Below are 57671 nucleotides of genomic sequence, written 5' to 3' on the forward strand. Positions count from 1 at the left end.
ATTAATTCCGTAACCACAACGGAACGCAAGGTGTCTTCTTCGGGTTCGGGTTCGGCTTGTGTTGCCATTGTGGAGCGTAATTGGTGAATTGCTGGTTCTTCCCAAGAACCGTCACCTTCATTATTGCTACCTTCTGCGGCTTGTTCTATATCTACGCTGGTTTCTGGAGGCTGCTGTTGGGAAAAAGTTTGTGCCCGCAGGATAATTAGCTGTTGCTGACGACCTGGTAAAGGAATGCGTCGCTTGCCGTAGCGCTCGGTAAATGCCATATACTCGGACAATTCCAAGAGCGTCTGAGGGCGATAAGTAGCACCAAGTTGATTTTCTCGCCGGAAAGCATTCAACGCCTCTAGATAAAAACTCTGGAGGAAATCTTCAATTATCGTCAGCCGCCCTTGATAGCTCAATTGCTTCTGAGGAGGATTAATATATCGATAAATAATTGCACTCAGAGTACTGTGTAATTCGACCCTGCCCCGATTTGAACCCAACTGATAGTACCTGAGACACTGTTGCAGCCGATGCCGAGCCAGGGTCATCGCCGAGCTTTCTACAGATCCAGAAGCTTGGATACGTTTACTCTCATGACAAATCCGGTAGACTTCGGTGGTAATACGTCTTGCTACATCGTGGCAATTCTGTTCCGAAGCTTTAGTTGACTGCTGAAACTCCTTGGACAGGAGTTGAAAGATCGCCTCCACGCCTGTAGAATTTTCTCCCAGAATAGTTGCAGATGGAATAGTTGCGGTTGCGGCTGAATTCATAGTCTCGGTTTTCAAAAGACCCTAACTTACTTAAATACAACCTGTACGACTGTGGGTATTGGCTGGTTTGGTTTTACGTATAAGCTAAACGCAGACCAATCCTATATTGAGGATATGGCTGATTTTATTATTCCCAATTCTGATGGGATTGTTCACACTTGATAGATGTTATTGCCATTACCCAAGAGTCGTATACAAGTCATTATGGATTTAGAAGCACAAATTCAATTGCTGATTGACAATGCACCCCGCGATGGTATGACACCACATCTTGTTGCAGCAATTGCTCCTGCCCTTAGAGCGATCGCTCAAAAATTACGCTACTCCCAGTACTATATTCTCCAAAATTCGGAGGCAAGCTGGGTTTTAACTACGTTGAGCAATCGTGCTAATCCAGGATTGGAAAAGCGTGTGATTTACGCTTTCCCTACCATACAGGATGTCTCTCTAATTTCCCCTGCTGGGCTTGACCCTCAAATGCTAGCTAAAATTACTCCTGTCACCCATATTTTGTTCCAAATGGTGGCATTAGAACCCGTAGATAGTATCGTTTTTTTGGAGACGCCGGGTAAGACCACTCATACCGTCGAAGTTCGGCGCACTGAACTAGAAAAACTTATGCAGAAACAGTTACGACAACAGCGATCGCCTAAACAAATACCCCCTGATATTGCATAGAAAAAATTTGGATGTGGGATTTTTTAGATACAATCCCACATCCAAATTTTTAAATCTCAAATTTCTTTAAAAAAGTTTTCTAAATCAGTGAAAAAAGAAATTTTTTCCTTCCGTTACACCATACGACTTACTCAACTTTCGGTGAAACCTAAAATTGATTAAAAAATAGTTATCAGTGAACATTTTTTCGTTTTTAAGTTTTAGTTTCTTGGTGAAGCAGAGTTTTATACTTAAGAACTTTCACATCAAAAAATATCCCATGCTTTATTGTGAGGTGGCCAGTAACCAAAAGCGGGCAAGTATTTAGAGTGAGCGTTCAGTTGAACACTATCCACCCCAGAAGTAGTAGTAATTTATTTTTTGGAAATCCCTAAGAACTTCCAAAGAAAAACCCCACTTTCTACCTGCTAAATAAGTGGATTGAGTTACACATAAAACTGCTTTAGTGTGTTAAAGCGTTAGTACAACACAATATTTCAGATTTTCGGTGCGTTACGGAAGGCACAACACACCTACATCTAAATCCCCACTTTCTACTTAAGAACTGATAACTGATTTAATAAAGGCGACTCAGTGTGTACTCAGCTATGTTAATCAATGCCTGATGGGATTCTGAAAATGGGAGAACTGTAAGATGTTCAATTGCCAACTTAGCATGGTGAGCAGCTAACTCTCGCGCCTGCTGTATACCTTGACTATCTTGAATCAGTGCTAGTGCTTGCTCTAAATCTCCTTCTTGAGCAAACTCTCGTTCAATCAGCACTTCCAAAGATGGTTTTTCCGCCAAAGCAAATAAAACGGGTGCTGTTAGATTACCACTTTTGAGATCCGACCCTGCTGGTTTACCCAAAGTATCTGTTGTACTGGTGAAATCTAAAATGTCATCAACAATTTGAAATGCTATACCAAAATGACGACCGTAGCTATACAGATGCTCAACAGTTTCTCGCGAGACTTCACTAAGTAACCCAGCAGCTTTAGAACTGTTGGCGATTAATGAAGCTGTTTTGTAGTAACTCTTCTCAATGTAAGTTTCAATAGAGATACCAGCATCAAAACGATTTAGTCCCTGCTGAATCTCCCCAGTAGCCAGATCCATAATGACTTCTGAGAGCAGTTTCACTACCTCTAAATTGTCCAAGTTTGCTAAATACCAGGACGATTGGGCAAAGAGAAAATCTCCTGCTAAGATGGCAATGCGGTTCCCGAACAAACTATGAACGGTAGGAACGCCTCGCCGCACGTCTGATTCATCTACTACATCATCATGTACCAAGCTTGCTGTGTGAATCATTTCTGTAATCTCAGCAAGGCGGCGATGACGCGGTGTAATGTCTTGTTCTAACATTGTTGCCCGCGATATTAGCAGGACAATTGCTGGTCTGATACGCTTTCCCCCAGCTCCGAATAAATGTTCGGCTGCTGCAAACAGAATGGGGTGGCGATTTCCAACTAGCTGTTTTAGGTTATCTGCTAGTAGTCGCAGGTCTGCTTCCACAGGGGTAAACAAGGAGGTGGCTGGGGTCATGGATGGGCGGACTCTGACTTAGGTTACGAAAGTTTACATATCCTATACTCATTTTAAGATAACCCTGTGCCAGCGCAAAGTTTTCATAAGGTAATCCCATTTTTATGAGTCTATGGGTGATAATTAAGGTTGCCAAGGTTTTTGTCAATAAGTAATTATGCTTAATTTGTGGCTATTCAAACTTTAAACTAACTTAAAACATCAATTCTCAGTACACGGGATAAATGCCAAATTAAATTGTGTTAAGTAGTTTCTCATCTCACCTTTCTTGCCACAGTTCCAAAGATAATTTAAGCAATATTACCTATTGACAAAAATGCAGCGTTTTAAATTCGTCGCCAAGAGGTAAGGATAAATTTATCCAGATTGAGGTGTAGCTCTTCAAAAAATTTGAAATTTAGCAGCCGAATAAGCTCAAAATTCAGGGTCGTTGTGTTACGCTAAAATATAGGAATTTTAAATTTTGTAAGATATTCGCACCTCAAAAGTTAAGTTAGCTACTAGTTGATTTTACTGATATGGTGTTGTGATTCTAAAATAAGTATTCGTTGGTTAGATTAAGGGAATAAATTCTTTAATTTTTCCTACGATAGGCAAAACTCCTGGTTTGGAGCTGTGTCATATTCCTATGGGAAGCCGCTCTACGTACTCCGCGCACGTAGAGCGCAAGCATTGCTCTTTTCACAGCAGTTTGAGCAAAAATAAAGCAGATCGGGTAGACCGCTGAGAATCGTAGTTTTAGATTGCTAAACGGCAAGCTAACTGCTGTGGGATCTATGGTCTGCAAGAAGTCGCATTAGCTCATAAATTCTTTGTCCGTAGAGGATTTTATCTCTATAGGTAATTTTACCATAGGAAACTACAGTCATCAAGAATGCACTTGTTTGGCTGAGGTTCTACTAATTTTATGGAATTTTATATTCGTTTAGAAGGGTGCTAGTAGAACAATGATTTACGGAAGTATACCTATGATGATTTTTATTTTAGCCTCTGGATATTTGTTCACAGTCTACCTGTTATTGGCACTGGCGAAGCGAACGGGTACAAAGACTGTTCCTACAAGTTTCCCTTCATCTACCGAAGGAAAACACAAGCAGGAGATATCGGTTAATAGTCAATAGTTATTTGTCATTTGTCCTTAGTTCATTCGTCATTTGTTTCGATAAATGACGAATGACTAAGGACTAGGGACTAATTAGTTTTATTGGAGTTGGGAAATAGCGATATCAGTGAAGGAAACCTCTTCAACCATTGGGGTATATCCTAGCCACTGCACTCCTGACTGGGAAAACTGTTGCGGACAACCGCTGACGGCGAAGCGAGTTGGTAATGGTAGATGAGTATTTTTTAAGCCTAGTAAGTCTAGTTCTTGTGCACAAGCTGCCACAACATGAACAGCCGGATCGACCAACTGAATTTGAGAGGGGAGGAGCGATCGCAGTACTGGTGTAAGGTGGGGATAATGAGTACAGCCGTGAACTAGGGTGTCAATTTCCTGCTCTAATAAAGGCTCTAGGTAGGCTCGTGCTACTTCCGCAGTGTAAGGATCGTGAATGCGGTTTTGCTCAATCAGTGGCACAAACTCTGGACATCCAACTTGCCAGACTTGAACATCGGGAGCAATTTCAAGAATAGCGTGCTTATAAGCATTACTTTTAGCTGTAGCTGGAGTGGCAATTACACCAATCCGCTTTCCTTGTTGCACCGCAGCTTTTGCACCCGGTAGGATTACTCCCAAAATAGGTATGCTGAATTCTTGACGCACAGTTTCTAGGGCTAAGGCAGAACTGGTGTTGCAAGCCATAATTACCATTTTTACCTGCTGCTGTTGTAGCCAGGTAATAATTTCACGTGTAAATCGTAAAATTTCTGCTTGTGAACGAATTCCGTAAGGAAGTCTGGCTGTATCCCCAAAGTAAATAATTGATTCATTGGGGAGTTGTCGATATACTTGTCGCAGTACTGTTAGCCCACCCACACCACTATCAAAGATGCCAATTGGGGCACGTTGGGGTTCTCGCTCGGAAAAATCGTCAAGATTCCCTTCAAAAATGGAAGATGAATACACAGGCAGATATATATTTAGGTTTTGGGATTTAAAATACAGAATTTAGCAGACAATCTCCAATTTGACCACTAAATTCTGCGCCTCAAAGAAGTTTAAATACCACCTCTTTAATTAGTAATTTGTACTATATTACCTCTGCTGTAAGTATTTTAGAATGCCACGAGCGATCGCTTCTGCCATCCGATTTTGATATTCTGGTGTTCCCAATCTAGGATTATCCTCGTAACCACTCATATAACCTGTTTCTACCAAAATCGAAGGCATGGAGCTTTTTCTAAGAACATAGAATCTGGCTTTGCGGGTTCCCCGGTCTTTAATAGTACCGATATCCTGGAGAATAGTTTTACGAACTACTTCTGCCAGACCATAACCGCTCTCGTAATAATATACTTCTAAGCCATTGACATCAGGGCGATTATCAACGGAATTAGCGTGAATGCTGACAAATAAAGTCGCATTAACCCGCTTGGCAATATCTACCCGTCCCTGAAGTTCTACGAAAAAGTCGGCATCCCGTGTTAGTACTGCTTGCACACCATTTTGCTCTAAAATTGCTCCTACCCTTTTCCCAATAGGCAGAATTACATCCTTTTCTAAAAGTCCCCCCAAACCAGGGGCACCTGAGTCTTTTCCACCATGTCCTGGGTCAATAACTACTAGCAATTTCCCTCTGGGAGCTGAGGGGCGTGGTCGTGGTTGGGAGATTGGCCGGGGATTATCTATGGGATTTGGTAATTGTCCTTGGTCTGGTAATGGCAGGGGAGGTAAAGCAATGGGCGGTGTGATGCTGCTACTCGAACGTCGTAATTCTAAAGCTAAAAGCTGGTCGCCAACCTGGTTGAGTTCCCCAATTTGTACTCCAGCGGCTGGTTGAACCAAGACGGTGACAGTGTTGGATTCTTGTGGTTGCAGGCGTACTCGCAAAATTGGGCTATTAGGATTAAAAGTCGGGCCTGTGACTTTGGGAGCTAACTTAGCATTGTTGATAGTGATACGGAACAGACCAGAGGTTCTATCCCAGCCTCCTGTAGCAGACAAAGTTTGGTCGGCTCGAATCAGCAATTGTGTACCATTATTAGCCAGTTGCACAGACTGAATGTTAGCAGGTGTGTTACTTGGTGCTACAGGACGTGGACTGTTACTTCCAGGCAGTTGGGCAACTCCACGACTGGGTAGAACCACAAAACCACCAACACTACTAGTGGTTGCTCGCCAATTTGGACTATTTTCATCCACTTGTAAAGTCAGGCGAACAACAGATGGGCTGGTTTGCAGCTGGGTGAACTGGATACGGCTAACACCATAGCGATTAATTGACAAATCTCGCTGCTCTAAACTTGGTGATAGAGTTGCGCCAGCAATGTCGATGTTAATTGCCTTCTGATCGTTGCTACGATTTACCTGAATCTGAGGATTACCACCATTGGTACGGATAAAAAAACCATCGCCAGTGACTTGTAAGTTCTCAATTTGAGTCGCTTTGGCAACAACCATTCTGTTGTTCAGTGGTCTGGTCTTCAGTGGATTTACAGAGCCACTTGTCACCACATTGTAAATATTCCTTGGGGGGAATGTTTGTGTAGATGTTCTAGGTGAAGTATCAGAGGCTATAGCTTGTTCTGGTTGCCCCTCAGTGTTTCTTGCGGGTACATTGTCAGCTTCTGGCGTAGGTAATTGCACTGTCCAGTGATCGCCAGTTGTACCCACAAATTGCACTCGTTTGGGGTCTAAACTATAACCAGGAGTCAGTTCAACCACTATGCGCGTTGTTTGTTCGTCAAACTGCCCAACACGAATAGAACGAATTGCACCGCCCACTTGTTGGGTTAGCTGCGGGCGGCCAAATGTGGTTCCTGGTAAATCAATAACTAGACGAGTCGGGTTAAAAATTAATTGTGCTTGGGGTTGAACATCCCCTTGAGTATTAATTTCCAGCTTGTTTTGATTGGCATCAAAACGCCAAGATTCAAGTCTCGCGGCCATTGCCGGCGACGATAGCATGAAGATGGTTCCAATAGTACTGGATAGTAACCAGCGTAATTTCACAGTCTTTTCTCCTGATTCACATTTATGGGAGCCGTCAACATCTCAACATATTGGCAAATCCTCACACCGTCACCGCGCACACTTGAGTTTGGCGCTGTTATTAAGACACAGCTAATGGCGTAAAATATAGCACGCTCCTCTGATTTTGCCATGCCATTAGCCTATATAAGTTTGACTGCCAATTTTAAATTTTAGATTCTCGATTTTAGTTTTCTGCCAGACTAGCGTCTTGCTACACTAACACCTGTTGTAGGTGATACAAATCCAAAATTGTTCGACAGAGCGTAGCCGTATCCTCCGGGGAAGCAAGCTACGCCGTTCCGCAGGACAGTCTAAAATCCAAAATTTGTTGACTTGCAAAGTATCAAATGACAATAACAAAGAAGCTACTCTTATCCCGCCGCAAGAATACTTAAATTGTTTTACTACTAAATTGGATAAAAATGGTAAAGATTAGATGTACTTACTCAACAATTTAGAAATTTAGACTAAATTACTTATCTTCTCTTTAGATACTGAAGAATGCCACGAGCGATCGCTTCTGCCATTTGATTTTGGTAAGCTGAGTTTCTGAGTTTAGCGTTATCCTCTCGACCGGTCAAATAACCTGTTTCTACCAGAATCGAAGGCATAGAACTTTTTCTGAGGACAAAAAATCTGGCTCGCCGCGTTCCCCTATCTCTGACATTTACACCTTGGAGAATACTGTTATGGACACTGCGAGCCAAACCCAAACCACTATCGTAATAATAAGTTTCTAAGCCACTGACATCCGAACGACCTGGGCCGACTGCATTAGCATGAATACTAACAAACACATCAGCATTAGCTCGCTCTGCTAATTGCACTCGTCCCGGAAGGGTAACAAAATAGTCAGAATCCCTCGTCATAACTACCTGTACGCCATTTTGCTGCAATACCTGAGCTATTCTTTTGCTAATGGGCAAAATAATATCCTTTTCGCGTAGTCCACCAAGACCTACAGCTCCAGGATCTTTACCACCATGTCCGGGGTCAATAAGGACTACTACTCGCCCATTAGTAACTCGGCGTTGTGGTTGTGTTGGGGACTGGGGATTTGGATTGTTTGGGTCTGGGAATGGCCCGCGGTTCGGCGGTGGTAGCCCAGGTAAAGCAAAGGGTGGTCTTCCAGGGAGGCTGACAATTCGCCGAGAACCTTGTATTGGTAGAGCCAAAAGCTGGTCGCCGATTTGCTGGGGTTGCCCAAGTTGCACTCCTCCTGCTGGTTGAACTAAAACAACGACTGTATTGGTGGATGCTTGAGGTTGCAGACGTACCCGAAGAATGGGGCTATTGGGAGCAAAAGTAGGCCCTATAACTCTGGGAGCTAACTTGGCATTGGTAATTGTGACGCGGAAAATACCTAAGGATCTATCCCAGATTCCCGTAGCAGATAAAGGTTGGTTGCCTCTAATTAGCAGTTGCTTGCCATTATCGGCAAGTTGTACAGACTCAATTGTTGCTGGCGAGTTATTCGCAGATGGTCTATTGGGCAAGGAAACGGCTTCTGACTGATTGTCCGAATTATTACTTCCAGGCAATCTGACAACCCGACTAGGTAAAACTATCAAACCACCATCGTTACTATTACTTGCTCGCCAATCTGGGCTATTTTTATCTACCCGCAAAGTTAGGCGGACACCAGGAGGTTGGGTTTGCAATGAGGTGAATTCGACGCGGCTAATACCATGTTTGTTAACGGGAATATTACTCTGCTGCGTCAGACGTGGTGATAAAGATGAACCAGAGATATCTAGAAAGATGGTAGCGCGATCGCGGCTGCGAATTACCTGAGTCGGAGGATTACCACCACTGGTACGAATGAATAACCCATCACCTGTTACCTGTAAGCTCTCAATTTCAGTTGTCCGTCGTGTAGTATTGGCAACCCTTGAAATACTAGGTTTAGGTTCCGAGTCTGGGGTAACTACGCTGTAAGCATTTCTAGGAGAAGGAGAAGCAGCTACTTTTTCAACTTCTGGCGTAGGTAATTGCACCGTCCAGCGATCGCCAGTTGTACCAACAAATTGCACTCGTTTGGGGTCTAAACTGTAACCAGGAGTCAGTTCGACAACTATGCGTGTTGTATCTACATCAAACTGTCCAACACGGATTGAGCGAATTCCACCACCCACCTGTTGGGTTAACTGCGGACGACCAAATGTAGTTCCTGGCAAATCAATTACCAGCCGAGTCGGGTTGAAAATTAGTTGTGCTTGGGGTTGAACTGCTCCCACAGTATTAATTTCCAGCCTGTTTTGATTGGCATCAAAGCGCCAAGATTCAAGTCTCGCGGCCATTGCTGGCGACGATAGCATGAAGATAGTTCCAATAGTGCTGGGTAGTAACCAGTGTAATTTCACAGTTCTTTCTCCTAATTCACATTCATGGGAGCCGTCAATATCTCAACTCATTGGTAAATCATCATCACACCATCACCACCTAAACTTGACCTCTGAATCCCTTGTTTGATTTTTAAGCTGGTATTTAGACACACTTAAATCATTTATCGGGTTTCAAATTTAGTTTAAATCCCCATGCGAAACCTTCCACCTTTACAGATGGAGAACTCTGACTCCCAATAAAGCTAGAAAACTGATAATTGATAGCTGTTTACTGATAAGTGTTTGTTCTTTGTTGCCATCGATGCACTGAGTAAATAATTCCCATTACTGTCAAACGATCTAGCAAGATTTATGGGTGTTACTCCCCAATTATCTGGAAAATATTTAGATAAAGGCTCACAAGCCGAGGGAGACTAGAAATTAAGTAACATTCTGAATGCTGGTAGAAATTATAAACAAATGATTATTCTACAATCACACGGGACGGAGATTTGAGGATAGAAGTTTCCACTGCGCAATTGGGGCAGGGGAGCAGAGGGGCAGGGGAGCAGAGGAGACAAGGGGGACAAGGGGAGATGATTGAACAAGTCTCTCCCTTGTCTCCCCCCTCTTCCTTGTCTACCTTGTCTCTTCTCCATGCCCAATGTCCAATGCCCCATTCCCCATTCCCCATTCTTAATAATTAACGATCGCCAGAATCTGGAGTTACTCCCAAATTGCTGCTGTCATTTGATGTTGGCACCCTCGACTGAGGTGGTTCAATTACCAACGAAGTCCCAGAGGAACCGTCTAAAATTAGTTGCTCTGAGCTTCCGTCCACAGTTTTTGGATCTGGAAACACAAATCGTAACAATGGAGGAGCTAAAAAGGTTGTCAAGATAACCATCATGATAATTGCTGCTCCTAATGGTTTCGAGAGAGCGCCACTGGCAGCGCCGACACCAGCAAACACTAACCCAACCTCGCCTCTAGGAATCATCCCCACACCGATCGCTAAACGGTTGATTTCCGGTTGACCAAACACGCTTAAGCCTGTGATAACTTTACCGAGAATGGCTACTATGATCAGGAAAGTTGCCATAATTAGACCTTCCCGATTGTCGGGAATTGCTGGGTTTAATACTCCCAAATCGGTTTTTGCGCCAACAGTCACAAAGAAAATTGGCACTAACATATCGGCAATGGGACAGACTTGCCTTTGCAGTTCTTTACGCTTATCTGTCTCTTCTAAGACTAAACCAGCTGCAAAAGCTCCCAGAATTGCTTCTAAGTGGATGACGGCGGCAAGGTATGCCATCGCAAAGGCGAAAATGAATGCTGGGATTACTAGTCCACCACGTGTCTTGAGTTTATCGGCGATCGCTACAAAGGACTGATTGAAAACATTGCCTAGTAGGATTGCTCCCAAAATAAAACCGGTGGCGCTGATAATCAAATAAATGACTTTGCTGACATCCACCACGCCGTCTTTAGCTAAACTGGCAACTACCGCTAGAACGATGATGCCTAGTACATCGTCAATTACAGCAGCACCCAAAATAATCTGCCCTTCTTTAGAATTGAGTCGCCCCAGTTCTGACAGCACTTTGGAAGTAATACCAATACTAGTAGCAGTCAAAGCCGCCCCTGCAAAAATTGCGGGTACAGCTCCAATCCCAAACAAAGTCATCAGTCCCACAGTACCAGCCGCAAAGGGTACTACTACCCCAACTACTGCGACAACAGTAGCTTGAATACCAACTGCCATTAAATCTTTTAAATTCGACTCCAAGCCGATTTCAAATAGCAGAATGATCACACCCAATTCTGCTAGAACGGAAATGACCTCGGACTGGGCTGCAAACACCGCTGGAGTGGCTTCAGGCGTTAAACCAGCAGTGGTTTGAAGGAAGGACATAATCAAAGAGTTAGAACTGTCTGTGCCGCCTTCAGGAAACACCAAAAGGTGGAAAACAGAGATGCCAACTACTACACCACCAACGAGTTCTCCTAAAACAGGCGGCAAACCCACTTGGTTTGATAATTCTCCACCAACTTTGCTGGCGAGATAAACGACTACTAAGCTTAGTAGTACTGCTTCGACTACCATTGAACTGTCTGCGGCTTCTGTTGCGCTAGCCAGCAGAGGAAAAGAGAAGTTGATTGGATCTAACAAATGCATTAGGTTCTCTGAAAATCCTTCTCTTTGATTCTGACGCGTTTCTGAAAAACATCCTATGGAGACGAAATCCGAATTCAAAATTCAAACTTCAAAATGAATACAGCGTCAACGTTTCATTTACGCTGTGCAGCATTGATGTAATTTTTTTAGTTTCAAAAAATGTAACCATTTCAGCTTTTGACGATCGCAGTGTCAAAGTAAGAACATACAAATCGTATCTAGCGATCGCACTTGAGTTGTGAAAAACTGATGGTGGCTGTTGGCTCTCAATGACCACCAGAAGATTGCTACATACCTTTATTCAAAACATCTGTGGATACTGTGAGGAGTGCAAATATGATGACTAGAGCCGCTTTAACCGGTTCTCGGTTTCCATCGGGAAACCTGTGGAAAATACTGCCTTTAGCAATGCTTGTATGTGCAACTTTTGTACTACCTGCATTCGCACAAGAAAAAGATAAATTGTGGCGAACCCTTAGTGTCAGTGGTCGCGGAGTGGAAACAATTCCGACAACTCTGGCACAAGTCAGTTTAGGAGTGGAGATTCAAGGGAAAACAGCCCAGGAGGTACAGCAAGAAGCCGCTCAGAGGTCATCGGCGGTGGTTGCGTTTCTCAAGAGCAAAAATGTTGAAAAATTACAAACTACCGGTATCCGTCTCAATCCGGTTTACAGCTACACCAATAATGTACAGCGGATTACAGGCTATGCTGCCACTAACACTGTGAGTTTTAGTATTCCTGTTGAACAAGCTGGGACATTATTGGATGATGCAGTCAAAGCCGGTGCAACACAAATTAACGGCATTAGTTTTGTTGCGAATGATGAAGCGATCGCAGCTGCTCAAAAGCAAGCATTAAAAGAAGCTACTCAAGACGCGCGGCAGCAAGCTGATGCAGTTTTCAGTGCCTTGGGTTTTAAATCCAAAGAAATAGTCAGCATTCAAGTTAATAATGCCAGTGCGCCTCCACCACCACCAATGTTTTTACGGGCTGAGGCTGCGAAATCAGCTGATGCTTCCACCCCGATTGTTGGTGGTGAACAGCAAGTAGAAGCATCGGTGACGCTGCAAATTAGTTATTAGTCATTTGTCATTTGTCCTTTGTCCTTTGTAATTTGTGAGGGCAAAGGACTGATAATCAATGCCCACTTGCCCTGAGCGGAGCCGTACCCCTCCAGGGAAGCAAGCTACGCGTAGCGTCTCGCAGAGAAGGGATGCCCAATTAAAAATGTTCTGAAGACATATCTCCTGTACCGCCTTCTCCATCTCGTTTAGAGCCTAATAATTCCAGTTGATCTACTCTAATAATTGGTGTAGAACGGTTTGCTCCTGTTTGGCGATCGCTCCATGTGTCAAACTTTAAGGAACCTTTTATGCCGATCAAGCTTCCCTTACGGACATAATTACCTGCCACTTCAGCCGTCTTATCCCATAACTCCAGCGTGAACCAGTCAGGTTCATCGCTGTTGCGCGATCGCCTTTTTACCGCGAGTGTCAATCTACACTTCACACTACCGGATTCAAAATATTTTATATCAGGGTCGCCACCTACACGACCAACAAGAGTGACAATATTAATACTCATGTGCGTTACCTTTCAGTACAAACGTACTTAGCAATTTCGACTTTCATCATAGCGAATTGTGAAAGACTTGAAAATATTGTGTTAAACAGTTAACAATATAATTGACTTGAAAATTTATACACACTATTTGGAGAAACACATAAAAATATACGGATATACTAATCTAACCAGAGAATATCAAAAAGTACGGGGCTTGAGACATACTAAATATTCCTGGGAATCATATAAAAATATAGTCTAGTTGACTCAACTCAGGATAAGAACTTTATCAAATCCGGCACAATTAACTATTACCGTTGTAGTCAAAAAGTATCGCACATAGGGGGCTAACAGACGCGTGGGTATTTTTAGAAACTTTCGCACTTCATGGGATATGGGTATCGACCTCGGTACCGCGAACACCCTGGTTTATGTATCTGGTAAAGGTATTGTACTACAAGAACCTTCTGTAGTTGCTATCGATGTCAACGAAAAGGTTGCACTAGCAGTAGGAGAAGAAGCCAAAAAAATGCTCGGTCGCACACCGGGAAATGTGATTGCTCTCCGTCCTTTGCGGGATGGTGTAATCGCTGACTTTGAGATTGCCGAGCTAATGCTGAAAAGCTTTATTCAGCGTGTAAATGAAGGTAAGTCTTTAATCCTACCCCGAATCGTCATTGGTATTCCTAGTGGCGTTACAGGAGTAGAAAGGCGAGCAGTGATGGATGCAGCTCACCAAGCAGGAGCCAGAAAAGTCTATTTAATTGATGAGCCTGTAGCTGCGGCTATTGGTGCAGGACTACCTGTTGCCGAAGCTACAGGCAATATGATCATCGATATTGGTGGTGGGACAACAGAAGTTGCAGTGCTGAGTCTTCAAGGTACGGTAATCAGCGAATCAGTACGCATTGCTGGAGATGAACTGACTGATGCGATCGTTCAGTATATTAAGAAAGTTCATAACTTAGTCATTGGTGAACGTACTGCCGAGGAAATCAAGATTCGGCTTGGTTCTGCCTATCCGACTAATGATGATAATGACGCGATGATGGAAGTCCGAGGCTTACACCTGCTTTCTGGTCTACCGCGAACTGTAACCATCAAAGCCCCAGAAATCCGTGAAAGTATGTTGGAACCGCTATCAGTAATTATCGAAGCTGTGAAGCGGACACTAGAACGCACACCGCCAGAACTGGCAGCAGATATTATTGACAGAGGTATTATGTTAGCTGGTGGCGGTGCTTTGCTCAAAGGCATAGATACCCTCATTAGCCATGAAACAGGGATTATTACCCACATTGCTGCCGATCCTTTGAGCTGTGTTGTGCTGGGAACAGGTCGTGTGTTAGAAAACTTTAAACAGTTGGAACGAGTTGTTACCGAAAGCTCTCGCAATATGTAGCAAAAAAATATCAGAATTGAGTTCTATTTGAGTTCTATTTGGGTTCTATATAAATAGAATCCAAGTAGAACTTAATTTATATAAATACATACAGGTATATATGGTGACAATACGGCGTTGGTGGGATCGTAAAGGGTTGCAAATTGGGTTGTTAGCTTTAGCACTTGGTAGTGCTTGGATATTGCGGCAGACTCAAGGTGAACTAGTGCTTGAGACATACCAAGCAATTACTCGTCCATTAGAGATGTTGCAGTCAGGGCCAACTCCAGAAGAACGTCTCAGAGATGCCCGGATGATGGAATTGCAAACCCGTATAGTAGATTTGGAAAGTCAAAAGACAAAGTTACAAGATTTATTAGGCTATGTGGAAAAAGAGCCGCTGGCATCACGACCAATTCCAGCACGGGTTGTAGGACGTAGTGCTGACCAATGGTGGCAACAAGTTACGCTGAATCGCGGTGCGAATGCAGGGATTCAGGAAGGCTTCGTAGTCAAGGCAGAAGGCGGATTGGTTGGTCTGGTGGAGAGTGTAACTCCCAATACTAGCCGGGTGTTGTTAATCAGTGACCTCAAGAGTCAAGTGGGTGTATCAGTTAGCCGCACAGCAGCTAAAGGCGTTTTGCGAGGAGATTCTTCTGCTGAAGCTGTATTGGAGTTTTATGAAAAAGTTCCAAATGTCAAAGTAGGAGATTTAGTCTCCACATCTACTTACAGTCAGAAATTTCCATCTGGCTTGGCAGTAGGACGAATTAAGTCGCTGGATTTAAAGAAACTTCCGGCATCAGTGGCGAAAATTGAGCTTTTTCCGCCAATCCGCTCTCTCGATTGGGTAGCTGTTTATCCCAAGCCAGAAAACCAAGAGTCGGCAAATCAAGTGCCGCAAAAGTCTAAGTAAATTCTTTGAAAAAATCCATAGAAAAATGAAGATTCCTGCATTTGGTGGTAGCAGGCAGAAAAAGCCAAAATCGTCAGAGCGAAAATCGAAATTCCGAATCCAGCCGCTTGCTCGTTTGCATCCCGGTATACGTCAGTTGTTGGGTTGGATCGTGACGGCTAGTTCTGTACTATTATGTTTACTATTATTACCAACCCGATTCCCAGGTATGGAATTGTTGGGAATTGGCCCTAACTGGCTGTTAATTTGGGTGGTAGCTTGGAGTGTGAAGCGCACGGTGTTTGCCGGAGCATTGGCAGGTATAGTTCTGGGGCTACTTCAAGATTCGATGACATCACCTAGCCCGACTCATGCCATCAGTTTAGGTATTGTGGGGGCTTTAACTGCTCTGCTTCAGAAACAGCGTTTTATCGAAGAAGATTTTATTTCGATTGCTGTAATTGTTTTTGTTTTGGCAGTTTTAGCAGAAACTATCTTTGGGTTGCAATTAACTTTGCTCGGCAATGAGCGCAAAGTGACAGATATTTGGACATATTATCAGCGCGTCGCTCTTGCCTCTGCCATTCTGAGTAGTCTATGGGCACCTGTGGTCTATTATCCCCTGAATCTTTGGTGGCAGCGGATGAAATTGTTGGAGCAATAGTAAAGGGAGTTAGATACGCGATTAATCGCATCTGTACAAGAGTTAGGAGTAGAGATGCGATTAATCGTGTCTGTACAAGAGTTAGGAAGGGAATAGGTTACAGGTGACAGTAAAAAAATTATCTTTTGTACCCTGTAACCTAAATTTTTATGGAATTTGGGCAACCTCTGGCAATATGGATTCAAGCTACAGTGAACTGTAAGTATGAATATTACAGACTCATGTAAGTTGAGAGAGCCAATAATAGCGCCTAGATATTACTGTTTAATTATCAGGAGCAAAGCGCGATTCTCTTGTGGAGAGGCTGCGCGATCGCGTGCAGAATATTTACAGTGTTGCCTAAAATTATGGATAATTCCCCAGTGGTCGCTCAAGCAGATGCATCCTTACCAAATTACACTCAGGAAAATACACCAATAGTGGAGTCAGCAACTGGCTCGAATTCACCACCGAAGCCAAAGGTAGGAACTGACTTTGACTCTCGCATGATGCTGCGGTGTTTGGAACTGGCCCGTCGCGCTTTAGGGCGGACTTCGCCAAATCCGCTAGTGGGAGCGGTGATTGTTAAGGATGGCGAGATTGTTGGCGAAGGATTTCATCCTCGCGCAGGTGAGCCTCATGCAGAAGTGTTTGCCTTAAAAGCAGCAGGTGATCGCTCTCGTGGTGCAACAATTTATGTCAGCCTCGAACCTTGTAATCACTACGGACGTACTCCCCCTTGTTCGGAAGGATTGATCGAAGCAGGGGTGGCAAAAGTAGTAGTGGGTATGGTTGACCCCAATCCGCTGGTAGCTGGAGGTGGCATCGCCCGTTTACGGGCGGCGGGAATCGAAGTGTTGGTCGGAGTAGAAGAGTCAGCTTGTCGTCAGCTAAATGAAGCTTTTGTGCATCGCATTCTCTATAAGCGACCTATGGGGATTTTAAAATATGCCATGACTTTAGACGGCAAAATTGCTACTACCTCTGGTCATAGCGCTTGGGTGACAAGCCAAGAAGCCCGCAGCGAAGTACATCTAGTGCGGGCGGCTTGTGATGCCATAATTGTCGGCGGTAATACAGTCCGACAAGATAATCCTTATTTAACCAGCCATCAGGTAGGGGCACATAATCCCCTGCGGGTGGTGATGAGTCGCCATCTCAACTTACCGGAAAGTGCCCATCTGTGGCAAACTGCGGATGCTCCAACTTTGGTGTTGACACAGAAGGGTGCTAACCCCAACTTTCAAGAACTGTTGCTCAAGCAGGGTGTGGAGGTGGTGGAATTAGCGTCACTTACGCCGGATAAAGCAATGGCGTACTTATATGAACGAGGTTTTTGTAGCGTGCTGTGGGAGTGTGGTGGTACTTTAGCTGCTAGTGCGATCGCTCAAGGAGCAGTGCAAAAAGTTTTAGCATTTATTGCCCCAAAAATCATTGGTGGTAGTATTGCTCCCACACCAGTGGGCGATTTAGGTTTTACTACCATGACTGAGGCGTTGTCTTTAGAACGTGTTCGTTGGCGTGTAGTCGGCTCTGACTGCTTAGTGGAAGGTTATTTGTCCCAAAAAGCTAATAGTCAACAGTAATAACGCTTGACGATCAATCTATTTATCTTGATTTTGCAATCATGAACACTGGCGTTCATGGGCAAGATCGCGTATAAGGGCTAGTCGAGATTGAATGTAGTGGCTAAGAAAATCAGTTTCGTTAGAATCTAACAACACTTGCGTTTCGGTTTGTTTCACTAACCACTGCACCAAGCTAGCATCATCCAGTTGTAAAAGGAGCTTGGCTTGAGCGGTTTCAACCACTGACCAAAGCTGACGCATGATTGTAGGAGTCATCAGACCTCAATTGAATTAATTTAGCTTTGCTGTCTTCAGATTACACAATTCCAATCGCACTTTACGACATGAATGTAGAAGCTGAGACAAGTATTATTAAAAACTTAATAATGGTATTTATAACTTTATGAAGATTAAGAATTTGAAACTCAGTTTGACAATGGGTATGGGGAATTAGGCATGGGAAAGACAGGTTTTTATCGATTTAGTTGTAAAATCTAGAAAACAAATACACTAATTCTAAAAATTGGGTTTTTGTGTTTGAGAAGACTGAAATTATCTTGATTGTAGCCAAATAAAGTCAGTTTTTGAATCACTATATTGAATCCTGAGTCTGTCTTCTAGGATACAAAAATCTAACTTTTGAGAATGGTGTTTGCCAGAAAATTAACACTGTTTGGCTGTAGATGGATTTACAAAATCATGTAAATCTGCATCCCAAATGCTGATGTAAATAAAATTACATTCTTGGCGGATAATTTGACCCTTGACTGAGCCATTTTTAAAACTAAAATTATCAGATTGGCGCTGTTGTACCTGTTTGAGTCCTTGCTTAATTTCTTCAGTGGCTTGCCCTGCTAACATTCCATTTAAGGTAGTTTCCATTACTTCTAGGTCTACCGACTGGGCAAAAGATACCTCAGTTTGACGCAGCCTTTTAGAATTACGATCGAATAAGTAGCCAAGGTCAATTTTGTTTGGTACAAGTTTGTAAACGACAGCACGAGTGTTGCCCCATGCGCCTCTTAAATCTTGATTTGGTTTGCCGAGGGTAGCTTCTACAATGTTTCTTGTTGTACCTGTAGGGAATGCGGGAACGCTTTGTCTGCTGGCAGTGGCAGCTAATTTACTGCGCGGCTTGTTTTGTGGTGTGGAACGCGCTTCTGGTGTGGGAACTGAACTTGCCTCATTCTCTGGTTCTGGTTGTGGTGTGGATACTACTATCGGTGCTGGAGTCTCTGAAGTTATAGGCTCTTTTTCTGGCTGTGGTATGGGTATAACTGGGGGATTAGAGGTTGGCCGCTGTCGTGGTGGTGAGCTAGGGATAACTGGAACTGGAGATGTTTGGGAGGAAACGGGCGGTTCAGTAGATGCAGGAGCGGGAAAAGATTCTGGCGATGGCGTGGAACTTGTGGCAATGTTTGTTTCTGGTTGTTGCTGACGAATGATGCTAGGAATTGCTACTGCACCAATCAACCCACCTATGAGCAAACTACCAATAATCACAGCAGATTTTTGCCAGTTTCCAGGATTGGAAGAACCTGGAATCGCAGAATTGTTTTGCGGAGAATATAATGGCTGAGTTTGTCGAGTCGATGCATTGGGAGAAAAACTAACTGTGGGAGTATTTGTAGTTAACTCAGGAGGTATATTAGTAGCAGACTGCAAGGCATATAGCATTTTACTGGCAGTACTGTAGCGATCGCCAGCATGAGGCTTAATTGCCTGATTGAGTACTGCTGCCAATTGAGAAGAAACGGTAGGGGCGTGCTGCTGCCAAAGTATTTCCCCAGTTTTTAAATCGGTTACTAGTTCTTGCGGGTGTTTGCCAGTCAGCAGATAAATTGCCGTTAAACCTAAGCTGTAGATATCAGTGGCGTAAACTGGGCGGCCAACGGCTTGTTCGCTAGGCATATATCCCGGCGTACCAATAACAAGCGATCGCGTGGGGTATCCTGGAGAATTCACCACTGAACGGATTGTTTCTTTGACTGCACCAAAATCAATCAAAACTGGCTCGTTATCAACAGAACGCAGAATAATGTTATCTGGCTTGATATCCCGGTGAATAATGCCTTTGCTATGGACATAATCTAAAACTGAAAGCAGACTCAAGAGAATTTGCCGAACAGCAGTTTCACTCTCAAATCCTTTGGCTTCGACAATTTTTGTCAGGGTTTGACCGTGAATCCATTCTTGGACGAGGTAAAACTGCCCGTTTTCAGAAAAGTAGGCGTAGAGTTTGGGAATTTGGTGACTACTTTCACCCAAATACTCCAAGGTTGCGGCTTCCCGTTCAAACCGTTGTTGGATAAGTTGGTAGGTTTGCGGGTCATTATTGGTTATTGGTTTTAGTTGCTTGATTACACAGCGACGGCGAGAAGGCATATGGACATCTTCTGCTAGAAAGGTTTCGCCAAACCCACCAGCGCCGATTACCTGGATAACTTGATAGCGATTGTTTAGCAGGGTTATTGTCATGAAAAATTATTAGCGTAGACACCCAGTGCAGAGCCGGAGACTTGTTGTCTTCTCCGAACTTGTCGTCAGACATTGCCCTTTCCAAATGTACATCACATAAGCGAAGCCAGGGCGAATATACTCTGGTGAAATTAAATATGCGTTATCATGAACCCTTGTAGAGACGTAGCAGTGCTACGTCCCTCCATTCTTTTTCAGCACATACAGTGGATTTCAAGTTAAGCTAATCGGCATTTAAGTTGCATAAAAGCAGGGCTGAAGCCCTTACTACAAGCGAATCATTCTAGAAAAATGAATGACGATTAGCTTAGTGAAGTACACATACTAAGTCTCAAAGCCAGGTACAAAGCCTGTTTGACTTCTGTTAGCGCAGCGGGGCGCAGCTCATTCTGACTTCTGAATTCTGAATTCTGCTGTATCTAATGCAAGTCGATGCATTGGCATCGCAGAATCCTGCAAAATTTACTTCGCTACGAATGAATGAAATACTGTACTAAGCGAACTCTATAGTCTCAACAAACTCTAAAATACTTTCTTTGATGTCTTCAGCCTCTTCCTCAACAGAATCAGGAGTTTCGCCGTTGATAAAGCTGTGCTGACTACTAACTATATACAAAAATTCACCACTGATAAAGGTGAGCAAACCCCGGTACGCATCTAATCTGATCGCAGTTCCATTATTTTCTTGCTTAGAAATTGTGGAACCTTTGGGCATATCAATTAATACGTAGTAAGCACCTCGCAAAGTATTTTCCAGATATTCAGTATATTCCACAGAAGCATCTGGTACATTGGCAAAAATCGCTTGAGGTACATACTTATCTACTAAAATTGTTTGTAAATATTCTTCTTGTCCAACAGACTCCAATTCCTCTAACTGTTCTAGGGGGAAAGGATAATAATCGATTCTCAGTAAAGTACCGATGTCATCAGAAAAGCCAACTACTCCTTCCTGGCTTTGAATTCTACCGCCCTGCTGCGGATCAACCGGAATTGGCACGGTAAAATTACCTAAAGGGGATTGATAGGTCTGTTCGCTAAAATCTTCGATGACCACTGTTTCATCATCATCATCGTCTGCATATTCTTCCTCTTCTGCTTCTTTAAAGGCTGCAATTACCTCCTTGATGATTTCCTCTGCTTCTTCATCCTCAAGTTCTAAAGCTGCTTGTAGCTTTTTCAGGTAGGCTTGTTTTGGTTTGGGGATGGCGAGGTCATCGTCTAAAAGCACTATTACCCCAGCAGCAAAACCATCTAGCACTAATTCATCTGAGAGAGATACTTTGGCGGCATTAAACAGGGGCCCAATTCCCTCTTCTTCGGCAATGGAGATGAGTCTATCAACTATTTCTGCAATTTCATCTTCTGAGTATTCCTCGAAAACCTCGAATTCCCAGAGGATACCCGCTAAACTTTCTGCATCTACCTCTTCAATAAATGAATCAGCGATCGCAGTCACAGTTGCGATCGCCGCCACTGCTTCCTCTGGACTTAGTGATTCCTCTGATGTCTTTGGTGAGTTAAAAACCTTGTCATACTTGGTCATAATTGCTACCTAAATTAATTCCTTGATAGTAATAACAGATTGAAAGTGACAATGGTCAGTTTACCAATGGAGCGAATCTTCTAGAGAAAAAGTTGGCTTATACGTGGTTTACTCAGTATTGCTCAGGTGTAACAAAACTTCATTGACAACTAATTTCCCAGGAGTTGAGGTTTTCTAAAATCTGTTGTCGAATATACACTTAAACACGAGCTAGGCTCAATATTTACCGCAAGTCAATTTAATTAAATATTGTAAATTTTTGTAACCCAGCAATTATCATTAATAACTGCTATATTCCTTTATTTTTATCCTCTAGCAGATGAATTATATCTACCGATAGAATTATAAACTAGCTAGCGATAGATACCTACACCGTAGGCAGGATGTCACAATACCGAAGTTTGTAGTGACACACAATACTTGAAACGTTGTAGTGTTGGTTCTGCAAGTGTGAATTAGATGAAATTTTGAGTTTTTTATGGTACAAACCCCACCATCCCAGTTTTCACCAGATCAATATAAAGTAGATCCTGCAAAGGAAAATGTAGAAGCTCTTATACAAGAACCGCAGTTAGATATTGAGATTGCTCTAGAGTTCCTTTACACCAGAGATATTGAATTTCGTCAGGAAACAATTTATTTTCTCGTAGTCGATCGCTTTTATGATGGCGATCCAGATAATAGCGAAGGTGCAAACTCAGAACTGTACGATCCAACTAGACAAGATTGGGGTAAGTACTGGGGTGGCGACTTGCAAGGTGTTATCGATAAATTAGATTATCTCAAAAATATGGGAGTTACCGCTCTTTGGTTAACTCCTCTGTTCGAGCAGGTTGAAGAGTTATTTGTTGGCAATGCAGCAATACATGGCTATTGGACAAAAGACTTTAAACGGATTAATCCTCGATTCATTGCGGAGGGAGAGAACCCTTCTTTAAACGCCACTCAAGAAGAGAAAAATACAACTTTCGATCGGTTAATTACAGAAATGCACAAGCGCAATATGAAGCTAGTGCTGGATATTGTCTGCAACCATAGCACACCTGATACTAGCGGTAGTAAAGGTGAATTGTATGATGATGGTGTCAAAATTGCTGATTTCAATGATGATGTCAATCATTGGTATCACCACTATGGCGAAGTGCAAAATTGGGAAGATGATTGGCAAGTACAAAACTGTGAACTAGCTGGTCTAGCAACCTTTAATGAAAATAATACTGAATATCGAGAGTATATTAAGTCAGCAATTAAACAATGGCTAGACCGGGGTGTGGATGCACTGCGGGTGGATACTGTCAAGCATATGCCGATCTGGTTTTGGCAAGAATTCACTGGCGAGATGAGCAATCACAAACCAGATGTATTCATTTTTGGTGAATGGATTTATAGTAATCCAACTGACGATCGCTCAGTGGAATTTGCCAATCACTCAGGCATGACACTTCTGGACTTTGGGTTATGCGTGGCAATTCGAGCTGCACTAGGGCAAGGTTCAGAAATGGGATTCCAAACAATTCAATATATTTTTGACCAAGATCATTGCTACAACGGGGCAACAGAGCTAGTTACCTTCATTGATAACCATGATATGTGCCGTTTCCAATCGCTGAATCCCGATCCAGCGATGCTGAAGGTTGCGATCGCTTTAATTATGACCTGTCGCGGCATTCCCTGCATATATTACGGCACAGAACAGTATCTGCATAACGACACTGATGGCGGTAACGACCCGTACAACCGCCCAATGATGGAAAATTGGGATACTGAGAGTGAGATTTATCGTTGCATTAGACTGCTGTCTGGCTTACGACGACTGAATCCAGCCGTGTCAATGGGTAGCCACTGGCAAAAATACTTAACACCGGATGTTTACTGCTATGTACGCCGCTATCGTGACTCTGCGTGTTTTGTCGCTTTAAACCGGGGAGGAGAAGTTACTCTCCCAGAAGTAGAAACAGAATTACCCGATGGCGAACATACCTGCGTGGTGACTCGCAACAAGTATGAGGTGAAAGATGGCAAGATTTATGACCTAGTACTAGAAGAACGGGGAGTGATTGTTTTCAGCCACGTTGGCGAACGGATAAAAGCACAAACAATTGTCCGCGTCCAACTCAATGGCGTAGAGACCCAACCTGGTGAAATCATTGTGGTGACAGGAGATTGCCCAGAGTTAGGTAACTGGGATATCAGCAAAGCCTATCCCCTAGAGTACATCAACACCAATACTTGGTTTGCCGAGATTCCCTTTGATGAAAGTGCTGGTAAGCTAATTGCTTATAAATATGCCATGTGGCGGGAAGGGCGATCGCCTCTGCGCGAAAATCTCGTAAATCGCCGCTGGGTGATTGCGAAAGAAGGTACTGTCAAATGGCGTGATACTTGGGCATCGGGAAGAGAATCTTAGAAATATAGAATGAAGAGTGAAGAGTCAAGGATTAAAATTTTGATTCTTCACTCTTCATTATTTATAAATTTTGAGTACTAAAAAATACACAACTTGAAATTAATCAAAGGAGTAATTGCTAGATTCCTTTAATATTGATGATATCTATCCACCTCTGACTTTTTATTGCGATAATTCCCAAGGGGGACGCGCTCTCCACTGGTCAGTTAAAGGGGGATAGATGACACTCAAGCGGTTGGTTTTATTTTTTGTGATGACGCCGATAGCAGTTCTGTTAGCAGTTTCGGCTTTATTCGGCAGTTGGCAAGAACCTCAATTTCAAAGTCGTTTGGAACTATACCAAACAAATATTGCTTTACAAGCCCAAGCTTGGCAATCAGAAGATAGCGGTGATGACAAACTCCAGACCATTCGGGAAGCAATACTTGGTGAGCAACCCCTAGAAAGCGCTACAAAGCAGTATCAGGAGGCGCGTCAATCAGTTCAAGCTAATTTAGACAAAGTTAACAACAAACTTGCACAATTACGCTCTCAAGCTGAAATAACTCCCACGCCTCCGAAACCTCTACCAGACGCTCCTCCCACTATTAAAACTTCTAAACAGGGACAGCAACAGTTACAGCAGTCTTTTAAGCAATTACAAAAATTACTGGCTGAATTAGACCTGCGTTTGGGAATCTTACAAGCACAGCAAGGACAGACAGATACAGCCTTCAAGACTTGGAGCGAATTACAACAACGCTCAGATATTAATTCAGGGTTTTGGGAAACCGCCGCTGTATTGACTGGACTGTGGAGCAATCCTCCTCGTATCCTCCCAAATGCTCAAGAACCAATTCAAAAGAATTTAGAAGGTTGGTTTCGCTCTACTGCTTTGGTTAAGTTATACCAACTTCAGCAACGACAAGATGCGTTATCAGCAGTAAAAGCCGCACAACAAGAATCTTCTGCTCAAGCAGTTGTTAAATTGGCAGTTATTGGCACTATTCCCACCTTGGCAGCTTTAATTGGTCTAATACTGCTGATTTTATTATTTGCTCAACGCTTGTTGAAAGGAAAAGCCTCGTTATTAGCTCAAAATGCTGATATCCCTTGGTCAACGCCTTGGGGTGGTGAAACGGTTTTGCAGGTTTTTATCATTGGCTTTTTCTTCATGGGGCAAATTTTTGTACCTTTGGTGATATCACTGCTACCTATCCCGCGTCCCATTGTAGATGTACGACTTCAGGCATTTTCTGTGTTGGTTAGTTACTTCTTGGTGGCATTAGGTGCGCTGTTAGTACTGTATTTCTCTCTCAAGCGCTTTTTTCCACTACCAGAATTCTGGTTTCGCTTCCGTTTTCAAGATAACTGGTTTTTGTGGGGACTGGGAGGCTATTGCACGGCTTTACCTGTAGTTGTGGTGGTATCTTTGATTAATCAGCAGCTATGGCAAGGACAGGGCGGGAGTAATCCTCTGTTGCAACTAGCCCTGGAAAGCCAAGATGGTATCGCACTTGGTATATTTTTCTCTACGGCTGCGATCGCAGCTCCATTTTTTGAAGAAATCCTATTTCGTGGTTTTTTGTTACCCTCTCTAACTCGTTACTTACCCGTGTGGGGATCGATTCTGATCAGTAGTTTGTTGTTTGCGATCGCTCACCTCAGCTTATCGGAAATTCTCCCCCTGACCGCATTGGGCATTGTCTTGGGAGTAGTCTACACGCGATCGCGCAATCTCCTCGCTCCTATGCTCCTCCACAGCCTTTGGAATAGTGGTACGCTATTAAGTTTATTCATTTTGGGTAGCACTTAATACTAGTACAATACTGTTGCCAAAAACAAAAATATCTGATTTTATCACCATAGGTAGAGACAATTTACTAGTAATAATTGGTTATAAGCATAAATACTAGCTGAAAACCCAATTACGATAATGGCGAAAGCAAATTAAAGAATGCTATTAACATAGACAACAAACTATCTAGTTAAGCATTTATTCTCATTCGGGTAGATTTGAGCCATTTTTCGAGATGTTAATTGTCTTCTTGAACCATTTTTAGCTGTCATAAATTGGAATGCAATTCCGGTTTGCGCTCATGGAAGTGGGGATCGGTAACTAAAAAGCGGTTAGAAAGATATGGAAGATGCCTTTTGCGCTTCTAGATTCCCACTAGCCACACAGTTGTCTTGCCATTGTTGCGATGTCTACGGTGTCACTGAGCGTAGCCGTTCGCGCAGCGTCTCGTAGAGAAGTGCGGGCTACGCCTACGCAAAAACATCCGGAAAGAATACTGATGGACTTGTAAAAAGTGGTGTATGTAGCAGCTTTTGCTGATTATTTAAGATTGATTCTGCTCAAGATAAATTTCTGAGCTAAAAATCTGCAAAACTGCTGCACCAGGGTTTGTGATCGTCAAATCCAGCAAAAGTCATCAAGGAGCGCCAGTTCGGTCTAAACTGCAAGACATCTTGGCGTCTCCTCTGGAATAAAAGCACGCTGATTTTAATTATTCATCTTGAGACTTGCTCAGACTGAAAAAATTAAAAATCTATTTATTAAGCAAGTAAATGTATTTGCTTCCATTACAATAAAGACTTTATTTTTATACTCACTTATCAAGGAGCAGCACTTATATGGCAAATCTCAACCCCAGTCACCCTACCAAACAACTTCTCGCTGGTTACTGTGGCATTATCCTGGGAGCATTCGGAGTTCATAAGTTTATTTTAGGATACGCTTCGGAAGGCTTTATCATGTTAGTGATTTCTGTAGTTGGGGGTTCTTTTACCTACGGCGTTGCTTTGTTAGTTATGCAACTTGTAGGTCTAATTGAAGGCATGATTTACTTAAATAAATCCCCTGAAGGATTTGTAAATACCTATTTTGTGAATAAGCAAGGCTGGTTCTAGTGCAAGAATAGCTTTCTTGCTGGAAGCAGAAAATGATACCCACTTCCAAGCTTAGGATTGCAGCAAAAGCGCAGGGATAAAGGGCAGCAACCCAAAGAAAGATCCTTTTTCCCTTTCGCTTCACCCTTAGCAGAAGTTATATAGCACTTCTACCTCCTATATTTATTTTTATTGATATGCTTATTTTCAAAACTAAACAGCTTAATTGGGCAATATTCTTCTTGTTAGGCTTAGGATATTTCAGTGTTATGTCTCATTTAGAAATCAACTATTTCTTCAAAAACCTGATTGCGATCGCGCCAATACAGGTGGCAGCAATTATTTATGTCACTTATCGACGTTGGAACTGTCAACCCCCTGTAGGGGAATTAAAAATTAAAAATTAAAAATTAAAAACTCTACAGATAAATCTAGGAACTTGGAACCTTGAATTAAGTACAGCGATAGTCGTTCATGCCCAACAAAGTACGATAAATTAATAATTTTAATATGGTTGACATTGAGTCATAGTTCCATATTTAGCCTACGCTCGAATTAGAGACGCTTTTAGTCAGGCGTTGAATTTCTGTAGCGAATCTAAACACAAGCCATGCAACTTGTCCCGAAAACTAAGCCAGCCCTAGAACTTGACCCAATCCTAGAGAAGATTATTTTAGATGTTGGGGGTATGAAGTGTGCTGGGTGTGTGAACGCAGTAGAGCGACAGCTGATCCAACATCCAGGAGTCAAGAGTGCCTGTGTGAACCTGGCCACAGAGGTAGCAGTTGTAGAGTCAGAAGTTGGTGCAATAGATGTAGATGCACTGGCACAGCGATTAACAGCCGTTGGATTCCCGACTCAACCCCGAAAAGCTAATGGCACAGTAGCAGGCGAAATATCGACCTTACCAGATCCAGCAGAACGACAACGCCGAGAAATGCGTTCTTCTCTATGGCAGTTAGCGATCGCTGCAATCTTACTATTATTGTCGGGAAGTGGACATTTTGGTAATCTTGGTAGCTCAGTGCTGCCAGTGCTAAATAACATCTGGTTTCACTGTGGACTGGCGACAGTAGCGCTGTTAATTCCCGGTCGTCCGATTTTAGTAGATGGCTGGCTGGGCTGGCGGCGAAATGCGCCTAACATGAACACCCTAGTGGGATTGGGAACGCTGACAGCCTACATTGCAAGTTTAGTAGCGTTGCTTTTTCCCCAATTGGGTTGGGAATGCTTCTTTGACGAGCCAGTAATGATGCTGGGCTTTATTCTCTTAGGAAGGACATTAGAGCAACAAGCTAGAGGTCGCGCGGCGGCTGCATTTAGGAAATTACTAGCACTCCAGCCACTCTTAGCGCGATTAATCGCCAACCCAGAAAAAGCCGGAATGGGTTCTTCTAGTGTTGAGATTCCTGCTGAACAAGTGCGTGTCGGTGAATGCTTACAAGTGCTACCAGGCGATAAAATCCCCGTTGATGGTGAAGTGGTGGTTGGTCAAACAACGGTTGATGAATCCATGTTGACTGGGGAATCAGTACCAGTAATCAAAAAACCAGGAGATATGGTGACAGGGGGGACACTAAACCAGTCAGGAGCGATCGCTATTCGGGCAACCCGGATTGGAAGTGATACAACTCTAGCTCAAATTGTCGCCCTAGTAGAAGCTGCACAAACTCGGAAAGCACCAGTACAGAAATTAGCAGATACAGTAGCTGGTTACTTTACCTACGGTGTGTTGACGGCATCTGTCTTAACATTTGGATTTTGGTACTTTTTCGGTACTCACATCTGGACTGATATCACCATGTCTGGTGGTATGGAAATGATGAACCACGCTACACATAACGCCCATTCCTCTCCCTTATTAATTAGTTTAAAACTAGCGATCGCAGTTATGGTAGTCGCCTGTCCCTGTGCTTTGGGACTTGCCACACCAACAGCCATTCTCGTGGGAACTGCTATGGGCGCAGAACGAGGTTTGTTAATCAAAGGTGGCGACGTTTTAGAAAGAGTACACCAGTTAAACACCGTAGTATTTGATAAAACTGGCACTCTCACCACAGGTAATCCCATTGTCACAGATTGTCTGTTAATTGAGGAAATGGGGAATGGCGAGTGCGCAATAGGGAGTAGTCAACCCTACTCCCTAATTCAACTAGCAGCAGCCGTAGAAAGCGGTACTCACCATCCCCTAGCAAAAGCGATTCAGCAAGAGGCACAACGGCAACAGTTATCGATTCCAGAGGCTGTAGACTTTCACACGGAACCAGGGCTAGGGGTATCTGCTGTGGTAGAGGGCACAGTTGTATTGTTGGGTAACTGGGAATGGTTGAGTTGGCACGGCATTGCAATTAACGAAACCACACAACAGGTAGCACAGGATTTAGCAACAGATGGTAAAACAGTCGTTTGTGTAGCAATTGGCGGAACTTTAGCCGGACTAATTGGTGTTTCTGATACCCTCAGATCGGATGCTCGATCCACTGTAGATAAGTTGCGTCAAATGGGCTTACGGGTAATGTTGCTCAGTGGCGATCGCCTAGAAGCAGCTAGTGCCATAGCCAAACAACTAGGATTAGATAGCGCTGATGTAATAGCAGGTGTTCCCCCAGCTAAAAAAGCGGCGGCAATACAGTCTCTCCAGTTAGAAGGGACAAGGGGACAAGGGGGACAAGGAGACAAGGGGGCAAAGAAAACTCCTAACTCCTCACTCTTAACTCCTAACTCCCCACTCCTAACTCAGCACTCGGTAGTCGCAATGGTAGGAGATGGAATCAACGATGCTCCAGCTTTATCCCAAGCTGATGTAGGAATTGCTTTACACTCCGGGACAGATGTGGCGATGGAAACTGCTGAAATTATTTTAATGCGCGATCGCCTAAACGATGTCGTCGAATCTATTCAGCTTAGTCGGGCCACTTTCAACAAAATCCGCCAAAATTTATTCTGGGCTTTTGCATATAATACACTTGGCATTCCTTTAGCAGCAGGTGTTTTATTCCCTAGTCTGGGTTTTGTGCTTAACCCATCTGGTGCTGCTGCATTAATGGCTTTTAGCTCTGTTAGCGTCGTCACCAACTCAATATTATTACGGCGATTCGCTCATCGCCCGTAGAAAACTCCTTTACAAGTCCAATTTGCCAGCACAAATCTTGGTTATCAAAACACAATTCAGGAGTCAGTCTTCAGATTAAGACACTTACCAAAGCTATCATAGCTACTGGAGTAGAACGGCCATGTTCTACTCTTTCAAGGTATTATGCAATTTTAAAGCTTATTTAGATTAGCACCACAGAGTGATGGTGCGCGAAAATGGCAAGATACGATACTAAACAAATCTTAATCAATTACAGTTCCACCGATTTGTCAATGGCAGCAGAAACTAATGAAAACCATCTACTAATTATTGAAGACGATCAAGGTCGCAAAGAATTTTCTCTGGAGCACCCCGTCTACTCTATTGGTAGAGACCGCGAATGTAATATCCGTTTAATGTCGCAGTTTGTCTCCCGCCGCCATGCCACATTAGTGAGATTGCCACGAGAGCATAATAGTCATAGCTACTATTACCGGATTGTAGATGGCGATGCCAAAGGTAAGCCTAGTTCTAATGGTTTGATGATTAATGGACGCAAGATACCAGCCCACGATCTCAGAAATGAAGACGAGATCGTTTTTGGGCCTCAAGTACGTGCCATTTATTACCTTTTAAGAAATACTCAGCGTTTAGGACAAACAGATTCGAGTGAGTATGATATTACACTAATAAACCCCGGGATGGCCGAGGATTTAGAGGAGTAAGCGAGTGAATTATAACTACCAATTACAGTCTGACACTTCCACAGCTTCAAGCCGTGGGAGTATCAATTCAATCACCAAAGCTTATCCTGCAATACTTTCAATCAAATGCCAATGACGGCTACTTTCAATAGATTGCTTGATTAACTCAAACATTTGTCGGCAGTAATTATCTAGGTGAATTGGTAGTTCTTCATTTTTAATCACAATACTCATGCGAGTTTCCGTTTCAGTAGATTTTGATTTATCAATCAGTACTTCTACTGTTATTAATTTAGGAAAAGGAACATTTCCAGGAACCTCACGACCGATAATATATTCGGCTGTGTGATATTGAATATCCAACTGACAGTCCTGTAGAAGTTCTACAAGTAACGGCAACAGATGGTCACTAGGAACAGAAACAATAAATGAACAGGTATAGCGAGCCATAATAGCCCCAAGCCTTGCAACACTCCGTCCATCCTATAATACCGAAGTATCTAAATATAAAGTCATTAAAAAATCAAAGTTTTTCAGAGCAGGTACAGATATACAGTCAACGAAGAGGCAGGACACTTCGACTACGCTCAGTGACCTCCTGCCTCCTGCCCTCTGACTTCTTTGGTAAGCTGAAAGTTTGATCAAAAACTTTACAATAAAGGTTTGGCTGAGGTAGAAAATGAAAGTCGCAATTACTGGGGCAACAGGATTTGTCGGTAGTCGTTTGGTACAACGATTACACGGGGAAGGTCATAAAACAGTAGTATTAACTCGGAATACCACTTTTGCTCAAAAGGTTTTTCCCTCTGAGGCTTTCCCTAATGTAGAAATTGTTGCCTATACACCAAATGCATCTGGTTCTTGGCAAGGTGTCATCGCTAGTTGTGATGGCGTAGTTAATTTGGCAGGAGAACCTATTGGTGAAGGACGCTGGACACCAGAACGGAAACAAGAAATCCTCAATAGCCGAAAGTTAGGTACACAAAAAATAGTTGAAGCAATAGCCAACGCTAATCCTCAACCATCAGTGTTAATTAACGCTTCAGCTATTGGCTACTACGGCACCAGTGAAACGGCTACCTTTGATGAAACCAGTCTATCTGGTAACGATTTTCTTGCCCAAGTCTGCCAAGCCTGGGAAGCTGAAGCGAGAAAAGTAAAAGATGCTGGTGTGCGACTGGTAATTCTGCGTTTTGGAATTGTTCTGGGCAATGGTGGTGCTTTAGGTAAAATGATTCCGCCTTTCAAACTCTTTGCTGGCGGGCCTATTGGCAGTGGTCGGCAGTGGTTCTCATGGATTCACGTAGACGATTTAGTTAACCTGATTTTGCAAGCTTTAACTAAACCGGAAATAGAAGGTGTATATAATGCCACTGCCCCTAACCCAGTTCGGATGGCAGATTTAAGCCAAGCTTTGGGACAAGTGATGAATCGACCTTCTTGGTTGCCTGTTCCTGCTTTTGCGATCGAAGCTCTTTTAGGAGACGGGGCTATAGTAGTTTTAGAAGGTCAGCAAGTTATCCCAAAACGCACTGTGCAAACAGGCTTTGAGTACAAATATCCTAATTTGCAACCGGCATTAACACAAATTCTTACATAGATTCAAAGGGAGTGCGGAGCAAGAATTTTAGATTTTGGATTTTAGATCGAAATTTAATCCAAAATCTCAAATCCAAAATCCAAAATTGAATTGCCCCATGCCTTATTCTTTGACTATTGACTAGAAAGAAATTTTTTGGAAACCCAACTGATAATACCGCTGAGAATTGCACCGCCCATGAGAATGCCAATTGCGGGGTTAAACAAGGGTTGCCACAGTTGATGCCACAAATCTAAACCCAAGTTTACTCCAGCGGCATCACCGATCGCAGCGATCGCTAACCAGCCAAAACCAAACAAAACCAAAAAAACATCGGCGACTAAAACCATGTTTAGCCAATTTAACAATTTATCTTTCATGATTGGATTGGGGAATGGGAAATTGGGAATGGGGCAATTCAATTTTGGATTTAAGATTTTGGATTAAATTTCAATCTAAAATCCAAAATCTCAAATCTAAAATTCTTACTCCCCACTCCCCATCTTTTACTTTTCAAACAGCCAATTTTTGACTTTTGTTAAACTCTGCCAATCTGGTTTTCTACTTAAACCGTCCTCAATACTATTTTTTATTTCATCGCTCCATTCTTCATTGACAAATATCAACTGCTGTGCTATGTCAATGTGTTCCCGCAAACCTTTTTGCTTTGTTTCCAGCATTGCTAAGGCGAGATTGATTCTAGCCTGGGGATCTTGGGGATTTAACTTGACTGCCTTCTGTCCAGCTTTGTAAGCCAAATTGGGTTTGTTGTCGAGTAGATACAACCATGCTAAACAAACCCAAGCAGCACTAGTTTTAGGAGCGCGATCGCACACTTCTTTAAATACAGGGATTAAAGATTCTGCTGATTCTCCTGCTTTATAGCGTTCTAAACCTGTATCAAACAGGGATTCAACTGTATTAGTCATTGGTCATTAGTCATTGGTCATTAGCCACTTGTACTGAGCGTAGTCGAAGTATTGGTCATTTGCAAAAGACAAATGACAAAGGACAACTGACAATATTACACCCCAAATGACTTGCCGCAACCACAAGTTTGATTAGCATTGGGGTTAGTAAATTGGAAACCACCGCCAATCATGGCATCGCTGTAATCGAGCATTAAACCGTAGAGATATAACAAACTCTTGCGATCGCTGACAATTTTAAAGCCGTCATAGTCAAAAACTTCATCATCAGGGGTGATTTTGCTGGTATCTTCAAAATCCATCATGTAAGACATCCCAGAACAGCCACCCTGACGCACTCCTACCCGTAAGCAGAAGTCTGTGCCTTGCTTGTCCCGGAGGGATTTTACCTGGTGCAATGCGGCTTCGCTCAACAGAATTCCGCGTTGTTGAGGCTGAATTGCTTGTGTCATCTGCTTTTCAACTCCTTAATTAGTATAAGCGTTACCCTATATCGGCTTGTAATGCTTCTGGGTTGCTCGTTAAGTGTTTTTGTATTCATTCTAGCGGCTTAGATGTTGCTAGATACCAAATTGTAAACACTCCGTCAAAAGTAGCCAAAGATTTTTATTCTAGAATTAGAGACTCAATGTGTTTATACATTCGGTATTCTTAAAATTTAAGCCTTACGGCAGCAACAGAAGCAACCACCCTTCAGGTGCAGCCATAAAAATTTAATCCGAGGCTAGCTAGCCCCCAAAGTTTAGTTCCAAATTGCTTCTTTTGATCTCTATGACAAGTTTTAATCGCTCTACCAGTCGTCGGTTGAAGAAATTAACTCAAATTCCTTCTGTATGGGAGGGCGATCGCCGTCCGTTGTCATCACCAAACCATCTGTCCGACTCAGATGCAAAGGGAGAATGCATTCTTTGGGTAGATTACTCCCAAGGTGTTGTTCGAGGAATGGACGTGGTAGCTTCAGATATTGGGCCAGAAGCAATAGTTCGCACCTTAATGCAAGCAATGGAGCATCCTCAAAGTCCAGCAAGGCCTGCTAGACCCCAAAGAATTGTAGTCAAAGACCGCGAGATCCAATTTTATCTGCGGGGAGTACTGCAAGATTTGGATATCGCCATTGACTATGCACCAGAACTGCCTTTAATTGACGAACTATTTCGTGGATTCGCCGACATCCTCGATAGTCAAACCCCCGACTTACCCCCGCAGTATGCACAAATCTTGCGAGAGAAAGCATTTGCAATTTGGCAAGCAGCACCTTGGGAATTTTTGCAAGAACAGCAAATTTTGTCAATCGAGATTAATAAGTGGGATGTTGGCACACTCTACGCCTCAGTTATGGGAATGCTGGGAATGGAGTATGGGATTTTGTTTTATCGCTCAGAAGAGTCTTTAAAACAGTTTCGCGCCGCAGTTTTAACGGATGAAGAATCAACTGAGCATCTAGAAGAAGCGTTCCTCAAGCAAGATTGCTTGTTTCTCACTTTTGAGAGCGTTGACGAAACCGATGAAGATGACGATGAAGAAGATGATTTGGCGGATCTGCCATTATCAGAAATTGACCCGACTTTTGGTAATATCCACCCCTTAGAAGGACTACGGTCTGTTTTGTATGACGAAGAGGCATTGGTAATGTTGGTTGCGATCGAAAGCCTGAGCCGCTTTATTCGGGATCACCGTCGCCAACTTCATGAGGATATCTTCCCTACTCTGGGCCGTCGCTATCGCATTTCTCTACCGCAGTCGGAAGAATCAACTAAATCAGTGCCTGTAACAGTCTCTACCATGCCGCAGTTAGCAGCAGAATTAGAGGAAATGGCAGGCTTTGGTATTGATGATGAGGAGATTGACAACCTTGATTTCCAATCATTGCGAGATGACTTGATACCAGAAGATTCCTTCCTCAGCTTAGGTGTAGTGTCTTGGGAAATATTGGATTCTCTACGAAAGGGGGTCAGCTACTACCAGGCTAGTGAAATCGAACAAGTGGGTGATGGTTTGCCGGTGATTTTAATTCAAACTTCTCGGCCCAAGGCGAAGACTGTAATTGAAAGAATTGAAGCAGCAGGCGGATTGAGAGCAATTTGCTTTAATCCAGGTGCCGATCCTTTTGATGGCGATCGCTACGACCTGGGTTTATTGCAAACTCAAAATGGCGAATTGTTCCTATTCGGTGAATTTTTAGATGAAGATCCGATTCATGTCGAAGCCCGAAAAAAATGGAATCAGCGGTGTAAAAATACTCAGGGATACTGTGGCTTAATCATTGCCAAAGGACTAACAGGAGCCTCCCGTGGCAATCCTCAGTTACGAGATATGATGGCTTTGTTTGAAGGGCGATCGCTTTCACCTAAAGATTTAGGTATTGGCACTCTCCAACTTATGCCCCAACTGAAATTTGAATAATTGTATGAATTGCCGCAATCCTCAATCTCAAATTATCGGCATGAGTAATTAAGTTGATGTGTATTTGATTGATTAAAACTGCATTTGAGAGCAAAAAAGGGAAGGCTTTGCCTTTTAACGTTTACCCTCCTTCTCTTTACCAACGGAGTGTTAATTCACCAATGCTGAGATACTATCTTACCCCATAGCAAAACCTGGGGATTGAAGTTAGAACGCATCATTGACAGCAGATTTCCAGTTGGTGAGTTACACAAGCTAAGTCTGTTACCCAGATATAAAGAGTGTTTTACTCCTTAATTCAGAATTCTGAATTAAGGAGTAACTGTTTCAGGGAAGTAAACAGGACTCAGGGTTTTCACTTTTGTATATACCCCAAATAAAGTTCAGAATGAGCAACAAAACCCAGATGTAGAGGCGTGATTTATCGCGTCTTGAAAAACCAATCGTTTACAACAATAACCCTTAACAAAACCATATTGGTATATACCCCATCCCTTGTAGGCAGTCTTTTAAGTAGAGGCAGAGTGCTTCCGGCTCCACTCAGTCTTTGCAATCTGCGTACCTATCAGGGTGCGGCACTTTGTAATGAATATTCATGTATATGTCAATACTAATACGCGACCAATCTTGAGAAGCTAACTTTACCTAAATTTCATGAAGTACCTGTATTTTCATAGTTTTCTAGTTATTTTATCTAAATATTTTAGGTATAAATAACGACAAAAAAATAAAATTTTATCTACAAAGACTGCTTGAATCAAAGCTAACTGATGCACTTAGATATTGGAATCTTTTTTTTAACAAGTTTTTGAGTTTAGCATCCTGTTATATATCAATATCATTAAGCAAAAGTTCAGATACATATGTTTTTCTTTGTAATTTTTTTATAAAGGAGGAAAAATAGCTTTATTAGTGTCTAAATGAAGATTATTTAAAGTGCGTAAATAATAGCTATAATAAACACAATGCCGAAAAATTTAAAAGATACGATTATTTATATGGGTATACTTACCAGATAAAAATAGTCGTAATAAAAATTTTATTGGCAGTAATTTATATCTGGACTTAGATATGAGGAAAATGTCTTATGTAAAACTTATAACGCCCTACTTGGCTAAAAATGATTTATATAACCTCCAGATAGATGAAGACGAAAAATCGCAAAAAACTGCTGATTTTCAAGCAAGCTATATCGCTAGAAAGAAGATAAAAAGTATGCAATACTTCATTGCATTCTGAGGATAATTTATTGTAAAAGTATGAAACAAAACTAAAATATTATTATCGGCAACAGTCAAGTAACATCACATATATTCTGGATTAATTTGTCTGTGTGAAATTACAGATATTGCTGTCAAAATTTACCAAGATACTTGGCAATTTACACTCAGTAGACTGAGCGTTGTTCCCTTTTTTTCTGGCTACTGTATTGGCAGTGAAAAGCAATCAGCTTGATCGAAGTAAGCCAAAATTCATAACAGTTCAAGTAGCTCTTAAGTTATTGGTTGCAGTCTGGTTACATATGGGTGTTTGTTTTAAAGTGATCGCTGATTTGCCTACTTTCTAAGTCACTATTCACGCTCTATACACATCACTCTAAACCGCCTGTCAACCAGTATTTCAGCATGATAATGATTCTGAAGCTTTATTTTTTGGGGTTCTAGCAGATATTCTCTCCAAGTGAGTTTGGCAAACTTAGTTAAGAGAGAAGGTCAAATGCTTTCAATGGAGAATAACTTTGGAAATCTTCATTGAGTCAATAGTAGGTATCTCGAATTCCTTTATAAAATTTCATTGTCAGGCTTTACTCATGCTGTTAGTAGGGTTATTATCTTCAAAAGCAACTATGTGCTATTTATGCTGTCACAATAGTAACAAATAAAGTGTAGTATTTTGATTTTTTTAGAAAATGATCAATCCTTTGCCAAAACAAACATTTTTAATATTAATGGTATTACTTGTTTCCTGAGACAAACTCTGATAACCTTATCGGTTCCCTCATTAATTTAGACTCTTTCGACCAGCTAAATATACAGCAGATAGCATGATAATGACAAATAAAAAATGGGCAGTTAAACGCATAACAGTTAATCTCGCAACGCAGGAAGCGGAAAAACTAGAAAAATATTGCCAACAAACAGGTAGACCTGCAACTGACGTAATTCGTGAACTGATTAGAAGTTTGCCTGTCTCCGACGACAACAAAGATGCAAACAACTAAGAAGTTAATTTCACAACATTATCCAGAAAACAGCTTTGCCAACAAAAAAATATCTCTGATACTTTTGAGAGTCCGTCGCTATGGACAAAAGTTTGTCTAGATGATACAGACGCGTTTTTATCGCGTCTGGTCATTTACCGGGACTAAAAAAAGTAATCAAAGAAGTTTTAATATCGATATTGGCAAGCCTTAATATGCTGCTAGAGTTGATATTAAGTAGCAAATTCCGACACCAACCCAGTTACAATCTGTAAAGAAACTGAAAAGGAACGACGGAATGCGTGTTGCAATCGTAGGTGCGGGACTGGCTGGGCTAGCAACCGCAGTAGATTTAGCTGATGCTGGTTGTGAAATAGAGATTTTTGAGTCTCGTCCGTTTGTCGGTGGTAAAGTTGGCAGTTGGGTTGATGGAGATGGCAACCATCTAGAAATGGGGTTGCATGTATTTTTCGGGTGCTACTACCAACTATTTGACTTAATGAAAAAAGTGGGGGTGTTAGAAAACTTACGCCTCAAGGAACATACCCACACTTTTATTAATAAAGGTGGGCGCACTGGTGCTTTAGATTTTCGTTTTATTACAGGTGCGCCTTTCAATGGGTTAAAGGCATTTTTCACTACTTCCCAACTATCGTTGCAGGATAAATTGCAAAATGCGATCGCTTTGGGTACTAGTCCGGTAGTTCGCGGATTGGTAGACTTTGATGGGGCGATGAAAACTATCCGCAATTTAGATAAAGTTAGCTTTGCTGATTGGTTCCGCAGTCATGGTGGAAGTAATGGCAGCATCAAGCGGATGTGGAACCCGATTGCTTACGCATTGGGATTTATTGATTGCGAAAATATGTCTGCCCGTTGTATGTTAACCATATTCCAGCTATTTGCAGTTAGAACTGAAGCTTCAGTTTTACGAATGCTGGAAGGTTCTCCATCTGAATATTTACACAAGCCGATTCTGGAATATCTGGAAGCTAGAGGCACCAAAATTTACACGCGCCGACAAGTTCGGGAAATTCAGTTTACTGAGTCAGCCAAACAAACCCGTGTCACTGGTATAGTAGTTGCGCAAGGTGATGCAGTAGAAACTATCACCGCTGATGCTTACGTTTTTGCCTGTGATGTTCCAGGAATTCAACGCATTCTACCCCACGAGTGGCGTAAGTGGTCAGAATTTGACAATATTTACAAACTCGATGCAGTGCCAGTGGCTACAGTGCAGTTACGCTTTGATGGTTGGGTAACAGAACTGAACGATGGAGAGCAACGTAAACAGCTAAATCATGCGGCTGGAATCGATAATTTACTTTACACAGCCGATGCTGACTTTTCTTGTTTTGCCGATTTAGCGTTGACTAGCCCTGCTGATTATTATCGCCCAGGACAGGGGTCTTTGTTACAGCTAGTGCTGACACCGGGAGATCCGTTTATTGGACAAAGTAATGAAGCGATCGCACAACATGTTCTCAAGCAAGTTCATGAACTGTTTCCCTCGTCGCGGGAGCTAAATATGACTTGGTACAGTGTTGTAAAGCTTGCTCAGTCTCTCTACCGAGAAGCGCCAGGGATGGATGCGTATCGTCCTAACCAAAAAACACCAGTAGATAATTTCTTCCTTGCCGGCAGTTATACTCAGCAAGACTACATCGACAGCATGGAAGGTGCTACTATTTCTGGACGACGGGCGGCAAAAGTGATTTTGGAGAGTTTGAAGAAATAACCAACCGCAAAGGGCGCAAAGGGCGCAAAGGAAGAAGTAGAGATGTCAGATTGGTTAGAGCATACTGTGCAGGTAGAAGTAGAGGCTCCCATAGATTTAGTATGGAGTCTCTGGTCTGATTTGGAGCAAATGCCCCGGTGGATGAAGTGGATTGATTCAGTGAAAATTCCGCCAGATAATCCAGATATATCTCTTTGGAAATTAAAAACTGGCAGTCTAGAATTTTCTTGGCAATCCCGAATTCTCAAAGTTATTCCTAACCAAATTATCCAATGGGAATCGGTTGATGGTTTGCCGAATCAGGGAGCGATTCGCTTTTACGATCGCCACAATAGTAGTATTGTTAAAATGACTATTTCTTATGCTATCCCCGGCATTCTTGGCAAAATTATGGATAACTTGTTTTTGGGGCGGATAGTTGAATCAACGATTCAAGCTGATTTGGAAAGGTTTAAAGAATACGCGCTGAATGTTAAAGCTAATTGATATAGATAGCAAAACCAGGCAGTAGGAAACAAGGGTGTCAAAGTTTCTTGCTGTCTGAAGGGAAAATATGGATTTTTTAATTGCGTATCTTTATTACGAAGTAGAAGTTAGAGAGTGCTTTATCTTTTCTATAGCTTGATTCAATCCTTTTGTGTCAATCCAACCTACATAACCACCAAAAAGCATTTTGTTATTGCTGTCAGCTAAAAAGATATGCTTGACGTTAGCTGGATTAATAAAAATTTTAATTACAGTACCATCTTTAAGAGTAAAAATAGGTGTTGCTCTCCTGAAATCTCTGCTGTGGGCTTGAGTCATACCTGGGACATTGACTAATATTTCAACAGCTTTTTGAGCGATTTGAGAAATACTGCTAGCTATTTCTGCTTCAGTATTCCATTCTTCCAGCCAATCTATTCCTTTTTGACTTAAGCGAAAATCTTCTTTTACAGCAAGCTTCTTATTAACTAAACTAGACAAATTTTTTAAATACAAAATAACTGTAATAATGTATAAAATAATTTTGGAAAATCTACTTATAATCCTTTCAAATATTTGATTTGACATATTAACTATTGCCTGTTGTGACGATAATATTCCTAGTCCTTAACTATAAAAATTCTCTAATTGTAAAAAATCAGTAATAATACGTTAAAATACTATTTAAACTAACCAAAATAACCTGCGATCGCGCAAATTGTGCAGCATTAGTTACCACCTACTCAATCGCCTTAACACACTCTACTTACTGTTGGTTCTGGAAGTGAATCACCTGTAGCTTCATAAGCAATAATTAGAGACTCTAAGGCTTCAATCCCATTTGCCACAGCTAACTCGTAAGTATCTCCATGAGTCCGCCAGCGTTGTCCTGGAAAATCAGGGAATCCTACTAAGAAGCAATCATCTTCATCAGACCACTGAATAATCATTTGGTACTTAAGCTTACTCATCTTTTTCTGTCCCTTCTACTTCCTCAATTGCCTGTTTAACTTCCTTCTCTTGGTAGCGTTTAGCATCTGCTCCGTCTTTGCCTGAAATCGTGATTTTTCCACTATATAGGGGATGCACCCAGTTAGTATGACTTCCTTTTCCTGGGACTTCTGTAAAACCTACTTGGGAAAGCATTTGCTTCAGTTCCCGGATTTTCTTTGGCATTAATTTTATTAAAAAATGCGATCGCCACAGTAAAAAACAATGGTTTAAATATTCCTTGCTGTCTATCCAAAAGAATCTAATCATTGATTAGATTTTTGTTTATGCATTGACTTGTTTTACTATACTAGTCCTTGTCAAATAACCAGGACTGACATTACCAAGTTGGGTCGCTAAACAAATTAATCGTCAATTCCTCGCGTGGCGGTACTCCGGTGATACAAGCGCGAACAATCTCTCCATCCTCTAATTCGACGGTGCAAGCGTGACAAGATCCCATGAGACAACCGGTGGGAATAAATACCCCAGCCCGGTCTGCTACATCTAAGAGGGCTTCTCCCACTTCGGCATCTACTGTGACATCATCTGGTAAAAAACGGACACGAACAATCATCAATATTACGCATTTAATAGAGTTGTCATTTGTCAGTTGTCCTTTGTCCTTTGCAAATGACCAATACTTCTCTACGAGAGGCTGCACTTCTCTACGAGACGCTCCGCGAACGACTACGCTCAGTGACCACGCCAACGACTACGCGGTAGTTGAGCGCAGTCGAAACTCTGTACAAGTGACCAATGACTAATGACATTTCAACGAATTTTAGCTTAAGACAAAAACAGACTTAAGTCCAAATGGCTTTCAACTTCAATGGCTAGAGAGTCCAAAATCTGCTCTCGCTGTTCTCGATAGTTAGCAACACCGGTGGGCAAAGATTTTAAACCCCGCTGTTGACGGAGGCGATTTAACCAAGCGCGTCGCCAAGGCCCATTGTCAAAAAGCCCGTGCAGGTAACTTCCCCACACTGATTGACAACTATCTACTAACCCTAAATTAATATCGTCAAATAGGGCATGGTAGGATTGGGGATCTATACCTTGCTGTTCAATGCGCGATCGCCCTTGGTGGATTTCAAAGCCATTAACTGGTAAACCTTGTTGGGGATAATTTGAGCTAACTTGGCGCTGGCGGGCGATTTTTTGTCCTGTAATTACAGTTCTGATTGGTAAAAGATTTAACCCTTGAAATCTGCCAGCTTGTCCCTCTATCCCTTCTGGATCGGCGATGATTTGACCGAGCATTTGATAGCCACCGCAGATACCTAAAACTGTTCCCCCAGAAGCAGCGTAGTTTTGGATCGCTTCTGCCATACCGCTTTTTTGCAGCAGTAGCAAGTCAGCAATTGTGGTCTTTGTACCTGGGATAATCACGGCATCAGGATGTCCCAAATCTTGCTTCGGACTTAAGTACTTGATTGAAACTGTACTTTCTGATTCTAGTGGGTCAAAGTCGGTGAAATTGGCAATTCTTGGTAAGCGGATGACGGCAATGTTGAGGTCAGTTTGCGCTTTACTCGACGACGATTGACGTTCTAGTAAGTCAAGGGAATCCTCTGCTGGAAACATTTCTTGCAAGTAAGGTATAACACCGATAACGGGGATACCTGTGCGTTCTTCTAACCATTTTATCCCTGGATCTAATAGCGATCGCTGTCCTCGAAACTTGTTAATTACTATACCCTTAATTAAGGCGCGTTCATCCGGTTCTAATAACTCTAGAGTGCCTACCACATGGGCAAAAGCACCACCCCGATCAATATCAACTACTAACATGGTTGGTGCATTTAAATGTTTTGCTACCCGCATATTAGTTAAGTCGCGGTGCTTGAGGTTAATCTCTGCTGGACTACCAGCACCTTCACAAACCACCATGTCAAATTCTGTTCCTAAATGCTGTAGCGATTCTTCAATTGTCCGCCACCCCAGTTCAAAATATTGCTCGTAGTAATCTGAGGCACTGACTTTACCTACAGACCTACCTTTAATAATTACTTGGGAAGTCATATCCCCTTGAGGTTTGAGTAAAATTGGGTTCATTTCTACCCAAGGCACGACTCCCGCCGCCCAAGCTTGCACTGCTTGAGCGTAGCCAATTTCTCCACCACTGGCAGTGACATAAGCATTTAAAGCCATATTTTGACCTTTAAAGGGAGCCACTCGCCAACCACGCCGCGACAGAATGCGACAAATAGCTGTAGTTAAAAGTGATTTCCCTGCATGGGATGTTGTCCCCACTACCATAATTGATTTCATAGTTGCTATCACTTAGTTTTTCAAGATACAGAGTTAATTTTTAGGAGCGAACAACAAGGGAGCAGGGGGAGTGGAAAAGCGGGGGAGCAGGGGAAAAGGTTAAAGGTTAAAGGGAAAAGGAATAAATTTAATCTTTCCCCTTTTCCCCTTACCCCTTTCCCTTTCCCCATGCCCAATGCCCAATGCCCAATGCCCCATGCCCAATGCCCAATGCCCAATGCCCCATGCCCAATGCCCAATGCCCAATGCCCAATACTTCGACTACGCTCAGTACAAGTGCCCAATGCCCACTATAACCATCACAAATTGCAGTTGGATGGTTATGGTAAAGACTTCATGAATAGATATGATGTTTCCGTGTATATTGTTCCCTTTGATTCCCTAATCCTAACTCTTGGATTTTTTATTCTAAAAAGGTATCCGTAACCAACGAATCACAGCATCATAGAAACGATCGCGCCATGAAGGAGTACGCCAATTTTTACCCTGGTATTGTTCCACTAACTGGCGTCCCAAGGGAGTGAGACGAAAACTATCTGTAATTCCCTGACCATCGACTTCTCGGCGCAATACACCTACTTGAATCAACCAGCCCAAAGCGTCATCACAGGCTAATTCTGATAAAGGGCGTTTAGTATAACCCTGCTTGAGTCCATTTTCCAGAGCGATCGCAGTTACTGATACACTCTGGTGGGCCATCACTTCAAATAAAGATACATTAAAAGGCGAACACACTAGCGATCGCTCGGCTCTTTCTACTGTGCTTTGAGGATAGACAAAAATATTTGGGTTTTGGGAATCAACAGCAGCCATTGTGTATTGGTAGAAATTTTTCTTCTAACAAAGATTAATTTAAGAATATATTTTTTCTTGTACCAAATACCCCATTAAACCAAAATTAGTTACCTAAAGTGTATTTATCCTATTTTTTAGTAATTATATTTAAACATTATAAATTAATGTAAAATTTCAAGTGCATCAACAATCTGAAACAGGAAAGGTTAATTATGCCTCTAGCAGTTGGTACGGATGCACCTGCATTTACCGCCAAAGATACAAACGGCAATACAGTCTCGTTATCTGATTTTGCCGGAAAGACGGTTGTTTTGTATTTTTACCCCAAAGATGACACGCCAGGCTGCACCAAACAAGCCTGTAGTTTTCGGGATGCCCAGTCTCAATATCAAGGTAAAGATATTGTAATTTTGGGAGTCAGTGCAGATGATGAAGTCTCCCATCAGGCATTCACTCAAAAATATAATTTGAATTTTCCCCTACTGGCTGACAGCGACAAATCCCTAATCAAAGCTTTCGATGTGGATGGCGGCGGTTATGCCAAGCGCGTCACCTACGTAATTGACCCCAGTGGCAAAATTACCCATGTTGACAGTGCTGTAAATACCACCACCCATGCTAGCGATGTTTTAGCTGCACTTGGGCTGATCTGATAATTCAGGATTTTTTAAATGGTCTTAGCCCCAAGCCTCTAGAGGCTTGGGGTTCTTTGTTTGATTCAGTTACCTGATGGTGGTGTCACCAATGGCGGCGTAACTGATGGTTGTGTAACTGTTGGCAAACTGAGGGTTGGTTGCTGTTGTTGACCTTGAATTAGTTTTTGTTGCCTTGCTTTAAAGGCTGCTGCTGCTGAGTTTAGTTCTTCGTTCTGTTGGTTAGAATCCCAGTTGAGAGTCCCGAAATTTGCCCGATGAATCAGATCAAACATATTGAAATTGTCTGAATTGGAACGGGCGAAAGGATCGGTATTTTGGTCTGTTGTACTATTGCTGGGGAAAGCATCCGCTGGGCTGCTGACTTGAGCCGAACTTGGTTGAGCTATGAGCAAGGAAGCAAAGCTAATTCCTGCTGCCGTAGCTAGAAAGAGTCTAGTAATTTGTAAAAATGGTTTTTTCATGGGTTTTGACCCTAAATAAAATTGATCTATTTTATCTTTTTAAGCCAGAGTCCGCCGCAGTTGGGGTTGAATACTTAGCAAGGCGACTAGGGCAAAGCCAAACAACACCAGCAATGCTCCCCCAAAGGTAACATCGCCCCAAGGAGCTTGCATAACTACACTACTTAGTGCCCAATTACTATGGAAATATAGATAGCGAATTGGTTCGATCGCATAGCTGAGAGGATTTAGAGTAGCTACAACCTGCAACCACTGAGGCATGAAGGATAGAGGTGCTAAAGCTGTACTAGCAAACAATAATGGGAGGTTGGTGACGAAAATCACTGCAATCAATTCAATGTGGCCGGGTAAAGCGAAAGCTAAACCGAGAGAGATAGCTGTTACACCCAAAGCTAAGAGTAAAACAATTAGAGCGATCGCACTTAAACCCGCTACATCGGGTAGTCCAGCCCCCAAGAACGCCGCTGCTGCTACAATTACAGCTGCTTGTAACAAACTTTGGCTGATGATAAAGATGGCTGAGGCAAAAACAATGGAAAATCGTGATGCTAACGGTGCTACCAGCAAACGATTCAAAAAGCCGAATTCGCGGTCAAACATTACAGGTAAACCAGCATTCAGCGCCCCAGCAAAGGCTGTAAACACAATGATGCCAGCAGCCAAAAATTGACCGTAATTTGTTGTATTGCCAAATATACCTTTGGGAGCATTTTGGAACAAAGCACCAAATAGCACTAACCACATTACTGGCTGAATAATTCCAGCGACTAAAGATGAGGGACGGCGTTGCAACTGAATAAACAAGCGACGAGTTAAAGCCAACGTCTCTTGTACCAATTCACCGAAAAAGTTAGGTGCAGTATTAGTATCTACTTGTGGCGATGCTAATGGTTGCCAATTGATATCAGATTTAGGAGTAACACTCATAGCAATTTTGGATTTTGGATTTTGGATTTTAGATTGGGCACAAGAGGCAGAGGTGCGGAGGGGAAAGACTTACTGCTACTGCTCCCCTGCTCCCCTGCTCCCTACCTATCTCATATTCTGCTTCTTTTCAGCTTTGGGATCGCGGGTGGCGACGGCTGCGAGTTCTGCATCCAATAAGGTGCGTCCTGTGGCAGCGAGATAAACGTCATCAAGGCTGGGGCGAGATTGGGCGATGCCAAATATGGGCAAGCCAGCGGTATTCAGCGATTGCTGTATGTTAGTAAGAACATCATTCTGAGGTGTCACTACCAAGTTGAGCGAATTACCTTGAGCGCTGTTAATGATGACTTCTTGGACAAAGGGCAAAGGTTTCAGGAGGTTTTTAGCTTTCTCAGCTTCCTCAATGGGGGAAAACTCGCGGATTCGCAAGGTGATGCGATCGCCCCCTACTTGATCTTTCAATTGCGAAGGTGTACCACTTGCAATTACAACGCCGCGATCTATAATTGCCACGCGATCGGCTAAAGCGTCAATTTCTTCTAAATAATGGCTGGTAATTACTACCGTCGTCCCAGAGGCGCGTAATTTTCTCAGGAAATCCCATACCACAAAACGAGTTTCTATGTCAAGTCCCACAGTTGGCTCGTCCAACACCAAAACATCCGGTGCATGGAGCAACCCGGCAGCCAAGTCTAGGCGCTTGCGTAAACCGCCTGAGTAGGTTCCTGTCTTTTTGTTAGCGTATTCTTGCAAACCGAGTAAATCTAATACCGTTTCAATACGCTGTTTGGCTACTGCGCCTGGAAGGTGATAAAGTGCTGCTTGTAATTGCAGCAGTTCTTTTCCGGTCAACACCTTATCTATAGAGACTTCCTGAGCTACGTAGCCTAGTCGTTGTCTTGCCACTCTGGGATTATCTAACACAGAGATGCCAGATACTTCGATAATGCCTGCATCCGGTGTGGTCAGCGTACACAAAGCACGCAAGGTAGTAGTTTTCCCAGCACCGTTGGGGCCAAGTAAACCAAAAATTTCTCCTGGTTCTACCTGAAAGGAAACATCCTGGACAGCAACCACTGTACCGTAACGTTTTTGCAGATTTTGAATTAAAACGGCGGGAGCCATGACAGCCGATCCCCAACTATACAAATCTCAATAAAGTCTATCCTTATTGTAGAAGGTAGAGAGCAAGGAAATAGCGCATGAGCGAAAATCTCTAAATAAGTTCGCTTCATGCGCTATGCTGCCAAAAATTTTTAATTATTCTAAACAAGTTGTTTGATTGCGTTTGTAGCGAAACAAACCAAATACTACAGCAATTAATCCTAAACCTGGAAGATTTGCAGGCTCTGGAACCTTACGAGTGGGAGGCTTAGGCGGATTATAGTACTTCGTTGGGACATCTGGCAGATCGCCATTAAATAGATAGTTGTGAGACTCACCATTTCCTGTCAAAGAAGCTACCACGACATTGCCGTTAATTTGACCGTTATTGAAATTGAAATTAGCCAAAGGCGCAAGAATACTACCTTGAATGCCAATGCTACTGGCAGTTAGGTTTGTCGCTTCATAAAAGTTATAGATTACTTTTTGTTTATCTGCGCCAATGATATTAAACCCAAAGTTTTGTAGTGACACATCCTTACCGCTGATATTGACAACGATAGTTGAATTTGCGTCCCCCTTTATTTCAAAATAGTTTGTCTTGGAGACAGATGAGCCTGCAAGATTAAAAACATTGAAAGCAGTACCACTGCCACTAAGGTTAATAGCACCCCAAGGTTGAACTGTTGTGTTACCAGTAGGAGTCAAGGTTGCCAAATATTCAGATAACCCTCGAAGTTGTTTCCCTGCTTCATTGAAGTCAATGGGATTACCCTGGCTGAGAGTTCCTTGAGGAAATCCCACATTGCTGGATACATTGGCGCTGCCTCCATAGACAGCATTACCGTGGTAGACTTGACCGTTACTCAGAGTTAAATTCTGTCCAGCGACTACTACGTTGCCGCTATTGCCAGAAAGTCTGCTTCCAAGTCCGCCGACGAAATTTATGTTACCGCCAGCAGCAACTTTTCCTTCGATATCTGTATATTTTTGAGAGATATCTCCCAAAACAAATACATTGTAGTCAGAGGCAGCGCCTAACTCAACTGCATTCGCTCTTGCTGAGAAACCCAGCGCTAGAGTGACTACAATCGGAGCTGCTATTTGCCCCCAAATATAATAGGTTTTTGATTTCATCTTATAGTTTAGGAATCATCAAGATGATCCTATGGGTATAAATCAAAGATTGCACTAGTCTACTAGCTATTTTTATTGAAGTTTCACACTGGTAGAACTACTATATATTTTTCCCTAAATCATCTGAAAAACCGCACATTTACTATTGACTTCATCAATTAAACTTTTATGAAGAAGAATTCAATAGTTATAACGTTATTTCACAACTTTCAAAGTTTTGAGGCTAATGTCATTGCAACCGCTGATAAATCCCCCCCTAGCCTGGATTTGTTGTAGGTATTCAAGGACTGATTTGGTGATGACTTCTCCCGGCATTAACACAGGAATTCCTGGAGGATAGGGACAAACGATTTCAGCACAGATGCGTTTATTGGTTTGTGTCAAAGGTAGTATTTCACTGACAGCAAAAAAAGCTTCACGGGGAGAAAGTTGTAAAGCATAATCTAGTGTTCTGTCTAGATTTAGCCAAACCTGGTTTTTAACAGTCAAGTTGCTTCGGCGATATTCTTTGGCGATGGTGGTGAAACCTTGCACTAATTGTTCAATATCGGCTGGAGTGTTGCCCAAACTAATGATAAAGGTGAGATGTTGCAGTGAGGCGAATTCAGCAGTAACACCTAATTTTTCATCGAGAATTTCATCTGCTTCAAATCCGGTTAAACCTAAACCAGAAACAGTGACAGTTAGTCGCGTTTTGTCTAAAGTTACAAAGCCGGGAGATCCCCCCAAATGAGGCATTTCCAAAACTGATAATCCAGAAATTTGACTGATTCTGGTTCTAGCTTCTTCAGCAAGTTGCAGAGTGCGAGACATCAGCATTTTTCCGTGGAGTGCCATTTGCTGACGCGCTGCATCTAAAGAAGCTAAAAGTAAATAACTAGGACTGGTAGATTGTACTAGCTGCAAAGCTTTACTGATGCGATCGCCATCTATCCTATCACCGTGAATATGCAGCATCGATGCCTGTGTCATCGCACCGAGTATCTTATGGATGGATTGTACAGTTAAATCTGCACCTGCGGCTAAAGCTGATGTTGGTAATTCGGGATGAAAGGCAAAGTGTGCGCCGTGTGCTTCATCTACGAGTAGAGGGATATTATATTGATGTGTAATATTGGCGATCGCACTCAAATCTCCACAAACACCGTAATATGTTGGATAAACTACCAACACTGCTTTAGCGTCTGGATGCTGTTGGAGTGCAGATTGTACAGCGTTGGGTGTGATGCTATGGGCAATATCTAAAACTGGATCGTATTCGGGATTGAGAAAAATTGGTATTGCACCAGAGAGAATTAAACCTGCGATCGCAGAAGAATGCACATTGCGAGGCAGAATAATTTTATCGCCTGTGCCACAGGTAGCCAAAATTGCCGCTTCAATCCCACAGGTAGAACCATTTACAAGAAACCATGTTTGCGAAGCGCCAAATGCTTCAGCCGCTAGTTGTTGGGCTTCTTGAATAACGCCTTGGGGTGCAAAGAGATTATCTAAATCTGCTAATTCGGTTAAATCAGCGCGAAAGACGGCTTTGCCAAGTAAGTCAGCCAAGGGTTGAGAAATTCCCTCACCTAGTTTATGTCCTGGGGTGTAAAAAGGCGCATGAGGTCTTGCTGCATTAGCTTTTAAGGCATCTAATAAAGGTGTTTTGTTTTGATTGAGCATTTAATAATTCGTAATTTAAGGTACAAGAAAGGTAAATTTATTAGTGTACAAAAATAAATTATTCCTGATGCACAGCATGAGGTAATAATTACGAATTACGAACTTGTACTGAGCGTAGCCGAAGTATTACGAATTATTCACATGAGGCCTTATCATCAAATCCCAATTTTCGAGTGTGGTGAACCGCTAATGGCGATTCCTCTAAAATTATTTGCGGTGGAATCTCCCCATCCTTATGAAAAATTAGGTGCGCCTTATGGCGATCGCTCTCCCTATTATCTCCGTCAAAGCGTCATTGAAAATTTGATCCAAGCGCAAAATTATCTTAATCTTCTGCATCCTAACTGGCGTATCCAAATTTTTGATGCTTATCGCCCGATCGCAGTCCAGCAGTTTATGGTAGATTACAGCTTCACCCAAGCAGTGCGGGATAGGGGATTAACTGATGTGGAATTATCCCCAAACCAACGCCAAGAGATTTGGGAAGCGGTTTATGCAATTTGGGCTGCACCAAGTTTAGATGAAAAAACTCCCCCTCCTCACAGTACTGGTGGGGCGGTAGATGTAACGTTGGTAGATGATGCAGGGCAAATAGTGAATATGGGTTCGCCAATTGATGAGATGTCAGAGCGATCGCATCCCGATTATTATGCCAATAGCGATCGCTCTGAAACCCAAAAGTATCATGCTCATCGTCAGCTATTGCGAGATGTAATGTTAAAAGCTGGCTTTCAACGCAATCCTAGAGAATGGTGGCATTTTTCTGTTGGCGATCAAATGTGGGCTTGGCTGAATAATCAATCCAATCCAGCCAATCCTGTCACAGCACGTTATGGGCGGCTTACATAGATGCGTTATGCATCTTGAGGATTTAACTCTCTTAACTCGTCGGTGGTGTAAGTACCAATGGGAGTCCAAACTAGATAGGGAAGGAGTAACAGCGCCGCCATTAAAGAAATCGGTAAAACGCAGATTGCCAAGACAACCGCTAAAATCAAACCCGTTAGTCCAAGAATTTCCCCGGTTTTGAGACTGCGAAATCTCAACATTAGAGGTATGTAGGCGACGGTGATAATTTCTACCACGAGATACAAAGCCATTAATAGCAAAGTAATTGGGCTTCCGGGATTTTTTTCCCAGATAATATAAGCTGAAACTGTACCACTGATAAAAATCACAGTCCAGATGAACGGAATCAGCGGTTCAAAAACTAGCCAGCGAGGGCGACTTAAATTTGCAAACCATTTAACATCACGCGGCGTGATTAAGAAACTCCCAAGGGCGATGAAGAAAGTTACAGCCCCAATTATTATCCAAGATGGAATCATAATGCACTCAAGCTTTGTGTATTTTGTCAAGTCATACACTGCAAGTGTGACAATTTAGGCTAGATGTTTAATCATTCTCTGGTGCGATTCTTAGGCATCTTGAGGATTGAGACGGATCATCTGCCAAGTGGTATAAGTACCAATGGGACTCCAGAGTAAATAAGGAACTAGTAATAGGGCTGCCCAACCAGAAAACCCTAAGACTGCAAGTATCAATAAAGCACTAATGATTAAACCTGTGCCACCGAGAATTGTGCCCACTTTCAGACTGCGAAGCTTAAACATTACAGGCGTATAGGCAATGGTAACAATTTCTAATAGCAGATATAAACCCATAATTAACCAGGTTGAGGTGCTTCCTGGGTCTTTTTCCCAGACAATATAAGCCGACCAAGCACCGCAAATAAATATTACAGTCCAAATGATGGGAATTGCGCCCTCAAAAGTTAGCCATCTCGGTCGTTGTAAACGCTTGAACCATTGGCGATCGCTAGGCGTAATCACGTTCGCGGCTAAAGCAACCAAGAAAGCCACACCTCCAATCACCATCCAAGATTTAATCATGCCCGTTAGTCCTTTACAAGCGCTATTTATCGCTTAATATCACTCTTTATAGTGTGATTTTGTCAATTTAATTGCTAATTACTCATCATCCCTGAGTTTGAAACCTTCACATCGTTTGGCAGGATTTTCAATTATGGATATTGGAAATGGGGCATTGGGCATCGCTATCGCTTTGCAGGCGTTGGCGTAGCCCGCTGTAGGCATCGCTTTATGTCTACTCAGAAATTCATATTGAACACGGGTGAGATTGCTGGGGTATGCTTTACTCATGTTGCTCTTTCAGTGCTGTCTACTATCTATTCACAGCGTATACTGAGAGAGCTTTTTTACAACATAACCGACTTTTCAAACAGCCTCTTAGAGCGATGTAGATTTTATGACTCAACGCTTAGATTTCAGAGTAGATATTGAAGAAGCCATAAAAACGCTAAACCCTTCTTGCAATGATTTCAGGTTAGTTAGCCTTTATGAATACGAACAGATTTTCAAACAACCTCTGAGACAACCAGAGCTAGGATCGGAAGGTAGTTTGTTGCAGACAAGCTAACTATATGACATCCACATCACGTGTTGTTCATAGCGACCCCAATATATTGGGAGGAACCCCTGTTTTTACTGGTACTCGTGTGCCGATCAAAACCTTGCTTGATTATCTAGAAGCGGGTGACTCACTGGATGAGTTTTTAGATCGCTTTCCCAGTGTCAGGCGTGAGCAAGCGATCGCTACTATGCAAAAACTCTATTCTTTTTGATGATGAAATCTAATTCCTAAAAAGATGTCATAAACAAACTCAAAAAAGTCCTTTTTCTGTAACAATCCTGAAGTTTGATAACATCCTTTTTCATCTAACAGGGGCTTCATCACATAGTATGCAGGCTGGTAATTATACCAGGGAATAGAAGGCCACAAATGATGAATTAAGTGGTAATTCTGTCCCATAATCAAGATATTGAGAATCGGGTTAGGATAAACGCGAGCATTTTTCCAGCGATCGCGCTCGGCAAAAGGACGATGGGGCAAATAGTCAAAAAATAATCCTAGTGCTATGCCCACCACAAAAGCTGGTATAAACCAAAAATTGAGAATGTAACCCAAAAAGTTGTACTGGACTGAGATATAAACAATTACACCGATAATTAAGCGGCTGATGAACCATTCTAGTAGCTCATATTTACGCCAAAGTCGCCGTTGAAAGAAAAATACCTCGTGGTACAAGAACCGGACTGCAATCAACCACAGCGGCCCACCCGTAGAGACATAATGATCTGGGTCGTCTTTAGGATGATTGACATGACCATGATGCTGTAAATGCACCCGCGTAAAGACTGGAAAAGCAAAAGCTAGCATCAAAGCGCTACCATGCCCTAACACCGCATTCATCACTCGATTGCGATGGGCAGATTGGTGACAGGCATCATGAATTACCGTTCCAGCACAATGCAAGGCAATCGTGTTAACGCTAAAGCATAGCCAGTGCGGCCATTCCCAAAGCCAGTAACCAAAGTTGGATAACACCAACATTATCACAGCTACAGAAAACAGCAGCAGCGTCGGATTGAAATCACCAGGAGGCGCTAAAAATTCCTTGGGGGGGATTGTCAGTGGCTTTTGTGCCTCCGATGCGATCATCTTTAAGATTGACTCCTTCTTGAGCAGACATTACGAATATACGATAAATATTATTGAATAATAAAGTTTTGCAAATTTTTGTATAGCAAGATTTATCCACAGCTTTGAATATCAGTAGATGAATAACGCTATGATTCCAGACGAAGCCTAGTCTTTGCTGATAAGTGGGATATGACCATCGGCAAGAAGTGAATGGAACAAACTCCTTCGTTGGGAGGATGGATACAAGATTGATGTACTATATCTAGTCTATCCCACAGCCCCCACTCTCCAATAAACCCTCATCTAACTGCTTATATCTGATTGATATAGCAGTGACTGAAAAGGAGATGCCACTTAAGTTACGATGACTTCCCAGATAGCTCCCTAACTTCAGCCCCTATGCAATTACGAGATTCTCTGCGCCGGACAAAAATTGTCGCTACTATTGGCCCCGCCACTAGCAGTCCTGAAATGCTCAAGGCGATTATTGAAGCGGGAGCCACGACGCTGCGGCTAAACTTCTCCCACGGAACTCATGCCGACCATCAGCGTAGTATTCGCTTAATTCGGCAAACCGCTTTTGAATTAAATCAGCCAGTGGCTATTCTCCAAGACTTGCAGGGCCCAAAAATTCGCTTGGGGAAGTTTGACAACGGATCTATAGTTTTGGCAAAAGGCGATCGCTTCACCTTGACAAATCGTCCAATAGTAGGCACGCAGGAAATTAGTTGCGTCACCTACGATTATTTAGCCGAAGAAGTCCCAGTTGGGGCAAAAATTCTCCTCGACGATGGACGAGTAGAAATGCTGGTGGAAGAAATTAACCGAGACAAAGGTGATTTGCATTGTCGCGTCACCGTGCCTGGAAAACTTTCTAACAATAAAGGCGTAAACTTCCCCGGCGTTTACCTGTCAATTAAGGCAATGACCGACAAAGACCGAGAGGATCTAATGTTTGGTCTAGATCAGGGTGTCGATTGGGTGGCACTTTCCTTTGTCCGCAATCCCCAGGACATGATCGAAATTAAAGAACTAATTTCTAGTACAGGCAAGCAAGTGCCAGTGGTTGCCAAAATTGAAAAGCACGAAGCCATTGAACAAATGGAGGCGATTCTGGCTTTGTGTGATGGCGTGATGGTTGCCAGAGGCGACTTAGGGGTGGAATTGCCAGCAGAAGATGTTCCGGTACTCCAAAAGCGGCTAATTGCGACAGCAAATCGCTTGGGGATTCCCATCATCACCGCTACTCAGATGTTAGACAGCATGGTGAGCAATCCCCGTCCCACTCGCGCGGAAGTGTCGGATGTGGCAAATGCGATTTTAGACGGCACAGACGCGGTGATGCTCTCCAACGAAACCGCAGTGGGTAGCTTCCCTGTAGAAGCAGTGGCGACGATGGCGCGAATTGCCGAACGTATGGAGCAGGAAGAAGCCCAACACCTAAACCTACGTTCTGTGAGAGATGCCCGACGCTCCATTCCCAATGCGATTAGTCAAGCTGTTGGTCAAATTGCCGAACAATTAGGTGCAGCGGCAATTATGACCCTAACGCAAACGGGGGCAACAGCTCGCAATGTCTCTAAATTCCGTCCTCACACACCGATTTTGGCAGTGACACCCCATGTAAATGTGGCGCGGCAGCTACAAATGGTATGGGGAGTTAAACCGCTGTTGGTGCTAGGATTACCTTCCACTGGTCAGACATTTCAAGCTGCGATTAACGTGGCTCAGGAACTTCAGTTACTGTCCCAAGGAGATTTAGTAGTGATGACTGCTGGCACACTCCAGGGTGTTTCTGGCTCTACAGATTTGATTAAGGTAGAGGTGGTGACGGCAGTACTAGGTCAGGGAATTGGACTGGGACAAGGTTCAGTAAGTGGTCGCGCGCGGGTGGCTAATACTGGCATGGATGTGAGTAACTTTAATCCCGGAGATATTTTGGTTGCACCCCGCACTAGTGCCGATTTTGTGGAAGCAATTCGGAAAGCTGCCGGGATTATTACCGAAGATGAAAGTCTCACAAGTCACGCAGCAGTAATTGGGTTGCGTCTCGGTGTACCAGTCATTGTCGGCGTGAAGCAGGCAACGCAGGTGATTCGAGATGGGGCAATTATAACGCTGGATCTGCAACGGGGTTTGATTTACTCTGGGGCGGTGAGGACGGCTTAGAAGTGGGTGAACAAGCAGGGGAGCAGGGGAGAATTAGTAGTAAGTCTTTCCTCTCTAACTCTCCGCCCCTCTGCCTCTTCTACCCAATGCCCAATGCCCAATCCCTTTATCAAACTGTTGCGATCGCAGCCCCAAGCCATCCAGCAAAGTTTTGCTGCTGTATGGAGTTAGGATGCTCAACAGGCTTTACCTGATATTTAGTTGCACGTGGTGATGCGAGGGTGATGGAATAAATACGCAGTTCGTCTTGGTGGAAAACTGCGACTTGGATGGTATCGTTTGGTTGATAATCTTTCAGGCGATCGCTTAAGCCACCCGCAGTTATCTTAATCCCATCAATTGCTAACAACTCATCACCTGCATCAATTCCCCCTACTTGTGCAGGTGAACCAGTCTCCACAAACTTAATAATCTCCCGCCCATTTTCTGTATTTATTCTCACACCCAGGTAAGGTTCTTCTTGCTGTTCAGCTACCAACTGTAAGCCAAAGGGTTCTAAATACTGATTGAAAGGCAAATCCTCTGTACTATCAACGTAGCGTTTAAAGAAATCAGTCAAATCGATTCCGGCGACAGATTCGATAACTTCTTGCAACTGTTCTGGGGTATAGCCGATTTCATCTTGCCCAAATTGCTGCCACATTTTCAGCATCACGTCATCAAGGGAGCGCTGATTGTTGTGAGTAGAGCGAATCAGCAAATCTAGCAACAACGATACCATTTCTCCTTTTAAATAGTAAGAAATTTGGGAATTACCGCTATTGGCATCTGGGCGATAAAGTTTTATCCAGGCATCAAAACTCGACTCGGAAACTGGTTGTACCTTTCGCCCCGGTGTTGTTTCATATCTGGTAATTTCCTTACCCAAGTTATTCAAATACGACTGAACATCATAAATTCCCGCCCGCAAAGGAATTAACAAGTCGTAGTAACTAGTAGTACCTTCACAAAACCATAATGATGGGGTATAACTTTCTTGGTCGTAATCAAAAACCTCTAATGCTTTTGGGCGAATTCGCTTGACATTCCACAAGTGAAAGAACTCGTGTGCAACTAATTGCAGAAAGCGATCGTATTTTTCCTGAGCGCGAAATCCAAAACGTTGGTAAATTAAGGAGCAAGAGTCTTTATGCTCCAAACCGCCAAAAGCTTGGCTAAATAAATGTAGCAGAAACACATATCGTTCATAAGGCAAACCGCCGAACATCTGCGCTTCTACTTGAATAATTTTTTGAATATCAGCAATCAGCTGCTGAACTTGGTAATTACCTTGCCCCCAGATTGCCAATTCATGGGGTTTTCCTAATACCTCAAATTTATACAATTGGTGGCTACCAATCTCAAAAGGAGTATCCACCAGAGTATCAAAATCGCTAGCTAAGAAAGTATTCGTTTCTTCACCAACGCGTGGTAAGGCAGTAGTTACCTGCCATTCCGGCTGTGGTGGTACGATGGTGACGCGAATAGGTTGCTTATCCCACCCAGGTATTCTAAAAAATAGTGCCGCACCGTTAAAATAACCGTGGGTGCTATCTAAGTGATTCGTTCGTACCGATAGCTCATTGGCAAAAATGCGGTAACGTACAGTTAATTCTGAAACATTTATTTTGTCTATCTGCCAATGATTTTTACCAAGCTTACGCCAAGTTAAAGGCTTATTCTCTGCAAAAGCCGCAAAATCCTGTAAATTCTTGGCGTATTCTCGGACTAAGTAGGAACCGGGTGTCCACACTGGCAGTTTTAAATCGAGAATCGGTGAGGAATAATTGATAAGGTGTAAAGTCACCTCAAACAGATGGGTTTCTGGTTGAGACATTGCCACCAGGTAATGAATCGTTGACCCAGTTTCCTCAACGTAGGTATTGCGACGAGTTGCTGTTGCTTCAGTCATCTTATTTTGTTTGCTGAGGTAATTGTTAATAAGCTACGCCCCA

The 57671-nt window shown here is 42.8% G+C and carries 54 protein-coding genes (1 of these 54 only partly in view); 23 read left to right on the forward strand and 31 right to left on the reverse strand.

The features are described from left to right. Positions 1 to 764, reverse strand: the 5' portion of a protein-coding gene (gene hetZ / locus RMX69_RS17745) for a heterocyst differentiation protein HetZ (protein WP_094352496.1). The gene continues 442 nt to the left of window position 1, outside the view; 764 of the gene's 1206 nt are visible here — the first part of the coding sequence; it begins with the start codon at positions 762 to 764; its stop codon lies off the left edge, out of view. A gap of 204 nt (positions 765 to 968) precedes the next feature. Here hetZ and RMX69_RS17750 point away from each other — a divergent pair, with 204 nt between their 5' ends. Then, positions 969 to 1442 (forward strand): hypothetical protein, encoded by a 474-nt coding sequence (locus RMX69_RS17750; RefSeq protein WP_289798857.1) that lies wholly within the window; start codon positions 969 to 971, stop codon positions 1440 to 1442. A 556-nt stretch (positions 1443 to 1998) separates the two neighbouring features. Here RMX69_RS17750 and sds read toward each other — a convergent pair. Next, on the reverse strand, positions 1999 to 2970 hold the full coding sequence (gene sds / locus RMX69_RS17755) for a solanesyl diphosphate synthase (RefSeq protein ID WP_289798858.1): 972 nt from the start codon (positions 2968 to 2970) through the stop codon (positions 1999 to 2001). A gap of 968 nt (positions 2971 to 3938) precedes the next feature. Here sds and RMX69_RS17760 point away from each other — a divergent pair. Then, positions 3939 to 4091 carry a hypothetical protein gene (locus tag RMX69_RS17760; RefSeq protein ID WP_289800153.1) on the forward strand — a complete coding sequence of 51 codons (153 nt, stop codon included), beginning with the start codon at positions 3939 to 3941 and terminating at the stop codon, positions 4089 to 4091. An 80-nt stretch (positions 4092 to 4171) separates the two neighbouring features. Here the strand turns inward: RMX69_RS17760 and murI are convergent, their stop codons facing one another. The 5 genes from murI to RMX69_RS17785 all read right to left on the reverse strand — a co-directional run bounded on the left by murI (position 4172) and on the right by RMX69_RS17785 (position 11888). Then, on the reverse strand, positions 4172 to 5038 hold the full coding sequence (murI, locus tag RMX69_RS17765) for a glutamate racemase (protein ID WP_322638246.1): 867 nt from the start codon (positions 5036 to 5038) through the stop codon (positions 4172 to 4174). A 129-nt stretch (positions 5039 to 5167) separates the two neighbouring features. Then, on the reverse strand, positions 5168 to 7084 hold the full coding sequence (locus RMX69_RS17770; RefSeq protein WP_322638247.1) for an N-acetylmuramoyl-L-alanine amidase: 1917 nt from the start codon (positions 7082 to 7084) through the stop codon (positions 5168 to 5170). A gap of 497 nt (positions 7085 to 7581) precedes the next feature. Then, entirely contained in the window at positions 7582 to 9468 is a 1887-nt protein-coding gene (locus tag RMX69_RS17775) for an N-acetylmuramoyl-L-alanine amidase (protein ID WP_322638248.1), read from the reverse strand. A gap of 664 nt (positions 9469 to 10132) precedes the next feature. Further along, positions 10133 to 11611 carry a cation:proton antiporter gene (locus tag RMX69_RS17780; protein WP_322638249.1) on the reverse strand — a complete coding sequence of 493 codons (1479 nt, stop codon included), beginning with the start codon at positions 11609 to 11611 and terminating at the stop codon, positions 10133 to 10135. 88 nt (positions 11612 to 11699) lie between these two features. Beyond that, on the reverse strand, positions 11700 to 11888 hold the full coding sequence (locus RMX69_RS17785) for a hypothetical protein (RefSeq protein ID WP_322638250.1): 189 nt from the start codon (positions 11886 to 11888) through the stop codon (positions 11700 to 11702). A 62-nt stretch (positions 11889 to 11950) separates the two neighbouring features. Here RMX69_RS17785 and RMX69_RS17790 point away from each other — a divergent pair, with 62 nt between their 5' ends. Further along, positions 11951 to 12694, forward strand: a complete 744-nt coding sequence (locus RMX69_RS17790; protein ID WP_322638273.1) for an SIMPL domain-containing protein — start codon at positions 11951 to 11953, stop codon at positions 12692 to 12694. Positions 12695 to 12833: 139 nt separating this feature from the next. Here the strand turns inward: RMX69_RS17790 and RMX69_RS17795 are convergent, their stop codons facing one another. Beyond that, entirely contained in the window at positions 12834 to 13196 is a 363-nt protein-coding gene (locus RMX69_RS17795) for a single-stranded DNA-binding protein (RefSeq protein WP_289798863.1), read from the reverse strand. Between the two features lie 373 nt (positions 13197 to 13569). Between RMX69_RS17795 and RMX69_RS17800 the strand changes: the two genes are divergently transcribed. The 4 genes from RMX69_RS17800 (at position 13570) to ribD (ending at position 17680) form a co-directional block, all read left to right on the forward strand. Further along, positions 13570 to 14577, forward strand: coding sequence for a rod shape-determining protein (locus tag RMX69_RS17800; protein ID WP_289800099.1), 1008 nt, complete (start codon positions 13570 to 13572; stop codon positions 14575 to 14577). A 100-nt stretch (positions 14578 to 14677) separates the two neighbouring features. After that, on the forward strand, positions 14678 to 15472 hold the full coding sequence (gene mreC, locus RMX69_RS17805; protein ID WP_322638251.1) for a rod shape-determining protein MreC: 795 nt from the start codon (positions 14678 to 14680) through the stop codon (positions 15470 to 15472). 25 nt (positions 15473 to 15497) lie between these two features. Further along, positions 15498 to 16115: a rod shape-determining protein MreD gene (gene mreD / locus RMX69_RS17810; protein ID WP_289798865.1), complete on the forward strand. Its 618-nt coding sequence runs from the start codon at positions 15498 to 15500 to the stop codon at positions 16113 to 16115. Between the two features lie 347 nt (positions 16116 to 16462). Beyond that, the gene (gene ribD, locus RMX69_RS17815) at positions 16463 to 17680 is read left to right on the forward strand and encodes a bifunctional diaminohydroxyphosphoribosylaminopyrimidine deaminase/5-amino-6-(5-phosphoribosylamino)uracil reductase RibD (protein ID WP_322638274.1); all 1218 of its coding nucleotides are present in this window, start codon (positions 16463 to 16465) and stop codon (positions 17678 to 17680) included. Between the two features lie 39 nt (positions 17681 to 17719). On the opposite strand, the gene RMX69_RS17820 is transcribed toward ribD, so the two are convergent. The 3 genes from RMX69_RS17820 to RMX69_RS17830 all read right to left on the reverse strand — a co-directional run bounded on the left by RMX69_RS17820 (position 17720) and on the right by RMX69_RS17830 (position 21686). Continuing rightward, positions 17720 to 17938, reverse strand: a complete 219-nt coding sequence (locus RMX69_RS17820; RefSeq protein WP_292740664.1) for a hypothetical protein — start codon at positions 17936 to 17938, stop codon at positions 17720 to 17722. A gap of 387 nt (positions 17939 to 18325) precedes the next feature. Continuing rightward, on the reverse strand, positions 18326 to 20140 hold the full coding sequence (locus tag RMX69_RS17825; RefSeq protein ID WP_322638252.1) for a protein kinase domain-containing protein: 1815 nt from the start codon (positions 20138 to 20140) through the stop codon (positions 18326 to 18328). A gap of 493 nt (positions 20141 to 20633) precedes the next feature. Next, positions 20634 to 21686 carry a hypothetical protein gene (locus RMX69_RS17830; protein WP_322638253.1) on the reverse strand — a complete coding sequence of 351 codons (1053 nt, stop codon included), beginning with the start codon at positions 21684 to 21686 and terminating at the stop codon, positions 20634 to 20636. A gap of 478 nt (positions 21687 to 22164) precedes the next feature. Here RMX69_RS17830 and RMX69_RS17835 point away from each other — a divergent pair, with 478 nt between their 5' ends. From RMX69_RS17835 to RMX69_RS17860, 6 genes are all read left to right on the forward strand, one after another. Further along, positions 22165 to 24093: an alpha-amylase family glycosyl hydrolase gene (locus RMX69_RS17835; protein ID WP_289798868.1), complete on the forward strand. Its 1929-nt coding sequence runs from the start codon at positions 22165 to 22167 to the stop codon at positions 24091 to 24093. A 220-nt stretch (positions 24094 to 24313) separates the two neighbouring features. Further along, positions 24314 to 25888, forward strand: coding sequence for a CPBP family intramembrane glutamic endopeptidase (locus RMX69_RS17840; protein WP_289798871.1), 1575 nt, complete (start codon positions 24314 to 24316; stop codon positions 25886 to 25888). Positions 25889 to 26709: 821 nt separating this feature from the next. Beyond that, positions 26710 to 26985: a TM2 domain-containing protein gene (locus tag RMX69_RS17845; protein ID WP_289798872.1), complete on the forward strand. Its 276-nt coding sequence runs from the start codon at positions 26710 to 26712 to the stop codon at positions 26983 to 26985. 248 nt (positions 26986 to 27233) lie between these two features. After that, positions 27234 to 27371: a hypothetical protein gene (locus tag RMX69_RS17850; protein WP_322638254.1), complete on the forward strand. Its 138-nt coding sequence runs from the start codon at positions 27234 to 27236 to the stop codon at positions 27369 to 27371. 203 nt (positions 27372 to 27574) lie between these two features. Beyond that, a complete protein-coding gene (locus RMX69_RS17855; protein WP_289798873.1) occupies positions 27575 to 30076 on the forward strand; it encodes a heavy metal translocating P-type ATPase in 2502 nt (833 codons plus the stop codon). A gap of 197 nt (positions 30077 to 30273) precedes the next feature. Next, on the forward strand, positions 30274 to 30762 hold the full coding sequence (locus RMX69_RS17860) for an FHA domain-containing protein (RefSeq protein WP_094352473.1): 489 nt from the start codon (positions 30274 to 30276) through the stop codon (positions 30760 to 30762). 81 nt (positions 30763 to 30843) lie between these two features. Here RMX69_RS17860 and RMX69_RS17865 read toward each other — a convergent pair whose 3' ends face one another. Next, positions 30844 to 31191, reverse strand: coding sequence for a hypothetical protein (locus RMX69_RS17865; protein ID WP_289798874.1), 348 nt, complete (start codon positions 31189 to 31191; stop codon positions 30844 to 30846). A gap of 229 nt (positions 31192 to 31420) precedes the next feature. On the opposite strand from RMX69_RS17865, the gene RMX69_RS17870 reads away from it, so the two are divergent. After that, on the forward strand, positions 31421 to 32341 hold the full coding sequence (locus tag RMX69_RS17870; protein ID WP_322638255.1) for a TIGR01777 family oxidoreductase: 921 nt from the start codon (positions 31421 to 31423) through the stop codon (positions 32339 to 32341). 113 nt (positions 32342 to 32454) lie between these two features. Here the strand turns inward: RMX69_RS17870 and RMX69_RS17875 are convergent, their stop codons facing one another. The 3 genes from RMX69_RS17875 to RMX69_RS17885 form a co-directional block, all read right to left on the reverse strand. Then, a complete protein-coding gene (locus tag RMX69_RS17875; RefSeq protein WP_094352470.1) occupies positions 32455 to 32700 on the reverse strand; it encodes a hypothetical protein in 246 nt (81 codons plus the stop codon). A 126-nt stretch (positions 32701 to 32826) separates the two neighbouring features. Further along, positions 32827 to 33249 carry a tetratricopeptide repeat protein gene (locus RMX69_RS17880; protein ID WP_194045447.1) on the reverse strand — a complete coding sequence of 141 codons (423 nt, stop codon included), beginning with the start codon at positions 33247 to 33249 and terminating at the stop codon, positions 32827 to 32829. Between the two features lie 95 nt (positions 33250 to 33344). Further along, positions 33345 to 33701 carry an iron-sulfur cluster assembly accessory protein gene (locus RMX69_RS17885; protein ID WP_289798876.1) on the reverse strand — a complete coding sequence of 119 codons (357 nt, stop codon included), beginning with the start codon at positions 33699 to 33701 and terminating at the stop codon, positions 33345 to 33347. Positions 33702 to 34020: 319 nt separating this feature from the next. Here RMX69_RS17885 and RMX69_RS17890 point away from each other — a divergent pair, with 319 nt between their 5' ends. The 4 genes from RMX69_RS17890 to RMX69_RS17905 all read left to right on the forward strand — a co-directional run bounded on the left by RMX69_RS17890 (position 34021) and on the right by RMX69_RS17905 (position 40076). Then, positions 34021 to 35652 (forward strand): DUF6930 domain-containing protein, encoded by a 1632-nt coding sequence (locus RMX69_RS17890; RefSeq protein WP_322638256.1) that lies wholly within the window; start codon positions 34021 to 34023, stop codon positions 35650 to 35652. A 2044-nt stretch (positions 35653 to 37696) separates the two neighbouring features. After that, entirely contained in the window at positions 37697 to 37873 is a 177-nt protein-coding gene (locus RMX69_RS17895; RefSeq protein ID WP_289798878.1) for a CopG family transcriptional regulator, read from the forward strand. Positions 37874 to 38150: 277 nt separating this feature from the next. Next, positions 38151 to 39590 carry a 9,9'-di-cis-zeta-carotene desaturase gene (gene zds, locus RMX69_RS17900; protein WP_322638257.1) on the forward strand — a complete coding sequence of 480 codons (1440 nt, stop codon included), beginning with the start codon at positions 38151 to 38153 and terminating at the stop codon, positions 39588 to 39590. 42 nt (positions 39591 to 39632) lie between these two features. After that, positions 39633 to 40076 carry an SRPBCC family protein gene (locus RMX69_RS17905; RefSeq protein WP_289798880.1) on the forward strand — a complete coding sequence of 148 codons (444 nt, stop codon included), beginning with the start codon at positions 39633 to 39635 and terminating at the stop codon, positions 40074 to 40076. A 93-nt stretch (positions 40077 to 40169) separates the two neighbouring features. On the opposite strand, the gene RMX69_RS17910 is transcribed toward RMX69_RS17905, so the two are convergent. The 6 genes from RMX69_RS17910 to RMX69_RS17935 form a co-directional block, all read right to left on the reverse strand. Continuing rightward, complete coding sequence (locus RMX69_RS17910; RefSeq protein WP_322638258.1) at positions 40170 to 40643, reverse strand: hypothetical protein; 474 nt, start codon at positions 40641 to 40643, stop codon at positions 40170 to 40172. 164 nt (positions 40644 to 40807) lie between these two features. Next, the gene (locus RMX69_RS17915) at positions 40808 to 41026 is read right to left on the reverse strand and encodes a type II toxin-antitoxin system HicB family antitoxin (protein WP_322638259.1); all 219 of its coding nucleotides are present in this window, start codon (positions 41024 to 41026) and stop codon (positions 40808 to 40810) included. After that, positions 41019 to 41231 carry a type II toxin-antitoxin system HicA family toxin gene (locus RMX69_RS17920; protein ID WP_289800101.1) on the reverse strand — a complete coding sequence of 71 codons (213 nt, stop codon included), beginning with the start codon at positions 41229 to 41231 and terminating at the stop codon, positions 41019 to 41021. The genes RMX69_RS17915 and RMX69_RS17920 overlap by 8 nt, the downstream gene beginning before the upstream one ends. A 154-nt stretch (positions 41232 to 41385) precedes the next feature. Beyond that, on the reverse strand, positions 41386 to 41622 hold the full coding sequence (locus tag RMX69_RS17925; RefSeq protein ID WP_289798882.1) for a 2Fe-2S iron-sulfur cluster-binding protein: 237 nt from the start codon (positions 41620 to 41622) through the stop codon (positions 41386 to 41388). Between the two features lie 212 nt (positions 41623 to 41834). Next, on the reverse strand, positions 41835 to 43319 hold the full coding sequence (gene cobQ, locus RMX69_RS17930; protein WP_289798883.1) for a cobyric acid synthase CobQ: 1485 nt from the start codon (positions 43317 to 43319) through the stop codon (positions 41835 to 41837). A gap of 408 nt (positions 43320 to 43727) precedes the next feature. Next, complete coding sequence (locus RMX69_RS17935) at positions 43728 to 44132, reverse strand: Npun_F0494 family protein (protein ID WP_322638260.1); 405 nt, start codon at positions 44130 to 44132, stop codon at positions 43728 to 43730. A 194-nt stretch (positions 44133 to 44326) separates the two neighbouring features. Between RMX69_RS17935 and RMX69_RS17940 the strand changes: the two genes are divergently transcribed. Continuing rightward, positions 44327 to 44767 carry a peroxiredoxin gene (locus RMX69_RS17940; protein WP_099101976.1) on the forward strand — a complete coding sequence of 147 codons (441 nt, stop codon included), beginning with the start codon at positions 44327 to 44329 and terminating at the stop codon, positions 44765 to 44767. 65 nt (positions 44768 to 44832) lie between these two features. Here RMX69_RS17940 and RMX69_RS17945 read toward each other — a convergent pair whose 3' ends face one another. From RMX69_RS17945 to RMX69_RS17965, 5 genes are all read right to left on the reverse strand, one after another. Then, positions 44833 to 45231: a hypothetical protein gene (locus RMX69_RS17945; protein ID WP_322638261.1), complete on the reverse strand. Its 399-nt coding sequence runs from the start codon at positions 45229 to 45231 to the stop codon at positions 44833 to 44835. A gap of 39 nt (positions 45232 to 45270) precedes the next feature. Beyond that, entirely contained in the window at positions 45271 to 46158 is an 888-nt protein-coding gene (locus tag RMX69_RS17950) for an ABC transporter permease (protein ID WP_289798887.1), read from the reverse strand. Between the two features lie 105 nt (positions 46159 to 46263). After that, a complete protein-coding gene (locus RMX69_RS17955; protein WP_322638262.1) occupies positions 46264 to 47283 on the reverse strand; it encodes an ABC transporter ATP-binding protein in 1020 nt (339 codons plus the stop codon). 135 nt (positions 47284 to 47418) lie between these two features. Continuing rightward, positions 47419 to 48399: a choice-of-anchor A family protein gene (locus tag RMX69_RS17960; RefSeq protein ID WP_289798889.1), complete on the reverse strand. Its 981-nt coding sequence runs from the start codon at positions 48397 to 48399 to the stop codon at positions 47419 to 47421. Positions 48400 to 48594: 195 nt separating this feature from the next. Continuing rightward, a complete protein-coding gene (locus RMX69_RS17965; RefSeq protein ID WP_322638263.1) occupies positions 48595 to 50064 on the reverse strand; it encodes an aminotransferase class I/II-fold pyridoxal phosphate-dependent enzyme in 1470 nt (489 codons plus the stop codon). A 141-nt stretch (positions 50065 to 50205) separates the two neighbouring features. Here RMX69_RS17965 and RMX69_RS17970 point away from each other — a divergent pair, with 141 nt between their 5' ends. Further along, positions 50206 to 50913: a M15 family metallopeptidase gene (locus tag RMX69_RS17970; RefSeq protein WP_322638264.1), complete on the forward strand. Its 708-nt coding sequence runs from the start codon at positions 50206 to 50208 to the stop codon at positions 50911 to 50913. Between the two features lie 5 nt (positions 50914 to 50918). Here the strand turns inward: RMX69_RS17970 and RMX69_RS17975 are convergent, their stop codons facing one another. The 3 genes from RMX69_RS17975 to RMX69_RS17985 form a co-directional block, all read right to left on the reverse strand. Continuing rightward, positions 50919 to 51392 (reverse strand): TspO/MBR family protein, encoded by a 474-nt coding sequence (locus RMX69_RS17975; protein ID WP_322638265.1) that lies wholly within the window; start codon positions 51390 to 51392, stop codon positions 50919 to 50921. A gap of 90 nt (positions 51393 to 51482) precedes the next feature. Beyond that, positions 51483 to 51956, reverse strand: a complete 474-nt coding sequence (locus RMX69_RS17980; protein WP_322638266.1) for a TspO/MBR family protein — start codon at positions 51954 to 51956, stop codon at positions 51483 to 51485. A 78-nt stretch (positions 51957 to 52034) separates the two neighbouring features. Next, positions 52035 to 52226, reverse strand: a complete 192-nt coding sequence (locus RMX69_RS17985; RefSeq protein WP_289798894.1) for a hypothetical protein — start codon at positions 52224 to 52226, stop codon at positions 52035 to 52037. 106 nt (positions 52227 to 52332) lie between these two features. On the opposite strand from RMX69_RS17985, the gene RMX69_RS17990 reads away from it, so the two are divergent. Together RMX69_RS17990 and RMX69_RS17995 are read left to right on the forward strand one after the other, a co-directional pair. Further along, on the forward strand, positions 52333 to 52503 hold the full coding sequence (locus RMX69_RS17990; RefSeq protein ID WP_289798895.1) for a hypothetical protein: 171 nt from the start codon (positions 52333 to 52335) through the stop codon (positions 52501 to 52503). Between the two features lie 4 nt (positions 52504 to 52507). Then, positions 52508 to 52708 carry a DUF433 domain-containing protein gene (locus RMX69_RS17995; RefSeq protein WP_322638267.1) on the forward strand — a complete coding sequence of 67 codons (201 nt, stop codon included), beginning with the start codon at positions 52508 to 52510 and terminating at the stop codon, positions 52706 to 52708. Here the strand turns inward: RMX69_RS17995 and crtR are convergent. After that, positions 52696 to 53586 carry a beta-carotene hydroxylase gene (gene crtR, locus RMX69_RS18000; RefSeq protein WP_322638268.1) on the reverse strand — a complete coding sequence of 297 codons (891 nt, stop codon included), beginning with the start codon at positions 53584 to 53586 and terminating at the stop codon, positions 52696 to 52698. The two genes, RMX69_RS17995 and crtR, sit on opposite strands and share 13 nt — an antisense overlap. A 381-nt stretch (positions 53587 to 53967) precedes the next feature. Between crtR and pyk the strand changes: the two genes are divergently transcribed. Beyond that, positions 53968 to 55737 carry a pyruvate kinase gene (pyk, locus tag RMX69_RS18005; RefSeq protein ID WP_289798898.1) on the forward strand — a complete coding sequence of 590 codons (1770 nt, stop codon included), beginning with the start codon at positions 53968 to 53970 and terminating at the stop codon, positions 55735 to 55737. Positions 55738 to 55846: 109 nt separating this feature from the next. Here pyk and RMX69_RS18010 read toward each other — a convergent pair whose 3' ends face one another. Next, on the reverse strand, positions 55847 to 57628 hold the full coding sequence (locus RMX69_RS18010) for a M61 family metallopeptidase (RefSeq protein WP_289798899.1): 1782 nt from the start codon (positions 57626 to 57628) through the stop codon (positions 55847 to 55849). Positions 57629 to 57671: the final 43 nt, after the last annotated feature.

Source organism: Nostoc sp. EspVER01, from assembly GCF_034530635.1.
In the GTDB taxonomy this organism is placed as follows: domain Bacteria; phylum Cyanobacteriota; class Cyanobacteriia; order Cyanobacteriales; family Nostocaceae; genus Nostoc.

What these genes read in the sequence shown, in the direction of transcription:
- RMX69_RS17750 (WP_289798857.1), top strand. Translation starts at nt 969, where the DNA reads ATGGATTTAGAAGCACAAATTCAATTGCTGATTGACAATGCACCCCGC.
- sds (WP_289798858.1), bottom strand. Translation starts at nt 2,970, where the DNA reads ATGACCCCAGCCACCTCCTTGTTTACCCCTGTGGAAGCAGACCTGCGA.
- RMX69_RS17760 (WP_289800153.1), top strand. Translation starts at nt 3,939, where the DNA reads ATGATGATTTTTATTTTAGCCTCTGGATATTTGTTCACAGTCTACCTG.
- RMX69_RS17780 (WP_322638249.1), bottom strand. Translation starts at nt 11,611, where the DNA reads ATGCATTTGTTAGATCCAATCAACTTCTCTTTTCCTCTGCTGGCTAGC.
- RMX69_RS17790 (WP_322638273.1), top strand. Translation starts at nt 11,951, where the DNA reads ATGACTAGAGCCGCTTTAACCGGTTCTCGGTTTCCATCGGGAAACCTG.
- RMX69_RS17795 (WP_289798863.1), bottom strand. Translation starts at nt 13,196, where the DNA reads ATGAGTATTAATATTGTCACTCTTGTTGGTCGTGTAGGTGGCGACCCT.
- RMX69_RS17800 (WP_289800099.1), top strand. Translation starts at nt 13,570, where the DNA reads ATGGGTATCGACCTCGGTACCGCGAACACCCTGGTTTATGTATCTGGT.
- mreC (WP_322638251.1), top strand. Translation starts at nt 14,678, where the DNA reads ATGGTGACAATACGGCGTTGGTGGGATCGTAAAGGGTTGCAAATTGGG.
- mreD (WP_289798865.1), top strand. Translation starts at nt 15,498, where the DNA reads ATGAAGATTCCTGCATTTGGTGGTAGCAGGCAGAAAAAGCCAAAATCG.
- ribD (WP_322638274.1), top strand. Translation starts at nt 16,463, where the DNA reads ATGGATAATTCCCCAGTGGTCGCTCAAGCAGATGCATCCTTACCAAAT.
- RMX69_RS17820 (WP_292740664.1), bottom strand. Translation starts at nt 17,938, where the DNA reads ATGACTCCTACAATCATGCGTCAGCTTTGGTCAGTGGTTGAAACCGCT.
- RMX69_RS17825 (WP_322638252.1), bottom strand. Translation starts at nt 20,140, where the DNA reads ATGACAATAACCCTGCTAAACAATCGCTATCAAGTTATCCAGGTAATC.
- RMX69_RS17830 (WP_322638253.1), bottom strand. Translation starts at nt 21,686, where the DNA reads ATGACCAAGTATGACAAGGTTTTTAACTCACCAAAGACATCAGAGGAA.
- RMX69_RS17835 (WP_289798868.1), top strand. Translation starts at nt 22,165, where the DNA reads ATGGTACAAACCCCACCATCCCAGTTTTCACCAGATCAATATAAAGTA.
- RMX69_RS17840 (WP_289798871.1), top strand. Translation starts at nt 24,314, where the DNA reads ATGACACTCAAGCGGTTGGTTTTATTTTTTGTGATGACGCCGATAGCA.
- RMX69_RS17845 (WP_289798872.1), top strand. Translation starts at nt 26,710, where the DNA reads ATGGCAAATCTCAACCCCAGTCACCCTACCAAACAACTTCTCGCTGGT.
- RMX69_RS17850 (WP_322638254.1), top strand. Translation starts at nt 27,234, where the DNA reads ATGTCTCATTTAGAAATCAACTATTTCTTCAAAAACCTGATTGCGATC.
- RMX69_RS17855 (WP_289798873.1), top strand. Translation starts at nt 27,575, where the DNA reads ATGCAACTTGTCCCGAAAACTAAGCCAGCCCTAGAACTTGACCCAATC.
- RMX69_RS17860 (WP_094352473.1), top strand. Translation starts at nt 30,274, where the DNA reads ATGGCAAGATACGATACTAAACAAATCTTAATCAATTACAGTTCCACC.
- RMX69_RS17865 (WP_289798874.1), bottom strand. Translation starts at nt 31,191, where the DNA reads ATGGCTCGCTATACCTGTTCATTTATTGTTTCTGTTCCTAGTGACCAT.
- RMX69_RS17870 (WP_322638255.1), top strand. Translation starts at nt 31,421, where the DNA reads ATGAAAGTCGCAATTACTGGGGCAACAGGATTTGTCGGTAGTCGTTTG.
- RMX69_RS17875 (WP_094352470.1), bottom strand. Translation starts at nt 32,700, where the DNA reads ATGAAAGATAAATTGTTAAATTGGCTAAACATGGTTTTAGTCGCCGAT.
- RMX69_RS17880 (WP_194045447.1), bottom strand. Translation starts at nt 33,249, where the DNA reads ATGACTAATACAGTTGAATCCCTGTTTGATACAGGTTTAGAACGCTAT.
- RMX69_RS17885 (WP_289798876.1), bottom strand. Translation starts at nt 33,701, where the DNA reads ATGACACAAGCAATTCAGCCTCAACAACGCGGAATTCTGTTGAGCGAA.
- RMX69_RS17890 (WP_322638256.1), top strand. Translation starts at nt 34,021, where the DNA reads ATGACAAGTTTTAATCGCTCTACCAGTCGTCGGTTGAAGAAATTAACT.
- RMX69_RS17895 (WP_289798878.1), top strand. Translation starts at nt 37,697, where the DNA reads ATGATAATGACAAATAAAAAATGGGCAGTTAAACGCATAACAGTTAAT.
- zds (WP_322638257.1), top strand. Translation starts at nt 38,151, where the DNA reads ATGCGTGTTGCAATCGTAGGTGCGGGACTGGCTGGGCTAGCAACCGCA.
- RMX69_RS17905 (WP_289798880.1), top strand. Translation starts at nt 39,633, where the DNA reads ATGTCAGATTGGTTAGAGCATACTGTGCAGGTAGAAGTAGAGGCTCCC.
- RMX69_RS17910 (WP_322638258.1), bottom strand. Translation starts at nt 40,643, where the DNA reads ATGTCAAATCAAATATTTGAAAGGATTATAAGTAGATTTTCCAAAATT.
- RMX69_RS17915 (WP_322638259.1), bottom strand. Translation starts at nt 41,026, where the DNA reads ATGAGTAAGCTTAAGTACCAAATGATTATTCAGTGGTCTGATGAAGAT.
- RMX69_RS17920 (WP_289800101.1), bottom strand. Translation starts at nt 41,231, where the DNA reads ATGCCAAAGAAAATCCGGGAACTGAAGCAAATGCTTTCCCAAGTAGGT.
- RMX69_RS17925 (WP_289798882.1), bottom strand. Translation starts at nt 41,622, where the DNA reads ATGATTGTTCGTGTCCGTTTTTTACCAGATGATGTCACAGTAGATGCC.
- cobQ (WP_289798883.1), bottom strand. Translation starts at nt 43,319, where the DNA reads ATGAAATCAATTATGGTAGTGGGGACAACATCCCATGCAGGGAAATCA.
- RMX69_RS17935 (WP_322638260.1), bottom strand. Translation starts at nt 44,132, where the DNA reads ATGGCTGCTGTTGATTCCCAAAACCCAAATATTTTTGTCTATCCTCAA.
- RMX69_RS17940 (WP_099101976.1), top strand. Translation starts at nt 44,327, where the DNA reads ATGCCTCTAGCAGTTGGTACGGATGCACCTGCATTTACCGCCAAAGAT.
- RMX69_RS17945 (WP_322638261.1), bottom strand. Translation starts at nt 45,231, where the DNA reads ATGAAAAAACCATTTTTACAAATTACTAGACTCTTTCTAGCTACGGCA.
- RMX69_RS17950 (WP_289798887.1), bottom strand. Translation starts at nt 46,158, where the DNA reads ATGAGTGTTACTCCTAAATCTGATATCAATTGGCAACCATTAGCATCG.
- RMX69_RS17955 (WP_322638262.1), bottom strand. Translation starts at nt 47,283, where the DNA reads ATGGCTCCCGCCGTTTTAATTCAAAATCTGCAAAAACGTTACGGTACA.
- RMX69_RS17960 (WP_289798889.1), bottom strand. Translation starts at nt 48,399, where the DNA reads ATGAAATCAAAAACCTATTATATTTGGGGGCAAATAGCAGCTCCGATT.
- RMX69_RS17965 (WP_322638263.1), bottom strand. Translation starts at nt 50,064, where the DNA reads ATGCTCAATCAAAACAAAACACCTTTATTAGATGCCTTAAAAGCTAAT.
- RMX69_RS17970 (WP_322638264.1), top strand. Translation starts at nt 50,206, where the DNA reads ATGAGGCCTTATCATCAAATCCCAATTTTCGAGTGTGGTGAACCGCTA.
- RMX69_RS17975 (WP_322638265.1), bottom strand. Translation starts at nt 51,392, where the DNA reads ATGATTCCATCTTGGATAATAATTGGGGCTGTAACTTTCTTCATCGCC.
- RMX69_RS17980 (WP_322638266.1), bottom strand. Translation starts at nt 51,956, where the DNA reads ATGATTAAATCTTGGATGGTGATTGGAGGTGTGGCTTTCTTGGTTGCT.
- RMX69_RS17985 (WP_289798894.1), bottom strand. Translation starts at nt 52,226, where the DNA reads ATGAGTAAAGCATACCCCAGCAATCTCACCCGTGTTCAATATGAATTT.
- RMX69_RS17990 (WP_289798895.1), top strand. Translation starts at nt 52,333, where the DNA reads ATGACTCAACGCTTAGATTTCAGAGTAGATATTGAAGAAGCCATAAAA.
- RMX69_RS17995 (WP_322638267.1), top strand. Translation starts at nt 52,508, where the DNA reads ATGACATCCACATCACGTGTTGTTCATAGCGACCCCAATATATTGGGA.
- crtR (WP_322638268.1), bottom strand. Translation starts at nt 53,586, where the DNA reads ATGATCGCATCGGAGGCACAAAAGCCACTGACAATCCCCCCCAAGGAA.
- pyk (WP_289798898.1), top strand. Translation starts at nt 53,968, where the DNA reads ATGCAATTACGAGATTCTCTGCGCCGGACAAAAATTGTCGCTACTATT.
- RMX69_RS18010 (WP_289798899.1), bottom strand. Translation starts at nt 57,628, where the DNA reads ATGACTGAAGCAACAGCAACTCGTCGCAATACCTACGTTGAGGAAACT.